Origin of the sequence: Virgibacillus sp. MSJ-26 (assembly GCF_018918075.1) — a bacterium.
Lineage (GTDB): Bacteria > Bacillota > Bacilli > Bacillales > Amphibacillaceae > MSJ-26.
This window is the reverse complement of record NZ_JAHLPW010000023.1, coordinates 1-55,591: the sequence shown is the minus strand read 5'-3', so window position 1 is coordinate 55,591 and position 55,591 is coordinate 1. Positions and strand designations below refer to the sequence as shown.

Below are 55,591 nucleotides of genomic sequence, written 5' to 3'. Positions count from 1 at the left end.
ATTCGTGATCCCTGAGGCTTCGGTCGGGCTTTCTTTCACTTCTCACTATACCTTATAAAAAGAAAATAGTGGGTAATGTCATCCGTCGATGACATTACCCACTAATCTTAGTATGTTTTTTGTGCTATTCTAGTCCGTAAATTCTATTAATAGGTCATTTGTTGTAATGGCTTCACCATCACCAACATATATTTTTTTCACTTGACCAGCAAACGGAGCTTGGACAGTTGTTTCCATCTTCATAGCTTCTGTAACAATCAAAAAGTCACCCTTTTCAACTTTTTCTCCTTCCTCACAAAGTACCTTAATGACTGTTCCAGGCATCGTTGCACCAATTTGATGTTGATTCGATGGATCAATTTTAGGTTTTGCTGCCACCTCTGATGTAATATTTTCATCATTCACTACCACTTCTCTCGACTGACCATTTAATTCAAAATACACGACTCTAGTTGCATCTGATCTGGGTTCAGAAATAGAAAGAAGTTTAACAATTAATGTTTTTCCCTGCTCAATTTCCACTTCAACCTCTTCACCCAACTTCATTCCATAAAAAAACGTCGGCGTATCTAACACGGATAAATTCCCGTATTTTTCATGAAATTTATGATAATCCATAAACACTTTAGGATAAAGAGCACAAGCAATCATATCAAAACTTGTGACATGACGATCTAATTTCTTAAACAACGTATTTTTCATCTCGGTAAAATCAACCGGTTCTATTAATTCACCTGGCCTGACTTTAATCGGTTCTTTTCCTTTCAAGATAATGCGTTGAAGTTCTTTAGGAAAACCTTGATATGGCTGACCAATATAGCCTTGGGCAAATTCAACTACCGAATCTGGAAAATCAATCGATTCACCTTTTTCATAGACATCATCTTCAGTTAAGTTGTTTTGTACCATGAAAAGTGTCATATCTCCAATAACTTTGGAAGAAGGCGTAACTTTTACAACATCGCCAAACATGTCATTGACTTGACGAAACATTGTCTTTACTTCATTCCATCTGTTCCCTAAACCTACCGCATTAGCCTGTTGCATTAAGTTACTATATTGTCCACCTGGCATCTCATGAAAATAAACTTCAGTATTTGGAGCCCTAAGGCCACTTTCAAATTGCTGATAATAATTACGGACATTCTCCCAATAATTGGATAGCTTTTCATATGATTCAATGTTGATTTTAGGTTGTCGTTCATTCCCTTCAAGAGCATGATATAGGGTTTGTGCGCTTGGCTGTGAAGTTAATCCTGCCATCGACCCTGCTGCCACATCTACAGCATCCACTCCTGCATCAATGGCACGCACGTATGTGTATATACCATTGCCGCTCGTATCATGTGTATGGAGGTGAATCGGAATATCCACAGTTTCTTTTAGTGTTGTAACTAACTGATAAGCAGCTTCAGGTTTAAGCAATCCAGCCATATCTTTAATTCCTAATACATGCGCCCCAGTGTTCTCTAATTCCTTTGCTAAATTTCTATAATAAGTAAGGTCGTATTTAGAACGACCACTGTCTAATATATCTCCCGTATAACAAATAGATGCCTCTGCTAATTTCCCCGCTTCTCTAACAGCATGAATAGCAGGTTTCATTCCTTCTAACCAGTTTAAGCTGTCAAAAATTCGATAAACATCTATACCACCTTCTGAGCTTTTCTTTACAAACTCTTCGATTAGATTATCGGGATAGTTTTTATATCCGACTGCGTTACTCGCCCTTAATAACATCTGAAATAAAACATTAGGCATTTTTTGACGTAGGTTTAATAGTCTCTCCCATGGATCTTCTTTTAAAAATCGATAAGCCACGTCAAAAGTAGCACCTCCCCACATTTCAACCGAAAAAAGCTCTGGCAATAGGCGTGCAGTTGGTTCTGCAGCCTTCAAGATATCCTTGGTACGAATTCTTGTAGCTAAAAGAGATTGATGAGCATCTCTGAATGTAGTATCTGTTAGCAGGACATCCTGTTGTTCTTTCATCCAATCAACAACGCCACTTGGCCCTTTTTTATCTAAGATTTGCTTAGTACCTTTTTGTTCAGGTACTTGATCAATTTTAGGTAATTCAGGTTGTTTGAAGTGAGGCTTTTTCTTTTTCGGCATCCCATCGAACCCGTTAACAGTTGTGTGAGCTATGTAAGATAACATTTTTGTGCCACGATTTTTACGCTTAGGAAAGACAAATAATTCAGGTGTTTTATCGACAAACGTTGTATCGTACTCACCAGACATAAAGTATTCATGTAGCATCACATTCTCTAAAAAAGGGATATTCGTCTTTATCCCTCTGATTCTGAATTCCTTTAAGTTTCGCACCATTTTATCAGCAGCATGTTTAAAAGATAGTGCCCATGTCGATACTTTAACTAATAATGAATCATAATGAGGTGAAATGACAGCCCCTTGGAAACCATTCCCAGCATCCAGGCGAACACCGAAGCCACCACCTGATCTATAAACATTTATTCTTCCTGTATCTGGCATAAAGTTATTTAAAGGATCTTCTGTTGTTATACGCGATTGTATAGCGTACCCCATTGTGTGGATTTTTTCCTGCTTAGGTATACCTATAGTAGTACCATGCAAGTCTTTTCCATCAGCAATCATAATTTGAGACTGTACGATATCTACTCCTGTAATCATTTCTGTAATGGTATGTTCAACTTGAACGCGTGGATTTACTTCAATAAAATAAAAATCTTTTTCTGTAACTAAAAACTCAACTGTTCCGGCATTTAAATAATCCACATTTTTCATTAGGGTTACTGCCGCATTACATATTTCTAATCTTAATTCTTCAGAAATAGATACACTTGGTGCCACTTCTACTAATTTTTGATGCCTTCTCTGAACTGAACAGTCACGATCATAAAGATGAACTATGTTTTGTTTTTTATCCCCTAGAATTTGCACTTCAATATGCTTTGGATTTTCAATTAATTTTTCCACATATACTTCATCATCGCCAAAAGCCGCTCTTGCTTCTGATTTTGCCCTATCAAAAGCTTCCTCTAAATTGCTTTCATTTCTGACGATACGCATACCCCGACCACCCCCACCCAGGGTTGCCTTAATAATAATAGGATAGCCATGCTCTTTTCCAAAATCAGCCACTTCTTTCAGTGAATCAACAGGCCCACCACTTCCCGGGATTACTTTAAGACCAGCTTTAACAGCCTGCGAGCGAGCTCTCACTTTATCACCAAACATCTGCAAATGTTCGCTAGTAGGGCCAATGAAAATAATACCTTCTTCTTCACAACGCTTGGCAAATTGAATATTTTCCGATAAAAAACCATAGCCTGGGTGTATCGCATCAACATCTACACTTTTTGCAAGTTTAATAATTTCTTCAATATCCAGATAAGCTTCTGTAGGTTTTTTACTTTCTCCAATTAAATATGCTTCATCTGCTTTATATCTATGATAAGAACCTGAATCTTCTTTTGAATAAATAGCAACCGTCCGAATATTTAACTCAGTACAAGCGCGGAAGACCCGGATAGCAATTTCACCACGATTTGCAACTAATACTTTATTAATTTTCTCTAACTCGACCATTGTTTCTCTCTCCTTTGATAAGTTTGCAAAGTTTTTCTAGGTTGTCTTTCCATTGGTGAATCATACTCTCTCTTTCTTGACATTCATAGCAACATTATTCAAAACCCCCATAGAAACCATCAAAACAAGTAAGGACAATCCTCCATAGCTAATAAAAGGTAGAGTGACCCCAGTAATTGGCAAAACACCACTTATTGCTCCTAAATTAACTGTAGCTTGTATCCCAACCATAGTTGAAATGCCTATAGCAATAAGTGATCCAAAACTGTCTTTACATTTCCTAGCTATAAAATATCCTCTTAATACAATCGTCGCTGACGTTCCAATAACGATGATGACGCCAATAAATCCCAATTCTTCAGCAATAATAGCCATAATAAAATCGGTATGCGCTTCCATTAAGTACCCTAATTTTTGGACACTTTGTCCTAAACCTTCGCCTGTTATCCCACCTACTCCTATAGCGAGGTATGATTGAATAAGATGATATCCATCTGTATCTGGAGCCGTATACGGTTGATAAGCACCAGTAAATCTGGCAATCCTAACATCTGTTACCATATTTGGAATCGCAATAGCTAATGGGGAAAAACCCCCTACTAAAAATGTTTATAAGGGTAAAGACAAACACACACAAATGCAATTAAACTCACAAAAAACCATTGCGATTGTTTAACTAAATAATATGTACTTTCACGCCCTTCCACGATGGCAGTTACCATGCTTGAACTATAAATCATAATTAAGCCGAAAGCTGCTAACAAAATGGGTGCAATGACTAATGTAAAATCGTAATATTTAAAGTCATTCATCCTTTTTTCCCCATCATCTAGCTATTTTTAAACTAAACGGGTGGCCCTTTTAGTATATCACATTAATCTAATTAGAGTAACACATTATTTCATTATATCCATTTTTAGCTTCTGATATTTTAGAAAATTTAATATAAATTAATAATAAGAAATAACCTTAATGTGCATCAACGCTTCATTAAAGAATTAAAAACAAAAAAACCTTGCCTTTCTCTATGTTGGCAAAGTTTTGCTTGGTATTACAAAAAAGCCACAAGACAGAGATATTTAGTCTAATTACACTGAATTCTGTGCCGCCTCATGTAGTATATTGAGCTGTCTTTCTAAGTTTTCGAGAATACTCTTTCCTTCACTTTCTGTAATCAAGTTTAAGCGAACAGCAAAGTCAATCTCTCTCGATAAACCAAACATTTGAGTATCTAATACCTCTTCATACAAAGGGCACTGTGGCATTGTTAAATTTTTTATTTGAACCTCTATCAGTCTTAATATTTTGTCAGCATCAGCCTTAAGAAGGGCATGGGCTTTTTCTCGATGAGTTACGGTCATCTCTGGCATCAAATTTATCCCCTCCAACATAGAACTTCTATGATCAATAAGTTTGCTTATATAAAAAGCATATTATATTTTTTATAGAAAATTCCTCTTCTTATTTATATTATCGTTAGAGTTCATAAAAAGCAAATGAAAATATTGTAATATAAATAAACTCTCACAATCCGTGAAAAATTTTCTCATGTCTGCTATCCTTGTAAAAGAAAATAGAGAGAGGTGGAAAGAAATGATTGTTCCAATAAAAGGGAATGTTACCTATCCAATCACATTGGATCCAACCGTATGGATATTTGATGATCGTAAAATTTTACTTGAAGAAGCATTTACAAATAAAGCAAGTGAATCAAACACAGAAAGTGATTATGATAAAACAGCACAAAGGTGGAGTCAAGAAGTTTATCAACAGAAAATTAAGCCACCTGTTAATAGAAGCATTAACCGATTTGAAAGAGAAAAAATATTGAAGAATTCTTATGTGATGCCGATTAAGGATTTTATAAACAATGCCGAAATAACATCTGAGGCTAGGGAAGCTGTGTTAGTTACTGATAAAGGTAATGTCAACATTTCTTTAGAGCACTTGAGAAATTGTCTATTGTTATTCGCAATAGACGGCAAACCTTTAAAAGATAACGGTCCTGTTCAATTGTTTTATCAAGATGGAACTAATCAGGAAGATCCAATTACTGGTATTAAAGAGATAGTTATAGAATAACGATTAACATTGATTCGACATAGTCATATAAAAATAACAAGCCATTCTGGATATAATGAACACAGATTGGCTTTTTTATTGAGGAAACGTTTTAAATTTAAAAGTATAATTTAGCTTAACTAACTTAAAATAACACCAAAGTATATCCTTTATAGGAGGTATTTCAAGGTGTTAAAACGATTATTTTTAATATTACTACCTGTTTTATTATTATTTGCTTGCCAACAAGAGAATAACGAAGGTACATTATCCGATCAAGAAACGACTGACCGCTATGTTAAACTTAAAAATAGCAATCAAGATGAAAAAAAAGAATTGTCAAACAGTCAAATTGCAAATCATCTTGTAGATGTCGCTGATTCTGTTCCTGATGTTAATAACTCTGTAGCCATTGTACTTGGTCCATATGCCGTAGTCGGACTTAATGTTGATGGGGATTTGGATAGATCTCGAGTAGGAACGATCAAATATTCCGTGTTGGAGGCATTAAAAAAAGATCCATACGGTAAAACAGCTGTCGTAGTCGCAGACGGTGATATAGCAGATAGAATTAGTGAAATGAACAAAAAAGTGCAGGAAGGTTATCCCGTACAAGGTATTATTGAAGAGCTAGCTGCAATTGTTGGTCGCTATATGCCAAACTTCCCAGTACCTGAAAACATGCCTAAAGAAGAGGATCAAAATAAAGAAATCCTTCCTGAGGATGATAAAGAAAACTTAGAAGACATTCAAGAAAATCAGTCTAATGATGAATTAGATAATAAAAGATAAGAAAAAGTGTTCCTCTTTATGAGGAACACTTTTTAAGTACTGTTTAATTGGCACCACCATTTGATTTTGCGTGGTTATAATATTGGACTCCGAATTGAGAACCCTCAGAAACCATTTTTGCATTTTCTAACTGTGCCAAGTCCTTGTTACCGGTTTGGTCTGGCACACCTGCATTTTCAAAAGTACTCATTTTATTATTTTCATTTTGCTTGTTTACAAAGAATGATATTGCTACTGCACTTAGTGCTCCAACTCCCGAAGCAATTAACAATAAACGTTTATTCATTAATATCGTCCTTTCCATTGAAGGTTTACTCTTATATTCCCCACTTATTATTAAATAAAACACCTCTTCAGCTGTGTTTAGAATAATATTTTATGTTATAGTTATGAAATAGATAGAGTTTTAGAGGTGATAAAATGCAGGTTAAATGTACACTTTGCGATAAAGTAGAACATTTGAAAGATGATTCCTTTACAGCCAAAAGATTAAGAAATCGTAGGCTTAATTTATATATGTGTGCAGAATGTCATAAACGTATCGAGGAAAGAACAAAACAGCGCCATTCTACCGGAAAATTTCATCTATACAAAGATAAATATAAACATGATGATTTTATATAACAACATCGAAGCCCGAACAATGACTTGATACTGGTGTCATTGTTCGGGCTTGATTTTTTCATTTATTATGTTACATGCTATTAATTACCAACTTTTGTCGCTTTACGCTCCTGATGGAGGCGGAAACGATATATTCCTAACACAAAGGATATAATAATTAAAACTTCTGTAATAGGAAATCTAACCAAACTGAATATAGTAAGAATTACAGTCCCTACTGCTAGCATAATATAAACAAATATACTTTTTATTAACGGAAGCTCTCTAGCGAAACCGAGTTTATATGATATTGCTGCAAAAATTAAATTAAGTACATAGAAAATACCTATTATATGGTCTGCTCCGAAGTGATTATAAATAAAATCAAAAATGATGGCACCCATTTTCTGCCCTCCAAATATTTATTAATAAATTAATTCTGTCTCGCATGTATTTAAATCATAACTATCATACTAAATATCACTGTAAGATTCCAGTTTCACTTCGCTATTGTTATGTAAGAGCTTTGTACATTTTAGTTATTTAATATATACTTGGATATAGAAAACAGGGGTGCAATCATATGAAAAACATTAATATTCCAGCACTATTATTAGCGACATTAGTAACTATGATGTTCGTGGGAGTCGGCATAGCAATTTCCTACAAAAGCATTACATTTATCTTGATATTTTTATTATTAGGATTTTTAATAATGGGTTATGCCATATCAAAAAAACAAAAACGAAAGTGACTCTCTTATTGCTATGAGAGTCACTTTTTTCCTTTTTTGAAATAATCTTTAGAAATTGAATCATGAATGTTCGGATGGCAGGTTAAAACAGAGCTTTTTAAGAGCATATTTATTGGTTCACCTTCCATATTTGTCGTTATCCCTCCTACTTCATTGACTATAACGATTCCTGCGGCAATATCCCATGGAGAAAGCTGCATTGTTAAATAGCCATCCATAATACCTTCTGCCACATATGCAAATTCTAAAGCTGCGGACCCGTAAGTTCTTGTTCCACGTACTGTTTTCACAAGGCCTTGCATGACCTTTTCATCAACTAGTCTATTTTCGCATAGCCAGAAATGATTAAGGCCAAGAATAGCTTCATTAAGATTTACTCCCTTATCAAGTTTAGGTAGAGGCACTCCATTTTTCTTAGCACCTTCATTTCTTTTGGCACTATATAAAACATCAGCAATGACGTCATAAATAAGACCTATCTCTCCTACCCCATCATGATAAATCCCGATTGAAATGGCAAAGTTTCTTTTCTGATGAATAAAGTTCATAGTTCCATCAATTGGATCAATAATCCAGACAGTTCCTTCTAGTGTATCCAGTCTATCTCCGTATCCTTCTTCACTTAAGATGCGATGACTAGGATAAGTATTCCTTATTTTTGATGCGAAATAGGCTTCTGTTGAACTATCAACCGCTGTTACTAAATCATTAGGATTAGATTTTGTTTGAATATCAAGAGGTCCATTGATCTTGCTGAGAATTTCTTCTCCTGCCTCATAAATCCATTCTTTTGCCTGTTGATAGACACTTTCTTTTTGATTAATATCCATACTACTTCCTCCACTTCCATACTTCATTTTTTGCTCTCACTCTAACCTTATCAAATAGTCGGAGGACAGTCATATTTATGGAAGTACATTTAGATAAACCTTATAAATTAGATTCTTTTTCTATTTCTATTTTTTTAAGGCGTAAATCTTTAAGTTTTTCTTTTGCTTTTATAATCTGAACTGTATCATTGGCTTGTAAGGCTTCAAAGAGTGTAAGAAGTTCATAATCAATTTCCATCAAGATAACGGGTAATTGTTCTATCAATTCTTGTTTTCTAAATGCCTCCATAACAAACTTCATTTTTATCACCCTCTCATTTTTAAACTGTTTCTAATCAAAGTTACTGTTCATCTTTAATTCCTTTAATATATGATGTTTTTTTAATTTTCGTTAACTCCCCATTCATCTTAGTTATGTTACTTATTACCCAAAATATTCTTATTTTAAACGAATGAGTCGAGCGCTATATCTTGACTTGACTGATTATATACTCAATAATAGATGATATATTTTTAGAAATGAAAGGTTGAGGTATATGCAATTTAATGGTTTTACTCAAAATGACTTTTCTGTTTTTAATATAGATGGTTTAGAGAATAGAATGAGTGCCATCCAAACGAGGATCCAACCAAAATTTAAAAAATTAGGTACTGAACTTGTCGAAGATCTTTCTGTTCAACTTGGGAATGAAATGTTTCTTCATATTGCTAAACATGCCCGAAGAACAGTCAATCCACCTCAAGATACCTGGTTAGCCATAGCAGATAATAAACGTGGCTATAAAAAACATCCCCATTTCCAAGTCGGATTATTTGATGATCATTTATTCATTTGGTTAGCTTTCATATATGAATTAGAAGGTAAAGAAAACATTGCGGATATGTTTATTAAAAATTTCAATACATTAAAAGAACTGCCTACAGAGTTCAGCGTTTCCCTTAATCATATGAAGAAAGATAGTGTTAATATAGCTGATATAAAACTAGAACATTTAGAACGTTTTAAAAACGTAAAGAAAGCCGAGTTTTTAATAGGCAAACATCTAGCTGCTGAAGATCCAAGAGTAGAAAATGGCGATGTATTGCTGTCCACCATAAAAGATACATTCCATACGCTTATTCCATTTTACCAAAAATCACTTAAAATTAGATGAACAACGTCTAATTAAGGCTTAACAATGAAAATAAAACCGAACAATGAATTATTAATAATTCATTGTTCGGTCACTTGATATTATCCATTTTCTTAGCGAAGAATAAACATGATGAAAAACATATTTTTCGCTTTTTTATTTTTTCATTGAAATAGCCTTTTGGTTTGATTCTCTCGCCTTTTTAATCGTATGATAGCCTGAATAACCTGATTCCTTTTTAAATTGAGCAAGTACTTGTTTTTCTTCACTTTTGGATGGTATTACTCTTTTAAATTTTCTATAAGCAGTTATAACATCATCACGTGCTATTGTTGATTCGTATGCTTTTTCAATCATTGTTAAAAAACCTATAACATCAATGACTTCATCCTTCGACCAATTTATATCAATTGGATAATGATATCCCATAGCTTAATTCACCTCAATTTGACCATTTTTTTCTGATTTCAGTAGCGTCGTTGATAATTTGGTCAATCAACTCTTGAACAGTAGGAATATCGTTTATGCCCGCCACTCCTTGGCCAGCCCAACCATACCCTTCTTCCTTTTTCCCTTTGTGAATGTATTGTTTATTGGCAGTACCACTTATGTAATCTTTTAATGCATCATAATTAGGCTCTTTCTCCTCAATTTCAATAATTCGCTCAGTCCATCTGTTATTTAAAGCACGAGCTGGAGCACCGATAGACCTTTTAATCACTATTGTAGCTGTTTCATCTGCTTCAATGATTGCTTGTTGATACTTAGGATGTGCATAGCTACATTCTTTAGTCGCTATAAACCTTGTCCCCATTTCTATCCCCTCTGCACCGAGTGCTAAAGCGGCCATCAATCCTCTACCATCAATAATACCACCAGATGCGATAACAGGGATGGACACGTGATCAGCGACTTGTGGTGTTAAGACAATTGTTCCTGTGTCAGCACGTCCAATATGTCCTCCCCCTTCCTGTCCAACGACCATAACTGCATCTGCCCCTAGTTCTTCTGCTTTTTGCGCTTGACGCTTTGCAGCAACTAAGACTAGTTTTTTAATGCTTGTCCCTTTAACCATATCTAAAATACCCTGTGGATTGCCTCCAGTAACTGAGATAACAGGGACACTTTCATCGATGGCTACTTTTACCATATGTTCAAATGGACGGTTATGTTGGCCAATTGCAAAATTAACACCAAATGGTTTAGTAGTTAAGCTTTTAACTCGTTTAATCTCTTGCCTTAATTGATCTTCATTCTCTAGGCTCATTGCAGTAATTTGGCCTAAGCCTCCTGCATTAGAAACGGCAGCTGCGAGCTCAGCATACGCTAAATGAGCGAGTCCACCCTGAATAATCGGATATTTTATATTTAATAAATCCGTAACCTTAGTCTTCCATTCCATAAATTCCATCCCTCCATAACTTAATACTCTAGTTTTTTTGCTTCTTTATACTATCCTATCATTTTATAGTCAGAACAATGAGCGAAATATTTTTCTTTAAATTAATAATGGTTCCGAAAACAAAAGTTTGAGATCGGAACCATTTTAATTACTGAAGTGCTTTATTTATTCTGTTTTTATTGTATGTGGATCGACCAATTCGTATCCTTGTTCCCTAAGACCTGTGACGATGTCTTCTAAAGCTTTTGCTGTCCATTCACGATCATGCATTAACAAGTTTGATCCATTGGACAACAACTCAGTATTAAGCATTATCTCGGTTATTGCTTCTTTTGTCTGATACTCCTCTTCCCAGTCATATCCATAAGACCAGTTCATAAGAGTCATACCTTCTTCTTTAGCAATTTTCTTTGTATAGTCTGTATTAGCGCCATTGGGTGCCCTAAAGAATTTGGGGCGTTCATCAAGTGCATCTTCAACAAGGTCATTTAATTCAACAATTTCTTCCTTTTGTTCTTCTTCTGAAAGATCCGGTAAATATGCATGAGTTACTGTGTGGTTACCAATCATAAATCCCATATCTCGTATTTCTTTAAGCTCCTCTTTTTTTTCAGGAGTTTCTAAAAAATGCCCATTCACAAAGAAGATAGCTGGTGCATCCAATTCTTTTAGCGTATGTGCCATTTCCAATCCGTACTTATCTGGAGCATCATCTATTGTTAGAAGAACCACCTTGTCATTCGCGTTGTCAATCGGAACGATAGACCAAACATCGTTAACTTCATAAAGAGGTGTCATCGATTTTGAAACTTCTTCTTTATCGTCCTCAGCTTCTTTATCCTCTGCTATTTCTTCTTTTTCATCATTCTCCTCATTTTTGCTTGTGGATATATTATCGTTATCATCATGGTTTTCCTCATCTTTTACTTGATCAACTGAACTATCCTTGTCCTCGTTGCTACTGGATATTGAACATCCACCTATTACGAGTAAGACAATGATTATAGTTGTTGCTAGTCTTTTCAATTTCAGTTCCCTCCTTAAGAAGCCAAATTAAATCAATCCCTTCCATAATATCAAAAATAATAATAGAAAAAAACATTAACCTTTTATACATTAAAAATCTGTTTATCTTATATCAATCAAGGGTAATATTCGTTAATAACGAAATTGTACGCATTATCTCCATATAAAAGTAAAGAATAAGTGTAGTTTACTAAAATTAAATGTAAATACTTTAAAAAATTTATATGCTTGTTAGAATGTAGTAGTGACTTTATACATACAAGAAATAATGAAGGGAGTACAGTTATGAATAAAGTAACCAAAGTATTTTATATTTCAGTTATTGTCTCAATTTTATTTATAATTTGGGGGGTTATCCCGTCTAGTGTATTACCACATGGAAATTTAGATAATGTAACTGAAATAATTCAGGGATTTTTAGTTGATAAGTTTGGTTGGTTTTACTTATTAAGCGCAACAGGTTTCCTTGGCTTTGCTATATATCTGATCTTTTCAAAATATGGGAATATTAAGCTTGGTAAACCTAATGACGAACCAGAATACTCTTACATAACATGGTTTGCCATGTTATTTAGTGCAGGTATGGGAATCGGTTTAGTATTCTGGGGAGCCGCCGAACCGTTGTCTCATTTTCACAATCCACCATTCGGTGAGCCTGGGACTGAGGATGCAGCTAAAAATGCGTTGCAATATAGCTTTTTCCACTGGGGATTGCATCCATGGGGTGTATACGCCGTATTGGCACTGGCGCTCGCCTTTTTTAAGTTCCGTAAACAGGCACCCGGCCTAATCAGTGCAATCTTAGAACCATTATTTGGCGATCGTATGAAAGGAACTCTAGGAATCATCATTGACTTTATAGCAGTCTTTGCAACTGTATTTGGCGTTGCAACATCATTAGGTTTCGGTGCCATTCAAATTAGTGGAGGCTTATCCTATGTATTTGGTGCATCTGAGAGTTTTATGGTGGAACTTCTTATTATTATTGCAGTGACAGTCCTCTACCTTGTATCAGCAATGACAGGACTTAATAAAGGTATTAAGTATCTTAGTAACACTAATTTAATTTTAGCCTTTTTATTAATGCTATTCGTCTTAGTGCTGGGACCGACTACTTTTATCATGAAGTCCTTTACCACAACAATTGGTAGTTATATACAGAACTTACCAAGTATGAGCTTAAGAATGACACCTTTTAGTAATGAAAATTCTGTTTGGATTAAAGACTGGACCATTTTCTACTGGGCATGGTGGATTGCTTGGGCACCATTTGTTGGTACGTTTATAGCACGTGTTTCACGAGGTAGAACAATCAAAGAATTTGTTTCCGGGGTCCTGCTTGTTCCTACACTATTTGGAGCATTATGGTTTACAGTTTTTGGAGGAGCATCATTAAACCTTGAGTTCTTTCAAGATGCAAATATCATTGAAGATATAAACAATCTCGGGACAGAATCAGCATTATTTTCAATGCTTGAGCATTATCCATTGACAGGCTTTGTGTCATTGATTGCTATATTACTGATCAGTACATTTTTTATCACATCAGCAGACTCAGCAACTTTTGTACTAGGCATGCAAACAACAGGTGGTAGCTTATATCCTGATAACCGCGTTAAATTAATATGGGGAATTATTCAATCGGGTGCGGCAACCGTTCTTTTATGGCAAGGCGGTCTGGAGGCATTACAGACTGCATCAATTATAGCTGCATTTCCATTTGCCATAATCCTCATACTTGTGATTATTTCCTTGTTAAAAGCGTTAAGAATTGAGAATGAAGAATTACAACAGAGGAAAAAGAGAAGAAGTCAAGCTAAAAGAATATAATTAACATGATTAGTTAACAATTTAACCTTAAAAAAAGAGGGTCGCGAATGCAACCCTCTTTTTAATATTATATTTTATAGCATATGCACTGGCGTACCAAGGGCAATTTCTGCTGCTTCCATGGTCATTTCGCCTAGTGTTGGGTGAGCATGAATCGTTAATGCAATATCTTCTGCTGTCATACCCGCTTCGATTGCTAGACCAATCTCAGCGATAATATCACTAGCGTTTACACCCGCAACTTGACCGCCAATAACTAGTCCGTCTTCTTTTCTAGTTACAAGCTTAACAAACCCATCTGTATCATTAAGTGATAAAGCACGTCCATTTGCAGCAAATGGGAATTTAGAAGCTTTCACTTCATAACCAGCATCTTTTGCTTGTTTTTCATTAAAACCTACTGATGCAAGTTCAGGCTCAGAAAAGACAACTTCAGGAATACCTAAATAATCTATTTCAGATTTTTCACCATTGATTGCTTCAGCTGCAATTTTTGCCTCATATGAAGCTTTATGGGCGAGAGGTTTTCCTGCTACAATATCGCCGATAGCATAAATGTTACCTTTATTTGTGCGACACTGCTTATCAATTTTAATAAGTCCTTTTTCGTCAACGTCAATACCTACTTGATCTAAGCCAATTTCTTCAGTATTTGGGCGACGACCTACTGTAACAAGTACATAATCAGCATCTAAGGTCTCTTCTTTACCTTTTGCTTCATAGGTAACCTTAACGCCTTTATCACTTTCTTCTGCACTTTTCGCAGTCGCTTCAGTGATAATTTTTACACCTTTTTTCTTCAAGTTACGTTTTACAAGTTGTGACATCTGCTTTTCAAAGCCACCTAAAATGTCTTTCGTTCCTTCTAAAATTGTTACTTCTGTACCAAAGTTAGCATAAGCTGTCCCTAATTCAGTACCGATGTAACCTCCACCAACAACAACAAGCTTTTCAGGTACTTCTTTAAGATTTAAAGCACCAGTTGAGTTAATAATACGTTCTGAAAATTTAAAGCCTGGAATTTCGATTGGTGTTGAACCTGTTGCTATAATACAATGTTTAAAAGTGTAGGTTTGAGAATTTTTTTCATCCATCACACGTACTTTATGATCATCAACAAAGTATACTTCACCTTTGACAATATCAACTTTATTTCCTTTTAATAAACCTTCGACCCCTGAAGTCAATTTGTTTACAACTTTTCCTTTCCATTCTTGCACTTTGGAAAAGTCTACTGACACGTTGTCTGTAGTAATACCCAAATCTTCGCTACCCTTTGCTTTTTGAGCAGAATGTCCTGCTTCAATAAGTGCTTTGGAAGGTATACATCCTACGTTTAAGCACACGCCTCCCAAATCCCCTTTATCAACGATTGTTACTTTTTGTCCTAGTTGGGCAGCACGGATGGCAGCTACATAACCGCCAGGTCCTGCACCAATAACTAATGTGTCTAATTCAATTGGGAAATCTCCTACTACCATACTCTACGCCTCCATCATAATTAATTGCGGATCGCTTAATAGTCGCTTGATTTGATTTAAGGCTAACTGTGCTGTTGCACCATCTACAATACGGTGGTCAAAACTTAGTGATAATGCAAGGACTGGAGCAACAACTACCTCTCCATTACGGACAACTGGTTGTTCTGCTATACGACCTATACCAAGTATAGCTGCTTCGGGATAGTTAATAACAGGAGTAAACCATTTACCACCAGCTGAGCCTATATTAGTAATGGTGCTTGAAGCGCCTTTCATCTCGTCTGGTGCTAGTTTACCATCTCTAGCCTTTTCTGCCAATTCATTTATTTCTTTTGAAATTTCAAAGATAGACTTACGATCAGCATTTTTAACAACAGGTACAAGTAGTCCTCTGTCAGTGTCAGCCGCAATACCAATATTATAGTAATGCTTTTGAACAATCTCATCTGTTTCATCATCAACTGACGCATTCAAGATTGGATATTGTTTCAAAGCAGAAACAAGGGCCTTTGCAACATATGGAAGATATGTCAACTTGATATCTTGTTCAGCTGCGACAGCTTTAAATTTCTTACGGTGAGCAACCAGTTCACTAACATCGACATCATCCATAAGCGTGACATGAGGCGCTTTTGTTTTGGAATTAACCATTGCTTTGGCAATAGCTTTTCGGATGTTCGTCATTTTCTCGCGTGACTCTGGGAAATCTCCTTCTGAAACAACTGGTTGTTGAGTGGATGTAGTTGTCGTTGTTTCATCAGCTCCAGCAACTTGTTCTGCTTGGTCTCCGCTTAAGAAACGATCCACATCATCTTTGAGGATACGTCCATTTTTCCCTGAGCCGGTCACCTCTTGAATTTTAACATTATTATCTCTGGCATATTTTCGTACGGACGGCATTGCAATAACGCGTCGATTGTCGTCTTCAGATTCATCACTCTGTTTTTCGTCTTGTTTTGCCATTTCTTTCTCTGTTACTTCTTCTTTCTCCTCTGATTGTGTTGTATCTTCATCTTCCGGCTCATCATCATGAGATTCATAACCTTCTGCATCAAACGTGACTAACGGATCACCTACAACAGCTACACTGCCTTCTTCTACATGTATTTTTTCTACAGTACCCTCAACAGGAGAAGGAATTTCGACAACGGCTTTATCATTTTGAACCTCACATAGAACATCGTCTTCTTTAATTTCTTTTCCTTCTTCAATAAACCACTTAACGATTTCACCTTCGTGAATACCTTCACCTATATCTGGAAGTTTAAAAACATATGACATTAAAACGACCTCCGATCTTTAATAATTGATAACTTCATTAACTTTTTCAATAATATCTTTATGATCTGGCAACCATTCATTTTCAACTGCTGCAAATGGATACACTGTATCAGGAGCTGTCACGCGTAATACCGGTGCTTCAAGGTGGAGGATGGCTCGCTCTTGAATTTCTGTGACAACATGTGAAGCAACACCCGCTTGACGCTGTGCTTCTTGAACAACAACAACTCTATTTGTTTTTTTAACTGATTCAACAATCGTATCAACATCAATTGGTGACACTGTCATTAAATCAATAACTTCAGCATTCACACCATTTTTTTCAAGTTCTTCCGCAGCTTTGAGGCTAGCATGTACCATGGCACCATAAGCAATTATCGTGACATCTGTTCCTTCACGCTTGACATCCGCCTTGCCAAGTTCAACTGTATATTCTTCCTCAGGTACTTCACCACGGAATGAACGATAAAGCTTCATGTGTTCTAAATAAATCACTGGATCATTATCGCGAATAGCTGAGATTAATAGACCTTTTGCATCATAAGGTGTTGACGGGATGACAACTTTCAATCCTGGTTGTTGGGCCATTAATCCTTCAAGCGAATCCGCATGAAGTTCAGGAGTTGCAACCCCACCTCCAAATGGTGAACGGATAGTTATTGGTGATGTATGTGTATCACCATGACGATAACGCATACGAGCCATCTGGCCATTGATTGAGTCCATAACTTCATAAACGAAACCAAAGAACTGAATTTCCGGAACAGGGCGATAACCTTGAGTTGCCAGACCAATTGATAGGCCACCAATAGCTGATTCAGCAAGTGGAGTATCAAAAACGCGATTTTCTCCAAATTCTTTTTGCAGACCTTCAGTTGCTCTAAATACGCCACCATTCTTACCTACATCTTCTCCAAAAACTAGAACATTATCATCATTTTTTAATTCGGTACGGAGTGCATCCGTTATTGCTTGAATCATAGTCATTTGAGCCATGGGTTACTTCGACTCCTTTTCTTTATATTCTTCCATTTGCTCCTGTAAGTTAACTGGAAGTTCCTCATACATATGTTCAATTAAATCTGTTACTTTTTGTTTTGGATATTTATCCGCTTGCTTGATCGCTTCTTTAATTTCTTCTTTTGCTTTTTCAATGACTTCGTTCTCTTCCTCTTCTGACCATAATTTTTTGCTTTCTAAGAACTTACGGAAGCGAACTAGTGGGTCTTTCTTTTCCCATTCAGTGTCAAGATCAGCACTACGATAACGAGTCGGGTCATCACCAGCCATTGTATGAGGTCCGTAACGATATGTTAAAGTTTCAATCATAGTTGGACCTTCTCCATTAATTGCTCTTTCACGTGCATCTTTTGTCGCTGCATACACAGCTAGCACGTCCATACCGTCTACTTGAATTCCTTCTATTCCGGCAGCTACCGCTTTTTGTGCAAGTGTTTTCGCTTTAGTTTGCTTTTCTCTAGGAACTGAGATAGCAAATCCGTTATTTTGTACGATGAAAATCACATTTGCATTAAAAGCACCTGCAAAGTTAAGACCTTCATAAAAATCTCCTTGGGATGTACCGCCATCACCAGTGTAAGTAACAGCAACGTTTTTCTTGCCTCTCATTCTGAGTCCAAGTCCCACTCCAGCTGCTTGTACATACTGTGCACCGATAATGATTTGTGGACTTAGTGCATGGACATTTTCAGGCATTTGGTTTCCGTGGAAATGTCCTCTTGAAAATAAGAAAGCTTGATAAAGAGGCAGTCCTTGCCAGATTAACTGCGGAACATCACGGTATCCTGGCAACAAGAAATCTTCTTGCTCTAATGCAAACTGACTTCCTAATTGAGAAGCTTCTTGACCAGCGGTTGGTGCATAGAAACCTAAACGTCCTTGTCTATTTAAAGCAATGGAACGTTGGTCTAAAATACGCGTATACACCATCCTTTTCATTAATTCTTTTAATTCCTCATCTGATAAATCAGGCATATCATCTTTATTGACTATTTTTCCATCTTCATTAAGAATCTGGAACATTTCGAACTTACTTTCAACACTTTCAAGTACGTGTTTCAAATCAGTTCACCTCTTCCTTTCTTTATAAATATTTTGTCTCTTTATTAGCCTTCCCTGAAAAACAAAAAATTTGTACTAACCCACTCTAAAATATATACCCTCTTGACCATTAGTTTAATCTTAATTGTCATCTGAATCCCTGTTATACTATTTCACAAGTAATAATTAGTACAATTTTTATCTCGTTTTAATTTTATCCTAAAAGGTTAATATTGGTCAACCATATCGACTCGAGTTTATAGCATATTTTTATTAAAGTATTTTATTAACGTTTTTTAAGTTTTTCCTGTTTCATCTGTTATAGTAATATTTTATAACTGTATCAGTGATTGTATTAAGGCAATCCTATTTCCACAGTTCACCTCACCATAATAATTTTGTTGACTTAAACTTAAAATATGAATAGTACTATAGACTTTCAACCAATAAAAAAGTTTTCCCTCTACTCATAGAGAGAAAACTTACTCGTCCTAGCTTTATTCTTTTTCGGCTTTATTTGCTTTATCATTTTGATAATCAACATCTAATTCAGTTGAACTGTAGAAATCCTTTTTAAGCTTGTTATATTTTTCGGTTTCTTCATTAAATTTTTCATTTGTTTCGATGACCGATTCATAATCTTCATTTAAACTATTAAGATGATCTGTTAGGTCTTCCTGCTCTGTGTCTTCTTCTATAAATAAACTATAAAGATCTTTTTCTTTTTTAAGTATAGTCATGTAAGAGTCATACAACTCATCATAAGCTTCATAACGCTCCATCATAGTGTCATACATTTTTTCTGCTTTACCCTCAGCTTCTTCATCGCTTAATTTTTTAATAAGATTCTCTGTTTTCATGAATTCGTCTTTCGATTCGGTATATCTCTCATTTTCCGCCTGTAGTAATTCTTTTCGTTTATCGATATTTTCACTAGCCTCTTTAGCAAGCTTCTTGATTTCATCATAATCATCCATTGATAAGCTAATTATTTTTTTATAAATTTCTTGCTCGTTTTGTTCGAGCTCCGTCATGGAATTTTCATTTTCATTCTCTATCTGTACAGCTTGCTCCAAGTGTTCGTGAATTTTTTCTTCTGTTGAATTGTTACAAGCGACAAGCATTAAAAGCAAGCCTATTGCCGAAAATAACAAAACTCTCTTTAACCTAGCCAAAGATTTCTCCTCCTCCAAACATCCCATTGGATTTTTTTACGCTTCCAAGTATATCATAGAATTTATGTTGGTTAAGCTAAAATATCTTGTCCATTTAATTTCTATGATATCTAGTTTATGTTTATGTTAAAATATATTAGAAAACACACGACTTGTTGCGATAAACAAAATATATAATATAAAACTTAAAGCAAAGAAATTTTTACGTGTTCATGCAAATTAATTTGTAAATATAGATAGGAGTGTAAGTTATGTTAACTATGAAAGACGTTGTAAGAGAAGGGCATCCCGCTCTTAGAAAAGTAACTGATGAAGTATCTCTTCCCCCTACTGAAGAAGAAGTAAACCTATTAAAAGACATGCTGACTTTTCTTGAGAATAGTCAAGATGAAATCGCATGTGATAAATATAATTTAAGACCGGGTGTCGGTCTGGCGGCACCGCAAATCAATGTTAATAAACGAATGATTGCAATCCACTTTGAAGATAACAAAGGTAAAATGTATAACTATGGCTTGTTCAACCCCCGCATTATCAGTCATTCAGTTGAGAAAGCTTACTTAGCTGCTGGTGAAGGATGCCTATCAGTGGATCGACCTGTTGAAGGATATGTCCCGAGATATGCGCGAGTAACTATCAAAGCAACAGATATAGACGGTAACGATTTGAAATTACGATTAAGAGATTATGCCGCCATTGTCTTTCAACATGAGATTGACCATTTAAATGGTGTTATGTTCTATGATCATATTAATAAGAATAATCCGTATGCTATTCCTGATAATGCCAAGGCTATAGAATAATTTACGTATAAGATATGTTTGCTGAGAAAAAATAAGTTAAAGTAGCAAATCTATATTGAAATATTCGAATCAAAATAGTTAGTCCTATGGCTCATTTTTTGGATTCTGTGCGGTTTATTAAAAATTTTATCAAATAAAAAGCTATTTTTATTTTAAAATCAGCCAAATCATATTATAATGGATGTAAGAGAGATTGGACGGTAATGTTTTATGCTTTTCTAGGTACCATAGAAAGGAGATGCTACCCTCATGTTAAAACGCCTAAAAGAAAAGTTAAGGAAGCGTTTAAGAGACTTTTTAGGCCGAGGACAGATTCCCACGACGTACAAGGAAAAGTAATAAATAAGCTAAGAACTAACTTTTTATTTTGCATGACAATCGGGATGTCATCATTAAATTAATAAATGAATTAATAAAATAAAGTTATTTAGTTTCGTACGTTTTCTTTACTCAATTAAGGGATAAATGTAACTACAAACGTGAGAGTGTAAAAACTACCAGGGTTTTAACCAATCAAATTGAGCACAAAAAATTTCTTTCGTTATGGAAAATTGCTCAGTTCAATTCTCAACTATATACTATTTAATTTTTGTTTTTAATAGAACATCATATTAAAGTAAATGAATTTTAACTATAAGGAGAGATGAAATGATTTACAAAGTATTATATCAGGACGATATTACAGAAGTCCCTATTAGAGAAAGAACAAAAAGCCTATTTATAGAAGCTAACTCTGAAAAAGAAGTAAGAGAAATACTAAGCGATTGCAATTATAATCTTGAATACATCCATCCAATCGAAGGCGCACACTTAGAGTATGAACAACAATCCGAAAGTTTTAAAGTGGAGAATGCTTCATAATGAAATTTGTTAAAAATGACCAAGCAGCTGTTTTCGCCCTAGGTGGATTGGGTGAAATCGGCAAGAATACGTATGGTATTCAATTTCAAGATGAGATTATCCTTGTAGATGCAGGCATTAAATTTCCAGAGGATGAATTATTAGGCATTGATTACGTTATCCCTGATTATACGTATCTTGTCCAGAATAAAGATAAAGTTAAGGGTCTCTTCATCACTCATGGACACGAAGACCATATTGGAGGTATTCCTTACCTCTTACGTGAAATCAATGTGCCCATTTACGCCGGAAAACTTGCAATCGGCTTGATTAGAAATAAGTTAGAAGAACATGGTTTATTAAGAAATGCAAAACTTATTACGATTCATGAAGATGATATTATTAAATTCCGTAAAACATCTGTTAGTTTCTTTAAAACAACACATAGTATCCCAGATTCATATGGAGTTGTTGTCAAAACACCACCGGGGAATATTGTTCATACAGGTGACTTTAAATTTGACTTCACACCAGTAGGTGAACCTGCTAATTTGACGAGAATGGCAGAGATAGGAAGAGAAGGTGTTTTATGCTTACTTTCAGATAGTACAAATAGTGAAGTACCCGGTTTTACGCTATCTGAAAAGGTTGTTGGAGAAAATATAAAAGACATCTTTAATCGAATTGATGGAAGATTAATATTTGCCACGTTTGCATCCAATATTTACCGTTTACAACAAGTTGTCGAGGCTGCCGTTAAAGCAAACAGAAAAGTGGCTGTATTCGGTCGAAGTATGGAATCAGCTATTACACTTGGACAAGAGTTAGGTTATATAAAAGCACCAAAAGATACATTTATCGACGCTAACCAAATTAATCGACTACCAGCAAATGAAGTAACGATTCTTTGTACTGGATCACAGGGTGAACCAATGGCAGCCCTATCCCGAATTGCAAATGGAACACACAGACAGATTCAAATTGCTCCTGGCGATACAGTTGTCTTTTCATCTTCACCAATCCCTGGTAATACTGTCAGTGTCAGTCGAACGATTAATAAATTATACCGAGCTGGCGCAGATGTTATCCATGGAAAACTAAGCAATATCCATACATCAGGTCATGGAAGCCAAGAAGAACAAAAACTTATGTTACGGTTAATCAAACCTAAATACTTCATGCCAATTCACGGTGAATACCGCATGTTGAAAGAACATGTTAAACTGGGAGAACAATGTGACGTACCGCAGGATAACTCATTTGTTATGGATAATGGTGACGTATTAGCCCTTGGTAAAGATACTGCAGCTGTTGCTGGAAAAATCCCTTCAGGTTCCATTTATGTTGATGGTAGTGGAATCGGTGATATCGGAAACATTGTACTACGCGATCGTCGAATTCTCTCAGAAGAAGGACTGGTTATTGTTGTTGTCAGTATCAACATGAAAGAATTCAAAATAGCTTCAGGTCCGGATATCATCTCAAGAGGTTTTGTTTATATGAGGGAATCGGAAGACTTAATTAAAGAAGCGCAAAAACTCGTCGCAATTCATTTAGACAAAGTCATGGAAAGAAAAACAACTCAGTGGTCTGAAATCAAAACTGAAATCACCGATACCATCGCTCCATTTCTATATGATAAAACTAAACGTCGTCCAATGATTTTACCTATTATTATGGAAGTTTAAATTAATAAAGCACAAAAAAGGGTCAGGTTAATCCTGACTCTTTTTTGATTTCCTTTAATAATGGTCCTAGAAGTTGTTTGTCCTAATGCAAGTAAGGCGCAAGTTCTACTAATTTCTCCTCCGGCAACGCCTTCTCAATCATGGGAAAAACAACCCGTTCTTCCCTTCTTATATGCTTTTCTAATAACATACCAAGTTGCTGCATGTTATTTATATCTCTATTACTTTCTTTTAAAATTCTGTGTATCCCTGACCTTATTTGAACATGCTCTAATAACATAGCTACTATCTCGGGATGATTAATACTTGCAAATGCCGCATAGCTTGGCAGTAATATTTCTTCCTCTTCGCGAAAATGCTCTTGCCCATCTGGCTCCCAAAACTCTCTCGCATCCTGAACTATTTCTTCTATCGTTAATTTACTTTTTTCTGTCCCGGCTCGTTTAAGTTTAAGTGCAAGATGGAGCCCTATCATATGATGGCGTGATAAAGGTTTTAATGATTCATGACGCTTAATGCCTCTACGTTTAGACACCACAACATCTCCTCTCATAATGTAGCACTTTCTACAGCAAAAGTTTTCTTATTCTTAATGAAAATAAACATAGATTTGAACACCATAATACATGAACAACACCTTCGTGCCCTATATTGTGCAGCCGAACATGACTAACTGACAACCTGCAACAAATACTTACTATTATAACTATATCAAAATTCTAAAAAGAAACTACCTCTAACAGAATTCCTATGAAAGCAAATAAATCGAGATGAAGGCACATAGGTATGGATGAGGACGCATAGAGTCAAGATGAAGACGCATAGGACTGAATGAGGGTGCATTGCATAGACCAGTTCGCAACAAATGCTTTACCACGTTAGTTTATCTTTAAAACAGTAGTACTATAAACACTTACGAATTATGATTAAAAAACGATTCAGAGTTATACTGAATCGTTTTTTGATGAGTAAATATCAAATTATTCATCAATAACAAGATGTTTTTCAAAACGTGAGATATCTTTATCAGCTCCGATAACAATAAGAACATCATTTGCTTTTAAAGTATCTTCAGCGCTCGGGGATACGTTGATATCATCCCCTCGTTTAATTGCTACGACGTTACAACCGTAGTTAGCACGTATATCAAGATCTACCAGTGATTTACCTAGCATCTTTTTTCCTGCTTTTACTTCGACTATACTATGTTCATCAGAAAGCTCAAGATAATCAAGAATATTATTAGATATGATATTATGGGCAATCCGTTTCCCCATATCCCTCTCCGGATGAACGACTTGTTGTGCACCAATTTTATTAAGTATTTTTTCATGATAATCATTATTGGCTTTAACTGTAATCATGTTAATACCTAAATCAGTTAGAATCACTGTCGTTAAAATACTTGCTTGGATATTATCTCCTATAGCAACTATCACATGATCTATATTTTTTAAGCCTAATTCTTTCAATGTCGATTCGTCAGTAGAATCAGCGATAACGGCGTGAGAGGCAATGTTTTTATACTCATTGACTTTATCTTCATTTTTATCAATAGCTAAAACATCCATTCCCTCTTCACTTAACTCTTTGCAAATGCTTCCACCAAATCTCCCTAAGCCTATAACGGCGTAGTCTCGTTTCATAATTTATCCTCCATCTTCTACCTCATTCCATTAAAGTTTACCACAGAAGTAGTTATGGGTGTACCCGAAAATATCTGAATGATTTTAGATTGCATCAAGCATTTGGAATTGTGATTTTACTAAATCAAAATATTCACCCTTAAGTGCAATTAATTCATCATGATTACCACTTTCTAAGATACGACCATTTTCAAGCACAAATATATTATCCGCTTCTCTTATAGTTGATAACCGATGGGCAATCATAATGGCTGTACGTCCTTTTAAAAGCCTTCCTAATGCTTTTTGGATTTTCACTTCTGTTTCAGTATCAATACTAGCAGTCGCTTCATCCAGTATTAATATACTTGGATCTGCAAGTAATGCTCTTGCAAAAGAAAGTAACTGTTTTTCACCGGCAGATAATATACTTCCTCTTTCTTCAACTTCTGTTTGATACCCATTTGCCAGACGGGCAATAAAGTCATCTGCACCCACCACTTTAGCTGCTTCAATAACTTCTTGGTCTGTGGCTTCTGGTCGGCCAAAGCGAATATTTTCCATAATGTTACCTGAAAAAATAAACGTGTCTTGTAAAACGACACTTATTCGCTCTCGCAAACTTTTTAGTTCAACCTCTCGTAAATCGTAATCATCAATTTTAACTGATCCTTTCGTAGGGTCATAAAATCGACTGATTAAATTGGCGATTGAAGACTTTCCGCTTCCCGTATGACCAACAAGCGCTATCGTTTCTCCTTCCTTCACAGATAGAGAAATATCGTGTAAAGCTATTCTTTCGTTATCGTAAGAAAATTGAACTTGATTAAACTCAATTTGTCCCCTCATATTATTAAAGACATGAGGGTTTTCAATTTCTTTAACATTAGGTTGTTCATCAAGGAATTCGAAAATCCTTTCCGATGCTGCCATCGCCATTAATAATTGATTATACATTTGACCGAGCCGAGATATTGGTTCCCAAAACATACCTAAAAAGAAAGCGAAAGTAACGAAAGTTCCTATCTGGATATCTCCTTGAAGAATGAGAAACGCACCATATGATATTAAAATAATCGTCCCTATAGCGTTACACATTTCAACCACTGGACTGAACATAGCACTCTTCTTTACAGCGTCATTGAAGCTGTCATAATTGTCTTGATTTACTCCTTCGAAAAACTCTGTATTTTCTTTTTCTTGGGTAAATGATTGTGTAATCCTAATACCCTGGATACTTTCATTTAAATGCGAATTCAATCGAGATTGCTGAATCCGAGTATATTGCCATGAACGCCTTATGTTACGCCTTAATTTTGTCGATATATAAAACATTAAAGGAATAATAACCATAATGGCTAAGGCTAATTTTGGACTTAAGGCTATCAAGATAACGATAATTCCAGTTAACATTACAATATCCATGAGTAAATTAATAATTCCATTTGTAAATAACTCTTGGAGTGAGTTAATATCATTCATAATCCGAACGAGTATAGATCCCTCTGAACGTGAGTCAAAGAACCGATGTGACAATCGTTGGACATGCGAAAATAAATGTTTCCTCAAATCATATATGACATTTTGCCCGAGCACATTCACCCATTTGATTCTAAGTGTATTACCAACATAACTTAGTAAATATAAAACACTAATTCCTATGACCAAATAAGTTAATAATGTGGTGTCTTTATTAGCCACGGCTATATCAATCGCTACTTTACCAATGAGTATAGGAACAATTAGACGGACAGCTGTGGACACGAGCATAGCAATAATTGCACCTGGCAAATAACTTTTAGAGTAAGGTTTTAAATAAGCAAGTAAACGCAGCATCTGCTGCCAGTTAAACGGCTTTTCAACGGCACGATCGACTGTATAAGAAAACCGTTTTAAGTGCGAGCTTTGTTTTGTATTAGACTTAGACATGTTTTTCACTCCTTTAATTAACTATTCCCATAATGGCTTTTCTGTCTTGATACTGAATGTCAAAAATATGCTGATAAGGCCCATTATTACTCACTAAAAAGTCATGAGTTCCCCGTTCAACAATTTCACCTTCATCCAACACCAATATTTCATCTGCATGTTTAAGTGACGAGATACGGTGGGCTATAATAAATGAGGTCCTCCCATCCATCACTTCTTTCAAAGCTTTTTGGATTTTAAATTCAGTTTCCATATCAACAGCAGAAGTAGCGTCATCTAGGATCAAAACACTTGGGTTAATACAAATAGCTCTAGCAATTGCTATTCTTTGTTTTTGTCCTCCTGATAAGCCCATACCACGCTCACCTAACATCGTGTCATATCCCTTTGGCATTTCCATGATGAAGTCATGAGCTTGGGCTCTCTTAGCTGCATCAATAATTTGTTCTTCTGAAACATCAGGGCAACCATAGGTTATGTTTTCACGAATTGAAGTTGAAAATAAAAAAGATTCCTGCAACACAAAGCCAATATACCTTCTTAACGTTTTCAACTTATATTCATCAACCGGTCTATTATCTAAAAGAACCTGCCCTTCTTCTGGTTCGTAAAAACGGGTTATTAATTGAGTTATACTCGTTTTCCCAGATCCGGTAGCACCAATCAATCCTATTGTTTTACCTGGAGGCGCGTCAAAAGTAATATTTTTTAATGCGTGATCATCGTTTTCTGTATAAGTCAAAGTGACATTGTCGAAAGTTACATGCCCTTTAATTGGTGTTTCAATAGCATTTTCTTTTTCCCTAACATCCTCTTTAGCATCCAAAATTTCAATAAGCCGTTCACCTGATGCTTTAGCTTGTGAAAACTGGTTCACAACAAAGCCGAGATTCATTAATGGCCCCATAATATACCAAACCAAACTAAAGAATGCGACCAGTTCACCTAAAGCTAATTGATTATCGATAACTAAAAAGCCACCATAAGCTAATAAAACCACTGCACAGAAATCTCCAATGAATTCCATAAGTGGAAAATACTTCGACCAAATAGACGCAGTTTTCAAATAATCTTGGCGATAGTTATTATTGCTGTTTGAAAAACGATCGATTTCAAAATCTTCCCTAGATAAAGATTTAACAGTATGCATACCACTTATATTTTCTTGAACACGAGTATTCAGCCTTCCTAAAGACTTTCGAATATTTCGGAATGCTGGGTGAACCCGTTTGTCAAATCTAAGTACGACAAAAGTTAAAAATGGCATCGCAGCCATGGTGACAATTGCTAGTGGAATTGAATAGTAAAACATAACACTCAAACTAAATAAAATTAAGAAAACAATTCGGAGCAATTCAGAGAATCCGACCGAAAGAAAAAACCGAAAGCCCTCCACATCTGCTGTCAATCTTGACATTAAATCTCCCGTTTTAGCATTATCATAATATTTAAAAGATAAAACTTGAAGTTTCTTATACAACGAATCCCGTAAATCATATACGACAGTTATTCCAAATAAATCACCAAGGTACTGATGGTAATATGTTGAAAGACCTTTAATAAGCATTAATATTAAAAAGAATCCTGATATGTACGGTATCAACGAATATTTATTCTTTATAACCACTTCATCTATCGTTAACTGCAATACCATTGGATACACGACCGTAATTCCTGTGACGAATAATAAAAAGAACAATGAAATAAAAAAATACTTTTTATAAGGCCAATAATATTGCTTTAGCCTTTTGAATGTATCCATACTGTTTCCCCCTTATGTTGTTTAATAATATAGACTTTCCCAATAACTTGTCACTCTCCTTTTAATTTAATTCGAGTATCTAAGTATTTTACAACATCTTTAACAAAAAATAAAGATATTAGAAATTTTTCTGTAAAATTATTTTAAAGGATTTAAAACTGTCTTCTTCGATATAAAGTTCATGAAATAGTTAATCATTTAGCATCAATGAATGAACTTCCCATGATATCATTAAAATAGATATTTTTATAAGAAGGAGAGATCCAATTGCCTCAACGTATACTTTTGTCAGATGCTCATGAAAAAAATCGTATATCAGATGATTTGAAAGAGACCTTGGAGTCGATTGGTACAATCAGAAGAATGCGTAAGGAAACATATCTTTTCCGCGAAGGAATGAATGCGAACGAGGTTTTTATTATTAAATCAGGTTTAGTCCAGGTGTCAAAGCTAACAGCGGAAGGGAAAAAATTAACATTAAGGATTTGTAAAACGGGAGATATTATTGGCGAGCTTACATTATTTAGTCAGAATCCGACTTACTTGTTAAGTGCTAAAGTGATTGAATCAGGTGAAATTCTTGTGATTGAAAAAGACAGATTAGAAAAACACCTGAAGAAAAATGGTGATCTTGCCATCGAATTTATGAAATGGGGCAGTGATCATATGAGAAAATTTCAAACAAAAATTCGCGATTTACTTCTTAATGGAAAAAAAGGCGCCTTATATTCCACACTCATTCGCTTATCTAACAGCTTCGGAATTAAGCACCATGGTGGAATTTTAATCGATCTACCTTTAACTAACCAGGAACTTGCCCAGTTCTGTGCAGCAACACGGGAGAGTGTTAATCGAATGCTTTCAGAACTAAGAAAGCTCAATATTATCTCGATGACTAAAGAAGGGAAAATCTTCATTAAAAATATCAACTATCTTAAGACTGAAAATGGCTGTGAAAATTGTCCTGTAGAAATCTGTAATATCAACTAATACAAAGTATATTCTTGTAACCAATTTATCAATCAAACGAAATACTCGGGACTTATTGTGAGATGAGTTGGCTTCTGTAGCTATAGGTTTTGCTATGATAATCCAATCGCCCCCATCGTGTCATATAACCAAGCACAGATTGCTCTTTGAAAAATGAAGTCATGAGATTGTAACGGAAATTTTGTCTGTTACGTAAAATATTCAACATTTTAGTCGCCCCCATCTATCCAAAAAGCGAAAACCAGGCAGTAGGATAGATGGATTGGAGTTAACGACTCAAAAAACTTGTCACTCACCTTAGTGACTACTGGTTGCGCGCCTAGGGTATATAAAAGAATCCGCTGTACTTGGTGTATACTATCGAGTTCAAGTATACTCTTTTTCTAGTAATCACTTAACTTTAGTCATAAAATGTTCAACTTACAGATTAATCCTTTATCCAAATCACTAAGCGTCTGAATTTCCCCAAAAACTTTTAGTGATTTATAAAAGCTAGCTAAGGCTTTCTCATTATTATTTTCCGCTAAATAATTATAAGCCATCATTTGTAAAATATGCCCAAACTTTCTTGACTTATTACCTTTGTTATTGGTGATTATTTCATCTAATAGATATTGAAAATATTCATTTGCTTTATTAAAGCGTTTTTCTGCTGTATAAATTTTTCCTAAAACAAAATATATTTTGGATTTCATTGGTTCTATGATGCTGGCATGATTTAAGGCTTGTTTCAAATACATTTTCCCTTGTTTAAACTCATTAATTTTAGATAATAATATACCTATTTTTGAATAAAGAATAGCCGACATAGGATTAGATAGATCTTCTAGATGGTCAAGGGAACGCTTATATAAACTAACAGCGCCTTGGAGATTGCCGGTATGTTCTTCTATTTCAGCCAACATCATGAGAGCTCTTAATTTAACATCATGATTATTATCCTGATGCTGCATTAATTCTAATGCTTGTTCAAGGACTTTTTTTGCCTTTAACAAATCAATGTGATAATAAATTTCACTAATGTTTAAAAGTGTTTTTACTTCTAACTCCTTCTCTCTCTCTTGATGCAATTCGTTTAGCATTTGTGTGTATAATTCAATACCTTTTTCGTACTTTTCCATTTTTATCAGAGCTGCAACTAAAAGATCTACTGTCTTAATAACTATAGGGTCGTTGGAACTTGCTGTTTCTTTCAATAAATCTAAAGCGCTCTCTAACTGACCTACCCCAGCTTCGTAGTTTTCTTCTGCCAAGTTTATCTTTCCTAAGTTTAAGTATAAGCGTCCATACACAAAATTATCATTACAATTATTAATTTCAAGCTTCTGCAATAATTGAGCTAACAGAATCCTTGCATGGCCATATTGTCCATAGTCATACTCAACGTCTGAGTAATCGAAGTAAATATCAGCAAATTGAAGGATATTCACATTATTTGCATGTCTCGATAAAGACACAGCTTGCCGAGCATAACTAGCACATTTATCATAATTCTTTATTTTACGAAAGTAGCTAATAAGACTTACTAAGACAGTTAACTTTTCAATGATATTTAATTGCTTGATTTGATTGAAACATATTTCTAACTGTTGCACAGAATCCTGAAGTACTTCAATTTGGCCGGCATGTATCTTTTCTTTAATATATCCAGCCAATATTAAAGTATTTTCAACTTTTGGAGAAGGATCGGTTAGTCGAGATTCCATTTTCCCACACCCTTGCTTGTGTTTTTCTATTCGTGATTACAAAATCTATTCTAGTATTTTACTGCACATGATCTCTTGGGATTCTCTTCTTGTAAATGACATAGCTTCTATTTAAGTATCTAAGTGGTAGGCTGAAAACATGGACCAATCTGGTAAACGGCCAGACAACATACAGTGCAAACGTTGTGTAAATATGGATCTTGAACCAAATTGGAACGTTCACCATTAATTCCGGTTGGACTTTGAAAATAAATAGCCCACGCAACCAAGGACCAATGGTTGTTCGATAATCAAATCCAGCCGAATCTATATTTAGAAAAGTTGCAATCAGTCCTGTTATCACCACCGTCAATAGTAAAATTAATGCCATCCAGTCGCCTATAGACGTTGTTGTTTTAATCCTTTTAATATTTACTCTTCGATGAGTTAATAAAACTAGACCCAGTAAAGTAGCGACACCAGCCGGTATTCCAAACAGAAGGGCTACCATATGGTAAGTGGATTCTGAAATTCCGAACGTCTCGTACAAACTGGCAGGAATAATCAACCCTAAAACATGACCTCCAAAAACGAAAATAATTCCGAAATGAAATAAATTAGAACCTAACCGTAATCGTTTTTTCTCTAAAAATTCACTTGATTTTGTTGTCCAACCAAATTGATCTTTTTGATAACGATAAATATGGCCACCAATAAATATTGTTAAAACAACATATGGAAACACGCCCCATAATAAATCCTCTACACCCACGATATATCCCTCCTTTTATACTTTTGCTCCTTTAACCCTGCTTGTGACTTCTAGTTCATTTTCCAGCTCAAATACACAGCCGTTGTTTTCCATGTTTAGAAATAATACGTCAAACAGATAAGCATACTGACTTTTGTTCTCGCGTAGCTTTTGTCTTATAAACTCCAATTCTTTTAAATGCTGTTTTAGCAACTCATTACTTTTTTCAATTGATACGTTAGCACAAAACTCCAACATTAACGGAAGATAATCGGGCAGTTCTTCGTCTGTTAAATCAAATCCAGCTGCTTCATAAAATTTCTTTAATTTTAATAATTCTAGACCCCTTTCTCGTTGTTCACCTAATTTAAGATAAGTTACATATAGGTTGGTTAACCTTCCAAAATCAAATAGATTAATATAATGGTTCACCAAATCGTCAAACGGCAAATGAGACGATTCTATAATAAAGCTTTTCAACTTAGACTTTATATCATCAGTCTCTAATGCTTCTATTTCATTCTCTAGTTCTGAAAACGTTGAAATTATATGTGACTCGGGATACCTTAGTAAAAAAGAAATCATTTGATAGATGAGAGAACTCTCTTTCTTATTCACGCTATCATTCCCTTCTTTCCTTATTTGCCAGATTGTCTTTTTGACAAGCTGCTTATTGTTATTGACTTCTAGCTCCTAAAGGTCTTAAGCAGTAAATCTTTGTGGCATAAACCACCACTACGATTTCTTGCTTAAGCTTGTCGGGGCTGACCAGGCGCTTTCGCTTTTAATTATGAAATGACTCCGCAGCTTCCTGGTCCGCCTTCGAATTCTAAACCACAGGCGCCTTGGTCGTAATAAAGATCTTCCACTTCTTCTTTATGACTCTTTGGAATAACGAAACGATCATTATATTTTGCGATAGCTAGTAAACGATACATTTTTTTGATGTCATTCTCGTTAAGACCTAACTCTTCTATAACTGTCGTATCGTATTTTTTCCCTGTTAGGTCTGCCCGCATATAACTACGCATGACTGCCATTTTCTTTAAAACAGTGCGTACTAGATCGGTGTCTCCAGCAGTAAGCAGATTAGCTAGATATTCAATTGGGATTCTCATATGATCAATAGCAGGAAAAATATCATTCGTGTCTGCTTCACTTCCTTTTCCCTCAATCATATTCATAATTGGGCTAAGTGGTGGTATATACCAAACCATAGGCATAGTACGGTATTCTGGATGTAATGGTAGAGCAATTTTCCAGTCAATAACCATTTTATAGATTGGTGATTTCTGTGCAGCTTCAATCCAATCCATAGGTATACCTTCTTTCAATGCTTCTTCAATGATTTCGGGATCGTTTGGGTCAAGGAAAATATCCAATTGAGCCTGATAAAGATCTTGCTCATCTTCAACAGATGCTGCTTCAAGCACTTTATCCGCGTCATAAAGCATGATTCCGATATAACGAATTCTTCCGACACAAGTTTCCGAACAAATGGTTGGCTGCCCATTTTCAATTCTTGGGTAACACATCGTACATTTTTCAGCCTTATTCGTCTTCCAGTTAAAGTACACTTTTTTATATGGACAAGAGGTCACACAATGTCTCCAGGCCCGGCAGGCGTTTTGATCGACGAGAACGATTCCGTCTTCATCACGTTTATACATGGCACCAGAGGGACAGGCCGACACACAGGGTGCGTTAATACAATGTTCGCAAATCCGCGGCAAATACATCATGAACACATCTTCAAATTCTGTTTTAATCGATTCTTCCATCGCAACCACATTTGGATCTTGTAAACCAGTAATATGGCCACCAGCAAGGTCATCTTCCCAGTTAGGTCCCCACTCTAAATCCATGAACTCTCCAGTCACAGCAGACATTGCTCGTGCGACGGGTTGATGTTTTCTATCAGGGCTGTTTGTTAATGTTTCATAATCATAATTCCAAGGTTCATAATAATCGTCCATTTCAGGCTGATATGGATTATGAAATAAATTAAGTAGACGGTTGACCTTTGAACCACTCTTTAAGGTTAGTTGTCCATCATTAAGTTTCCATCCGCCTTGATATTTATCTTGATCTTCCCATTGTTTTGGATAACCAATGCCTGGTTTTGTTTCAACATTATTGAAGTACATATACTCTGCACCAGGCCGATTCGTCCATGTGTTTTTACAAGTCACACTACATGTGTGACAGCCGATGCACTTATCAAGATTCATTACCATTCCGACTTGGGCTTTAATCTTCAAGCCAATCAACCTCCTCCATTTTACGAATAATAACGTTTAAATCACGCTGATTCCCTGTTGGACCATAATAATTAAAACCATAGCTCAATTGTCCATAACCACCAATCATATGGGTTGGTTTGACATGAATCCGAGTAGGACTATTATGAGTTCCACCTCTGTTTTTAGTAAGTTTTGTCCCAGGTACATGGATATGTCGATCCTGAGCATGGTGCATAAAGGCCATTGTTCTTGGAATACGGTGTGAAACAACTGCTCTAGCCACAACTACGCCATTTCGATTAAAGCATTCGATCCAATCATTATCTTCTACATCTATTTCTTCCGCATCATCTTTATTAAGCCAGACTGTTGGCCCACCTCTAAATAAAGTGAGCATTGGCTGAGCATCAAAATACATACTGTGAATGGACCATTTATTATGTGGTGTTAAATAATTTAACGTTATTTCTTTTCCTTCCTTTTCGGGTCTATTACTTCTGAATGGTCTTTGATTTAAAATCGGTTTATAAACAGCCAACGATTCCCCGAACTCTTTCATCAGTTCATGATCAAGGAAATAAGACTGTCTTCCCGTAATGGTTCGGAAAGGAACTAACTTTTCAATGTTTGTTGTAAACGGTGAATATCTTCTGTCATTCTTTACCGATCCTGTGAAAGCGGGTGATGTGACGACTGTCCTAGGTTGTGCAGTAATTTTATCAAACGTAAATACTTCTCCTTGTTTATCGCGTGCCATATCAGACAAGTCAAGGTTCGTTTGTTTTTCCAGCGCCTTCCATGCTTTTACAGCAACCTTGCCATTCGTTGTGGAAGCTAATCTCAATACGGCTTCAGATGCATCTCTAGCATTGGTAATGTCAGGATAACCTTTCGTTATGCTTTCGTTCTCTTTAACACCAATGATTTTTTTAAGCTCGTTATATTCATCTTCAATATCCCACTTGATTCCATTTATGCCATAGCCTTTGTTAGTATTTGGGCCTAGTGACGTCATTTTTTCATAAATTTGTTTGTAATCACGTTCAACGACCTTGATATGTGGCATGGTTTTTCCTGGTATCGGCTCAATTTCACCTTTTGACCAGTCTTTAATTTCTCCATAAGCCTGAGCCATTTCCCCCGTGGAGTCAGTTTGTAATGGGCTAGCAACAACTTCTTTGACTGGTTCCATGTCTATCTCTTTTGCTAAATCAGACACGCCTTTAGCTAATTCTTTAAAGATATCCCAATCCGATTTGGCTTCCCAAGGTGAAGCGATAGCTGGATTAAAAGGATGGACGAAAGGATGCATATCTGTGCTTGATAAATCATATTTTTCATACCAAGTAGATGCAGGTAAAATAACATCTGAATATAATGCTGTTCCAGCCATTCTAAAATCAAGATTAATCAGCAAATCCAGCTTTCCTTCTGCCGCTTTTTTACGCCATCTAATCTCTTGGGGTCGAATACTATCTTCATCGGAATTTAATAATCCATGTGATGCTCCTAATAAATATTTCAAGAAGTATTCATGCCCTTTACCAGAACTTGAGATTAAATTGGCACGCCAAACAAATAAGTTTCTCGGGAAATTATCTGGATGGTCAGGATCTTCAATTGAGAATTCCAGCTCTTTGTCTTTTAATTGTTTAGCAACATAATGTCCAATATCTTCAGTTGATTGATATCCTTTTCCAACCGCTTCATCGTATAAATCAATGCCATTTTTATTAAATGTTGGATATGATGGTAGCCACCCCAGTCTTGCAGCTAAGACATTATAGTCTCCATGATGATCATACCTCGCTTTGTCGATATGTGCTGCTGTTAACTCACTGACAGGTGTTTCTTCATAACGCCATTGTCCTGTCGCAAAATAGAAAAATGATGTCCCATTTTGAAGTTTAGGTGGTCCCCAATCTTTTGCCGTTGCAATGGTAGTCCAGCTTTCAACAGGTCTTAATTTTTCCTGTCCGACATAATGTGCCCAGCCGCCACCGTTGACACCTTGTGCTCCAACCATAAGAATAAGATTGATTATGGCACGATAAATTGTGTCTGAATTAAACCAGTGGTTGATCCCCGCTCCCATAATAATCATGGAACGGCCATTCGTATCAATAGCGTTTTGAGCAAATTCACGTGCTACTTTTATCACTAAATTCTTATCTACACCTGTAATTTTTTCTTGCCATGCTGGTGAAAAAGGAGCAACTTTATCATATGTTGATGCCACCTCACCACCAATACCACGGTCAATCCCGTAATTAGCCAGCATTAAATCATATACGGTTGTGATATATTCTATTTCACCGTTAATTTCTATCTTTTTGACAGGTACAGCCCGAGGTATGGACTTCTTGGACTCCTCATCAAAATAAGGCATATTAACAAGTGCAACTTCATCTTTGATATCTAAAAAACTAAGGACTGGTTCAATTGGTTGGTTTGTATCCTCATCGATGAGTTTTAAATTCCATTTACCTTGTTTATCCCAACGTGACCCCATCGTGCCATGCGGAATAGAAAATTCATTTGTCGCAAGATTATACATAGCTGGTTTCCATTGGTTATTCTCAGAATGACGCCCTATATCTTCAGCATGCAAGAAACGATCAGCCATAAAGTTACTCTCATTCTTTTTAAGACGTACGGCGAAAGGAAAATCTGTATATTCCTTGGCATAGCTTTCAAAGTATGGTGTCATTTTTTGATGATAAAATTCATTTAAAATGACATGTCCCATCGCCATAGCAACTGCCCCGTCTGTCCCTTGCCTAACAGATAACCAATCGTCAGAGAACTTGGTTGATTCAGCATAATCAGGACTAACTGAAATGACCTTCGTTCCTTTATAACGGGCTTCAACTAAAAAGTGTGCGTCAGGTGTACGCGTAAGTGGTACGTTAGAACCCCAAGTAATGATATATCCTGAATTGAACCAATCTGAACTTTCAGGTACGTCAGTTTGATCTCCCCAAATTTGTGGTGAAGCTGGTGGCAAATCTGCATACCAATCATAAAAACTCAACATAGGCCCACCGATTAAGGACATAAATCGACTACCGGCAGCATGACTGAGCATAGACATAGCAGGTATAGGTGAAAAACCAATATTTCGATCAGGCCCATATTTTTTAGTTGTATAAAGCACAGAAGCTGCGATAAGTTTCACGACTTCATCCCAAGACGCACGGACAAGCCCTCCCTTACCACGTGCTTGTTTATATGTTGCTGATTTCTCTTTATCTTCAACAATGCTTTTCCAAGCTTCAAGTGGATTATTATGATCTTTCAATGCTTCTCTCCACATATTAAGAAGTTTTTTTCTTATATAAGGATATTTCACTCGTAACGGACTGTATATATACCACGAGAAACTAGCCCCCCTCGGGCATCCTCTAGGTTCAAATTCAGGCATATCTGGACCTGTAGATGGGTAATCTAGAGATTGCCCCTCCCAGGTGACAATGCCGTCTTTTACAAAAATATTCCAACTACAGGAGCCTGTACAATTAACTCCATGTGTGGAGCGAACCACACGATCGTGCTGCCATCTTTTACGATAAACATTTTCCCATTCACGATCTCCTTCTTGTAATTGACTATGATCATTTGAATATGTTTCTTTCGGCTTTAAATAATTAAGTCTTTGCCATAAAGGGGATGATTTCTTCTTCATGTTACTCCCTCCATCAATTTCATTTAACACTTAACTTAATTAAAGCATGCACAAAATTTATAAGATGTGAATTATGTCACAGTGCTTAGGTAAGTCATAAAATAGTCACATTCTAAACATATAAAGTGTAATAGTGATTTATTTCACATCTTTAAATTCATAAATTTTTTATGGTAGGGTATATACAATATATAAATTATTTAGCGAAAGGTAGGATTAATGTGCAAAAGAAGACACTCCAATTATCGTTACAAACGTCAAATCTTGTTGTTAGTTTTATGATTTGGGTTTTAATTTCGTCATTAATGCCAAGTATTCAAGAAGATATCGCACTCACATCATTTCAAGTCTCCATCGTAACAGCCATTCCAGTTATTTTAGGATCTGTCTTAAGAATTCCTATTGGTTTTTATACGGATCGATTCGGAGCTAGAAGCCTGTTTGTCATTAGTTTTTTAGCTTTATTATTTCCTGTGTTTTACATTAGTACGGCTACAACGTTTACTGATTTAGTTATTGGTGGGTTAATTTTAGGTATTGGTGGAGCTACATTTTCGATTGGTGTCACGTCAATACCAAAATACTATCCTAAAGAAAGGCACGGTTTTGTAAACGGTATTTACGGCGTGGGTAATATCGGTACAGCCGTAACAACATTTGGTGCTCCAATTATTGCTCAGTCCATCGGATGGGTGAGTACTGTTAGATTATACTTAATTCTATTAGCATTCTTTATATTATTAAATATATTTTTAGGGGATAGAAAAGAAAAAAGAGTTAAAGTATCCATGGTCGATGAAATTAAAGGTGTCTATAAAAATGCCACATTATGGTTTTTAAACCTGTTCTATTTTGTAACTTTTGGTGCTTTTGTAGCGTTTACTATGTTCTTGCCGGGCTTTCTAGTGAACAACTTTGATTTAACAGCAGTAGATGCTGGAATGAGGACAGCAGGATTTATCGTAATTGCTACATTTTTACGTCCAATTGGGGGATTGCTGGCTGATAAATTTGATGCTTATAAGATGCTCATGATTACATTTTTAGGTGTCACTATTTCTGGCGTTTTACTTTCCTTTTCACCAAGTATTGGCTGGTTTACTGTTGGAACTTTAGCAGTAGGTGTTTGTGTAGGGATTGGTAACGGAACTGTCTTTAAACTCGTTCCACTGCACTTTTCAAAACATGCTGGAATTGTAAATGGGATTGTATCGGCTATGGGTGGGCTAGGAGGTTTTTTCCCACCACTAGTTCTTACAGCAGTATTTAATATGACCGGTCAATATGCCATCGGATTTATGGCTCTATCTCAATTTGCCCTTGTCAGTTTCATAATTGTCATTTGGATGTATTACCAAGATCAGATGAATATTGAAAGAAGAATTATTGAATCAACTGTAGAGGGAATTCTAGTCGCTAACAAACAAGGTGTTATACAAAACGTGAATCCAGCTTTTACTGATATAACTGGATATACGAAAGACGAAGCATATGGTAATACTCCTAAACTTCTTCAGTCGGGCAAACATGATAAGGAGTTTTACCGAGACATGTGGGATGAAATTGAAAGAGATGGTTACTGGGAAGGAGTAATCTGGAATAAACGTAAAAATGATGAGATATATCCACAGTGGCTAACAATCAGTTCCATAAAAAATAATGTAGGAAAAGTAAAGTATTACGTTGGCATTTTTAATGATATATCCGAGGCAAAATTTGAACGCTAAGTATAAAGTCAAGAACAAAAGCGTGGGGCGCCCCAGTTTTAATGTTATAGTACGCTAAACAATAAAAAAACTAAATCAACATTCAGATATCGAATGTTGATTTAGTTTTTTGTATTATATTACTCTTTAATACCTAAAACACGATTAACACGCTTACGAAGCATCTTCATACCGCCTCCGCCAGCTTGTCTATGACGAAGTAAACCATCTTTATCAAATACATAATAAGATGGTACATGCTCATTCTCAAAAGCATCGGTTAACGCATGGGTATTGTCAACAAAAATAGGTTGAGTAATATCATGCTCTTGAGCAACTTCTTCCACTTGATCAAGATCCAAGTCTTTTTCAGAACGAGGCATATGAACTGCTACAACATTTAGCTGATCTTTGTACTCATCACGAAACTCATTCACATTTGGCATGGCTTCTTTACAAAGGCCACAACTCACTGACCAAAAATGAATTAGTGTCGGCTTATCGCCAATCAGATTACTTTTTGTAACGCCATCACTATTTAACCATTTCGTTGCCCCATCAAGTTCAGGCATCTCATCTCTTAATTTCATCTTATTACCTCCTGAATTTAAACTGCGATGATATAAATCCATTTTTTACAAATAAAAGAAGCTGACTCAGCTTCAGTTTTCTTTTGCTGGAAAGTAATATTCTATACTTTTTGAGTCAGCCTCTAAACTATTTAGTTTGTTTTAGTAACTCTTATAGAGTTTCTTGACCTGGTTTCCAGTTTGCAGGGCAAAGACCACCAGTTTGTAGTGCTTGAAGTACGCGAAGTGTTTCGTCTACATCACGGCCAATATTATTATCGAAAACAGTTTGATATTTCAATTCACCTTCTGGATCGATAATAAATAGACCACGTAGAGCCACACCCTCTTCTTCAATCAATACACCATAGTCTGAGGAAACTTTATGGTTTGTGTCAGCAGCAAGTGGATATTTTAACTGTTCTAGTCCATTGTCATCACGTGACGTGTTAATCCAAGCTTTATGTGTATGAATTGTATCTGTAGATACCCCAACAACTTCAGCATCTAAATCTTCAAACTCGTCATAACGATCTGACATTGCAGTAATTTCAGTTGGACAAACAAATGTGAAATCCATTGGATAGAAAAATAGAACTGTCCACTTATCTTCTTTCATAATTTCATCTAAACTAACTTTACCAAATTCTTTATCTGGCATAACTGCTTCCATTTCAAAGTGTGGTGCTTGCTTGCCTACCATTCTTTCTGCCATTAAAAATCCCTCCAAGATTTTATGTAATAATTAATCTAACTTTGATTATATGAGACAATTATTTTAAAGTCAAACCTAAATAATAATCAGTATAAAATAGGTCAATTCATTGACCTATTTAAATGTTACCTAGCCAATAAATGGGCATTCTATTGTTTTTAAAGATAATATATTTAGGATCTTTTGTCCCATATCTCTATCGTTTAGGTTATCACTATGATAAAAAGTTGTCCACTAATTGATACACTATCAATCTATTAAATTCCAATAAAAAACCCGAACGATTTCAAATCTTAACTTTAAAAGAATTTAAATATCGTTCAGATCTTTAATCTGTATAACATATGTCAAAATTATATCATTTATCTTCTACTAGATAAATCTCTCCTTAAATGTTTTAAAATAGCTCGTCGTGTTAGAATTCCATCAAAATATCCTTCTTTATCAGCAACACAGACAAATGGAGAATTGATCACTTTATTAAGTCCTTCTAGAAAGGTATTTGTTTTAAGTAAAACTGGGATATCTGTTTTCATGATTTCCTTTACTTTTATATCGGATAATTTTTCTGTCTCAAAGCGTTCAAGACCTAATGTTTGATTTAGAATAACTGTTTTACCAATCGTTCCTACCAGTTTATATGATGTATCTAAAACGGGCACTGCAGAATAGCCTGATTTAACTAAAACCAATAAAGCGTGTTCTAATGGATTATTTACTTGTACATGTGCCACCTTTTCAGATGAAATCATCATATCGGCCACTGTTATATCAGTTAGTCTTTGATCTTGTGTTAAGCTCATTTTAACGCCGCTCCTTTACAATCAATCATCTTTCTTATAATTTTTTAGCACAATATTCCCTGTCTACGTACAGTTTACCATAAATGGCTTCATGGAAACATCTAATTAATTTTTTAAAACGTTGCATATCTCATATAGAATGAATTAAATTAGTAATATCATATGAATTATTTCAAATTATGAGCCTCATTCGTTTTCCAATGATGGCGACTCCTGTTTTAAGAAAAAGAATATGTTTCTTTATTATTGAGAACAATGTATAATAAGTACTCATACTATAGTTAAAAAGAGGTTAAAAAATGAGAGAAACGCACATCTATACGAAAAACGAAGAAATTGCTCATGCTATTACACATGGAATTGGGGCTTTATTAAGTATTGCTGGTCTTGTTCTTCTCATTGTTTTTTCATCAATGAAAGGAAATCCTTGGCAAATTGTTTCGGTCACTATTTTTGGTGTTACCATGCTGTTAATGTACTTATGTTCCACAATTGTACACAGCTTGCCAGATGGAAAATGGAAAAATATATTTCAAATATTTGATCACTCTTCCATATATTTATTCATCGCAGGAACTTATACACCTTTTTTATTAGTGCATTTACGAGGCACTGTGGGATGGACACTTTTTGGGGTAATCTGGGGTATAGCCATTATCGGCATTGTTTTTAAAGTGTTTTTTGTAAAGCGTTTTTTATTTTTATCAACTTTATTTTATATTTTAATGGGTTGGCTCATTGTTATCGTATGGGAGCCTTTAACCTTAATAATGGACGGTAGTGGAATTAGACTCTTAGTCTTAGGTGGGATATTTTATACGGTTGGTTGTATCTTTTATGTGTGGCGAAGTTTTCCTTATCATCATGCTGTATGGCATCTCTTTGTTCTTGCTGGTTCTGCATTCCATTTCTTTTCAATACTTCATTACGTTATTATATAAGCAGGTGTGTCAATGGAGGATGGCACACCTGCTTTTTAATATTTTTTTAAAATGGGAACGAATTGAGCCACTGTCCTCCATCCATTGTAACAACTTCCCCATTAATGTAGCTGGCTTTATCAGAAAATAAAAAGTATGCTAATTCTGCGATTTCTTCTGGTTTCCCAAGACGCTGTAACGGAACGGATTGTACTGTGCGCTTAGCTGTCTCATCTGATAAAAACAGTTTTTCTGAACCGCCTGTTCTTTCAATTGGTCCTGGTGCAATAGCATTCACGCGAATACCATATTTTCTTCCCCATTCAACAGCTAAAGTCCTTGTCATGTTAAGAACCCCCGCTTTAGCTGCTGAACTATGTATGACTCCTGCTCCCGCATTCCAAGCATAGGTTGCCACCATATTAACAATGGAACCTTTAATCTTTTCATCAATCCAGTATTTGCCCACCTCTCTACTACAGTAAAATGTTCCATTAAGAACAATATCGATAACTGAATTCCATCCATTAACAGACAATTCTTCAGCAGCACAAATAAAATTACCCGCCGCATTATTAACCAAATGATCAATCGAGCCAAACTCCTCTATTGTCTCCTTGACCATACGTTCAACATCCTCAGGTTTCCTTACATCCATCTGAATTGTTAATATATCCCCGGTAGTGCTTTCAAGTAATTCCGTCTTAACCTTATCCAATTTTTCTTCTGTTCTACCTGTTATAACAACCTGAGCTCCTTCATCTGCGAATTTTTTCGCCATATATTTTCCCATGCCACTTGATCCGCCTGTTACAATAACTGTCTTATTTTTCATTGATCTTCCCCCTTATTAAAATGAATACTTATTCATTAATCTTAAAGCTATAAGAAAGAGAAGTCAAAAGATTTCATAATATCCAAAAGAGTGAATATAGTTATCCTAATTATCTTTATTATTGTTACATTGAATTTAATTACAATATAATGATACACTTCTCCTATTTCGTGCTATAATTTTAACTATCATCATTTTATATTGAGAGGTTTTATTAGGATGAACAGACGTACATTTTTAAAAAAAGCGTTCGCTACGATAGCTGGAATTATTGGGATTAGCGGTGGAACATTTTATTATGCAAGAGAAATTGAGCCCTACCTATTGCATATTCAACAAGAATCAATAACTTCATCTAAAATACCTGATTCATATAATGGTTTTAAAATAGTTCAATTTTCTGATACACATATTGGTTTTCATTATTCATTAGAGAAAATCAATAAATTAATTACACAAATTAACAACCAAAAACCAGACTTGATTGTGTTTACGGGGGATCTCGTCGATAATCCCGAAGACTATAGTTGGAATCAGCAATTAATTAAAAAACTAAGTTCATTATCCGCACCTTATGGTAAGTACTGGATATACGGGAACCATGACCATGGAGGCTATGGTACAAATATTTTAAAGCAAACAATGGATGAAGCCGACTTTAAATTGTTAAAAAATGAACATAAAGCCGTTGAAATAAACAACGATCGAATCATTATAGCAGGTATAGACGATGTTATTTTAGGAAAACCCAACTTAAAAGAGACTTTAAGGGGAGCAAACCCTGACTTGTTCACCCTCTTACTGGCACATGAACCTGATTATGCAGAAACTGCCCTCGATTATCCGGTAGATGTCCAGTTATCAGGCCATAGTCATGGTGGACAAGTTCGCTTACCGTTCATAGGACATTTGTATACGCCTGCCTATGCTGAAAAATATGTTCAAGGCAAATATCCGCTAGACAATGGAAAGTTCACTTTATTTGTTAACAAAGGTATTGGAACAACTCGTTTGCCTTATCGCTTTTTATGTAAGCCTGAAATTCATGTATATACATTAAAATGTGAATAATTAACTTTAATTATCCAACTCTATTCATTATTGCATATTGATAGACTTTAAGATACGATAGGGTCAAGAAAGGAGATGATAATAAGTGAAACAGGATATCCCATTGAATAATCTTGCCCAAGCTATATTTACCATTAATCGTCATGCTAAAACGGCTCCCGAACCTCAACATCTTTATTTTATTAAGAAAGAATCGATTAATAGGCTGCTTAAAGAAAGAAAAGCTGAAAAGATTGGCTTACATTTTTCAAACCGTCCTAGACTTAGTAATCAATATTCAACATTGCTTGTGAAAGTGGATAATTACTATTTTCATATCCCTCCATCTAAAGAAGACTTCAAGCAACTTAAACATCTGGGCAAACTTGATGAGAATTATCGCAACCCTCGCACAAAAATGTCTTTATCACAGGCAAAACGAATTCTTTATCAATACATCGACTGGAAAGATAAGAAACCGATAAATAAACGACCAAAATACTCTTCTGCTTATTTTACACCCTCTTCCTTAGGTAAAATGGAATGGCCACCAAAAAGAAACTTTTAACAGTAAATGTAACTTCTTTTATTTTATGTTTTACATATGCAATTTAAAGGTATGTTATTAAAAAGGAGGTTGCATAATGACTGATGTCCAAGATTTCCTATATGAACTCAATCGGTATACGACCCAGGCTCACTCTTTAAGAGACAGCTATAATAAATTGAATGATTCAGAAAAACAACTTATCATGGATCTTGCTCCTAAAGCAGTAGAGTCTCCAAATGCTAAATTCGAACAAACAGTTGAATGGTTACGCTTTCTACAAAATTATTTTGCTGTTGGGGAAAAAGAAGCATAATTAATCTAACTATCTTATCGCATGAGTCTTACTCATGCGTTTTTTCTTTTGCACTCATTATGTTTTTAATTTATCACGAATATAACGACTTAAATTTACTATACATAAAATAACGCCAAAAATAGCTAATGATTGCAAAATAAACTTAAATAAATGGTTTGCTTTCGTAACTAATGTCTCATTCACCAAGATGGCAATTAGGAAAATAAACAATACAAGCAAACCACTTGTAATATAACTTAACAGATGAAATGAGTTTGTAGAAACCAGTAAAGTAATAATTGGCTTAATAACCAAATAACTTATAAAAATCCCTGCTATCGTTAAAAAAAGATATAACACTCTATCATTCATGCTGAAAACATCTAAGTTTTCAATATAAAAATTTAATAAATACCCCATTCACCCGTCACCTATCCTTCCTACTCTTTAATAAAGTATCGACACTGAGATCAATATAAATACATGTTTTTAGAAAGAACGGTAACTTTAGAACCTTATGGTTAGTACTCAGAGCAAGATGTTAGAGTTTATTCTTACAACACTGTGACAGTCATGTGAAAAACACCTCATATTGTTATAAATCATTACATTAAGTGACATACCTCACTGCATGCTTAAACATGAATGATTATCATTTAATTAACAACAAAAGGAGGCTATGATAATGAATCAATTTACAGCTGAACATACACCTGCGGAAATAGTTAAAATATTTCCTAAAGCAAGTGATTTATTTAAACAAAGAAAGATTGACTTCTGCTGTGGAGGAAATCGACCGCTTACTGATGTCTTTACAGAAAAGTCATTAGACGAAATGACGGTTTTAACAGAACTAAATACGGCTTATAAAAATTGGATAAATAAAGGACATGCTAGTACTGATTGGGATGCTTTATCAATGACTGAGCTCATTGATTATATTACAAAAACATATCACGATCCTTTAGAACAAGAATTATCTGCTCTTAATGGCTTTGTGACAAGAGTATTAACAGTTCATGGTAAAGACCATCCACATTTAGAAGAGTTATATAACTTATACAATCTTTTTCAAACAGAGTTAATTGACCATACGATTAAAGAGAACAATGAAGTTTTTCCTCTTATCAAAGAATATGAGGTAAATCCAAGTGAAGAACTCCTTGCAAAAATTCATGATGCAAATGGAAATTTAGAGGATGAACATGAAACAACCGGAAACCTACTTAAACAAATCAGGGAAATAACAAATGATTTCGAACCCCCTCAAGGTGCGTGCAACACATACAACATGACGTATGCCCGTTTAGCGGAATTGGAATCTGAAACATATGATCATATCCATTTGGAAAATAATATTCTATTTAAAAAATTATAATGACGAAAAAGGTTGGGACAAAAATAAGTATTGGTTATTATAAGATAAACAATTTTAAATGAGCGTTATTCACTTCGGAAAAATACATCGTTGTATATTTAAAGAAATATACTTTAATACATTCGCTTTTACATTAACTAAAATAATTATGTCTCGGTCTCTAATAGTATACAAGAGGGCGTCTACACTTTTATAATTAAACTAAAGCGTTCGCCCCTCTGTATACCTAAAGTTATTTCTTTTTACGAAATTGCCCTGCCGTTTCTTTTATCTTCCACCAATTTTGTTTGTCTCTTTTCTAATCTCAATTCGATTTGTTCGACTTTTGATTCATCCTCTAATAAATCCTGCTTGTTTTCTTTAACCAATTGCTCGTAATTAAGTAATCTGCCTCGCATTTGGCTACACTCCTTTTTGAATGATTAGTAGGCTATACCCTAATCCTCCATATTTTAACCAAATTATTCTGAAGTTTTGCACAGTGGAATTTTTTATGCAAATAAACCTAATCATATTGGATTCTAACTTCCATTGTGGTAAAATATGACTTTAGTACTATTCACTTTTTCAAAAAAAGTATAGCTTCATTAGTCGAATCCTTACTCTGACTATGTTAATATAAAAGATGAACTTTTATTGTCTAAAATGTGGCTAGGAGTTAATTTTACAAACTTCCTTTTATAATTCCTAAAATAAGAAAGGATGTCTTCTTTGGCTAACACCGAAAAGAAAAATGAATGGTTTGAATGGATTAAAGCAATATTATTTGCAATCTTACTTGCTTTCTTTTTAAAAGCTTTTATATTCGCTACTTCGATTGTCGAGGGAGAGAGCATGGAACCAACTCTCCATAGTGGAGAAAGAGTTATCTTCAATAAACTGATTTACATAATTGGAGAACCTTCGCGTGGTGATATTGTCATTATTCAACATCCTCTTAAAAATTATGTGAAACGTGTGATTGGTCTACCTGGGGAAACGATAAGAATGAAAGATCATGTGCTATATATTGACGACAAAGAATATGACCAATCATTTCTAACGGAAGAATCAAAAAATCACACCGGCAATTTTGGCCCCATAACTATACCGGAAGACAGTTATTTCGTAATGGGAGATCATCGAGCCATCAGTAAAGACAGTCGAAATGGGTTGGGATTTATAGCTGAAGAAGATATTATCGGCCGATCAGAATTTATCATTTATCCATTTAGTGAATGGTCAATGACAAGGTAGCTTTGTTATTAAACTAAATATCGAGCTTAAATAAAAATCCGAACAAGAAGTTATTAAGTAACTAATTGCTCGGATTTTTTATTAATATATAAAGCAAAAGGCGATATCTATGCTCTATATTTATTTTTCATTATCGAATAAGCAATAACCTATGTTTAAAGCAAGAATTCCAAAACAAATGACTCCAAATAGAACTTCCCACATAATGAGCACCTCCTAGAGTTTCCTATGTAACAGTATAATTAATCAAGACATATTAATACCACTCTAACAATATCATACCAATTTATGTTACCTAAATAAAGTCAAAATATGATAAAATACTAAAAAGAAACCGTAAAATTATATAAAGTACATTTTTTCACACAAAATTTTGATAGCCGCCCCATTAACCTTTATAAAATGGGGTATATGAGTACATGGATCGTTTTAAAGTTAAAAAATTTCACTTTCTCATTAGAAAGTAGGTGGTTAAAATACTGTATTGTCCTTATTGTGGATCAGGTGTCAACGAAGAAGAAACTTATTGTGTAAATTGTGGTAAACAACTTCCTGATGACATCAATCAACGGCAAAAAAATAAACGTAATTTTAATAAGTCATGGTTTATTCCTTTATCAGTAATTGTATTATTTGCTTTATCCTTTTTTATGTATCATCTTCTTCTTCAAAATAAAACGTCAGAGGCAAAAAACTTATACGAACTAGGAGAAGAATACCTTTTAGAAGATAATTATAAAGAAGCTGAAAAACTGTTTGAACAAGCATTAAATTATAAAAAAGGTTTTACTCAAGCCTCAATTGCTCTTAATTATGCTAAACAGGCTAAAACGGTGGAAAGCATCATAAGTGATACGTCAAAAGAGCTAAATGAAGATAATTATCAAGAAGCTTTAGCCTTGCTGGATGAAGCTGAAAAATTAATTAAAAACTATAATGGCTCAGCTGTGAATCATCTGATAAATACATTATCATCGCACAGAAATAATGTGAAATTAGAACAATTAAACAGCCTGTTAAAAGAAGATCCCAGTATTGATAAGCTAAAAATAATATTATGGGAAGCAGATGCTATCAAAACAGATGAAGGAGAAGAAATTACAAACACGATTAGAGATCAAATTGTTGATTACACGTTTGCTAATGCAAATGACCAACTAAATAAAAAACAATTTAATAGTGCCCAAACAATTGTTGAGGATGGTCTGAGATATGCCCCGGATTCTGAGAAGCTGCAAAGTTTAAAAGCTTCTATTGAAAAAGATAAGTCAGCATTTGAAAATACTATTAAACAGCGTTTAGAACAAGCAATGAACACCGAATACAATGAATCAGATGCTGTTAAATTAAGTTTTGTAGACATAGAATACAATGACCAAGATCAATTAGTTGTAAAAGGTGAAGTTGAGAGCATCGCAACGGTTCCCATTAACTCTATTAAAGTGGATTACTCTATACTAACTAAAGAAAACAATGAACTGGTGAGTAATGAAGTACTCGTTTTTCCAGATACATTAGAACCAGAGGATACAGGTCAATTTGAATTTACACATTATGGAATTGATAAAGAAAAAAATCTGTCAATCAAAATTAATAAAATTACATGGTATACAGATTAATACTTCAACGAGGAGGTATACTTATTTGTTCAAAAAGCTCTCGTTTCCAAGCTTAATAGCTATTATAATCAGTATAATAGCTTTAATCTCTTTTATTCTTTATTATAATTATTGGGACAAGCAAGACATTTCGATTTCCAACCCTGTGATAAGTATGATTAAAGAAGAAGAACAATCAAAGGATTTGAAGTCAATTATTTATGAATCCGAAAAATATGTGATGCAAATAGAAGGACAAAATGAGTCGGATACTTTAACAGGGTCAGGTTTTCTTTATAATAACCAGGGTGATATTATAACGAACGCTCACGTTATTCAGGATGCAGAAATAATTTATGTGCGTACCGCCAATGCCCGAACATACCCTGCCGCTGTTGTAAAAATCAGCGAAGATACTGATATAGCTGTCATCCGTGTGCCTCAATTAGCCGGCCATAATAATCTCCCTGTAGAGAAGGAGAACGACGCTGAAGTTGGAGATGAAGTGATCGCCTTAGGTAGCCCGCATGGGTTTCAAAACACTGTTACACTTGGCATCGTGTCAGGAAAGGAAAGAAACTTTTCAGTGGATGGTTTTGATTATAAGAATGTTTATCAAATATCCGCGCAAATTACACATGGAAACAGTGGAGGACCTTTAATTAATCGTGAGACGGGAAAAGTGATTGGTGTAAACTCTGTCGGTACGGAAGATGGAACAATAGGCTTCAGCATTCCTACACAAACTTTTATCGAAGACGTCGAGCAATGGTCTGAAGAAACTCATAATGACGACCTGGAGTTTGCAAGTACATCTGACATTGCTTCTAAATTAAACCCTGATCAGTTTATTAAAGATGGAGAATATATTGTTGAGTATTATTTAGACAGTATTAAAATTCGTGACTATGTAAATGCCTATGCTATGCTTGGTGACTCTATGCAAGAGAAAAATTCATATTCCGATTTTCGTGATAAGTATAGCAATATTGTTAATTTAGAGTATGATGAAATCATTAGTGATTTAAATGAAGACAATGAACTTATTAGTACTGTCAATGTAACCTTGGAAAAGAAAAACAATAATGAAGATAAAACGAAGAAAAAGAAAAAAGAAATTACTTTTACCGTTGGTTATGAAAACGATCAATTAAAAATCTTTAAGTTGTCAGAGACATCTTGATTTTGATATCGTGCCTGTACCTTATTGCATGACAATGACTTAGAACAAAAGCGCCCGTGGGGGCCTGTCTAGCAACGTACGGACTGCGCCTCGCCAAGCGAGGTGGCTCAATGTCACTGCTCAGGAGCAGTGGTTTTAATTGACTATTCCTACGTAGGAAATAAAGGAAACATGCCCCTGCAAAAAGGGGTATGCCGACGTTAGCCGCAAAGGCTGAACTTAGTCGGCCTTTTTTATTAATTTGAGCCGATGTTGACTTATCGTGTCATGAGGCGATGGAAGTCTCACAAGTTTTTTAATGCCAAAACTTGCCTGCTAGTTGCTGGGCGCTGAAGCTAGACGTAACAAAAGCTCGAGCGGCCGGTTAGGAACGTACAAGCTGGAGAAGACCTGACGAGATAAAGAAGAACCGAAGAGCGGAGCGATTCGAGTTCGACTTATCGTAGGAAGGTATTCGAAGCTTGGTAGTTGCTGGGCGCCCCAAGCTAGACGTGGACAATTTCAGTATAAAATTATCCACAGAAATTTTAACGTTAAAGTTTCCCAAACAAATACAAAACAGCGCAAAGACTTATACTACAGTCTTTGCGCTGTTTTCCTTAGAAACGGACTTAGCTCGGCCGCAGGTAAAGGCTTACTAAAATAATAACCTTGAACTTCATCACACTTTTCGTTCCGTAAAAATTCTAACTGATTCTCTGTTTCTACACCTTCTGCAATTACCCGTAAATTCAAAGAATGGGACATATGTATGATTGACTTAACAATCGCTTGATTATGCTTTTGTTGATCATTAAGAAACATGCGGTCAATTTTCAATTTACTAATCGGAAATACACTTAAGTACTTAAAGGATGAATAACCAGTACCAAAATCATCAATTGATACATAAACTCCTAATTCTCTAAGTTCCTGCATAGTTCTTAGAATTAGCCTTTCATATGTCATCGCCATACTTTCTGTTATTTCAAGTTCTAAATAATGCGGAGCTAATCCTGTTTCTTCTAAAGTGTTTTTAACCTTATCCACAAGACCAGGTTGGTGAATCTGTTTTGCCGACATATTAACACTGACATTTGTAGGTTCATACCCTTCATCTTGCCAGGTCTTACATTGCCTACAAGCTTCTCTTAGTACCCAATCACCCATCTCAATAATCAAGCCTGTCTTCTCAGCTAGAGGTATAAATTCTCCTGGAAGTATATACCCTTTTTTAGGGTGCTTCCAACGGAGTAATGCTTCAAAACCGACCACTTTTTCTGTAAGTACATTATTTTGAGGTTGATAAAATAATTCAAATTCATTATTTTTCAGTGCGTGCCGCAACTCACTTTCCCTTTCCAGTGTTTGTTGAAACTTTTGCGTGATGGCAGAGTTATAAAAGTTATAACAGTTTTGATATTTTCGCTTGACATCATACATTGCTGAATCAGCATGTTTAATTAGATCCATTGGTTTTTCACCATGTTCTGGATAAACACTAATACCGACACAGATGGATATATAAATGTCATAACCATCAATATTGACTGGTTTCTTAAATATATCAATCAGTTTATTAGCAAGATCTTCTGCTTGCTCAAAATCATAAATATTTTGTTTGAAGATTAGAAACTCGTCCCCTCTGATTCGGGATAAAAATGAATGCGAATCTAATAGAGTCCTGATCCGTATGACACAGGACGTTAATAACTTATCGCCAAACTCATAACCGAGTGTTTCGTTGATTTCTTTAAAGTAGTTTAAATCAATAAAATAGACAGCTATTGCCTTATCTTCTGTTATATTGTTAGATTGAATTGCTTCTCTTAATGCATGAGTGAAAAATTTCAAATTAGGCAAGCCGGTTAGTTTATCAAAATAGACTAATTGTTTTATTATTTTGTCTTGTTGAACTTGATCGGTCAAATCTCGAACAACGGCAATTCTAATTTCATTATTTCCATCATAATAAGGACGTTCAACCAGCTCTACAAAAATTGATGAACCGTTCTTTTTTAGCCCTCTATAAACATTTACTTCAGGTAATAAAAATAAAGACGTCTCCTCTTTTTGAAAGAGATTACTAATTGACTTATTCTTTAATTCTTCACGAGAATAGCCGAGCATGGTAGCAAGTGCTGAGTCAATATCAACTAACATATTATTCTCAAATATCATTACACCTTCCGAGCTATTTTTTGAGAGCAATTCATTAACTTGATAATTCTCAGCAGTTACAGACAATTGTTTCATCAACACATAGTGTAAGGTATCTGAGATGTTAATTATTCTCAAGTCAATCTGTTTAGCCTTTTCTTCCTTAAGATTAGTTATATATGATCGCTGCTGATTGTACTCTAACAAATCAAAATCGATATAGGAATGCAGGAAAGACTTACCTTCATCGATTTTCAGCATAGAATATGCAAGCTTATTACCGTTAATAATTTTACCATCTTTCTGCACAATTAAAATTGCATCATTTAAATAAGGTAAGATTTTCTCGTTTACCGATAAAAAAAAGTCCAATTGTTCGATTGACATATTCTAGTTCTCCTTATGACTTCAATACGTTATCCTATAATAATTCTTTCTTTCGGATAATGGTAATTTCCTACATTCTTATTACTTTTAAATGTGAATAAAAATGTTATGATTCCAATCCTACCAATAAACATGAGAAGCATTAGTATAATTTTGCTAAACGTTGTTAACTTACTCGTTATACCTAGACTAAGACCAACAGTCCCAAACGCCGAGGTGACATCAAAAAATATCTCTGTAACTGTATACGGCTCAATTATTGTGATAATCACACTTGATATAAAAACTAATCCTATCGCCATTAATGTAACAGTTACTGCTTTCAATAAATCCTCTTCATGGACCTCTCGCTTAAAAATACGAATGGACTTTCCGCCTCGTGCATATGTGATGATAAATATAACCACAAGAGCAAAAGTTGTGGTTCGTATTCCACCTCCTGCACTACTCGGGGATGCACCAATAAACATGAGAAAAGACATAAATAAATGGTTCGATTCCGTTAATTGACTAACATCCATGGTGGATAAACCACCACTACGCGTCGTAACAGATTGAAATAATGAGTAAAATAATGACGCGTGCCATGATTTATCAGCGAAGTAATGGTTCATATCCAGCAAATATATAAACAAAGCACCAAATACAATCAAAATTAAAAATGTCGTCGTTGTCAGTTTGGTAAATAAAGTAAAACGTCTTTTTCGATGACCTATATGCTCTTTAAGTAAAAAACTTTTTACTTCGATTAAAACCGGAAACCCAATAGCACCAAGTATAATTAACGACATCGTGATAAATTGAATGAAATAATCATCTTTATAAGGGATTAGTGATTGGCCCGTTATATCAAATCCACCATTTGATACCGCACTAATCGTTCCAAAAAATCCATTTAAAAAAGCTTCTTCAACCGTAGGAAAATATTGAAGGTAGTAAGTTCCAAGTACAATAAAGCTAATCAATTCAATGGATAACAACACCAATGTTATTTCTTTAATTAAAGAGACCATTCCGGAAAAAGCAGTCTGGTTTTGATCCGTCATGATTAAACGTCTTTCTTTCAGGCCAATTTTACGGCCTAAGAGAAGCCAGATAAGTGTCCCAATTGCCATAACCCCTACTGCTCCAAGTTGCAGGATAATTGCAATGAAAATAATGCCGACTGTACTAAAAGTATCAGCAATCGTTACCGTACTTAAACCAGTGACACTTAAGGCACTCACCGCAGTGAAAATGGTATCGATTAAAGAAATTTGGACACCTTCTTGGTAAGCAACCGGTAATAGTAATAGGGTTGTCGAAAAAATAACGGCTATAAAATAAAATAGTAATAATGTGCGTACAGGAGAAATCCTGTGCAATCTTTGAATAAATGAATTAGAACTGAACATGTGCGACTCCTTCTCCTGCTATATAATATATCGACAACTTTAAACGGTATTAAAGGATAAGTGAGAATTCTTTCTCGCTTAATTAAGCGTAATTGACATCGACCATTATTTAAAATAACAATGAGGCTTAACCACTATTCTACATTAATGGCAAGCCTCAAGCTATATAGAAGTTCCTTTTTAATATATTACTATCCCAACTCCCGCAGTTTGAGTTTAACATATAACCTTGAAATCTTGGAGTAAAGATAAAATACAAACACCAGTTGACTTCTCGATGAACTGCCCATGAGAATACTGGATTATCAAGCCCACAAAACAATCGCTTTCCATGGGGAACGCTGGCATACCCCTTGCCTCGGTAAGAGGCATGCCAGCGTTGTCCGCAAAGGACGGTTTAGTCGGCCATCATTAACTTTACCATCGTTTCGGGGTCTTCAGACTGTTCCTTTCCCATAGGACTTGAGGGACTTCAGCGCGTTACATCGCACGAAGAAAATTGGTTTTTATTTTCGAGGAGGCTCGCATTTTTTCCTTCGCTATAAATATGATTTCTCTCTTTAGGTAGTAAATGCTAATATGATGGTTGTTTGGAGCGGAAGACCATTGATTCCTAGGACTGCGCTAAATGCTCGTCCCACCGATAACCCTTGTGGGAGCTGAGGCTAGATCAGAACCCGTAGTGCACGTAGCACGAGGAGGCTCATCAGACGCCCACGGAAAGTGAACCGACCCCTGTCAAGTAGACAGTATAAATAAAAAGATAAACAATTAGGCGGATAGCTCTGTATATTCCAGTGGGGCTAGTCCGTCTAAGTTCTGTTGAAAAC

General features: G+C 35.3%; 52 protein-coding genes. 19 read left to right on the top strand and 33 right to left on the bottom strand.

The genetic code is table 11. The features are described 5' to 3' along the window. Nucleotides 1-129 precede the first annotated feature (129 nt). The 4 genes from pyc to KQI49_RS16600 all read right to left on the bottom strand — a co-directional run bounded on the left by pyc (nt 130) and on the right by KQI49_RS16600 (nt 4,943). Nucleotides 130-3,573: a pyruvate carboxylase gene (gene pyc, locus KQI49_RS16610; protein ID WP_216490709.1), complete on the bottom strand. Its 3,444-nt coding sequence runs from the start codon at nt 3,571-3,573 to the stop codon at nt 130-132. A gap of 60 nt (nt 3,574-3,633) precedes the next feature. Then, nucleotides 3,634-4,134 carry an FtsW/RodA/SpoVE family cell cycle protein gene (locus KQI49_RS16605; protein WP_371817592.1) on the bottom strand — a complete coding sequence of 167 codons (501 nt, stop codon included), beginning with the start codon at nt 4,132-4,134 and terminating at the stop codon, nt 3,634-3,636. Nucleotides 4,135-4,172: 38 nt separating this feature from the next. After that, nucleotides 4,173-4,385: an FtsW/RodA/SpoVE family cell cycle protein gene (locus tag KQI49_RS18960; protein WP_371817591.1), complete on the bottom strand. Its 213-nt coding sequence runs from the start codon at nt 4,383-4,385 to the stop codon at nt 4,173-4,175. Nucleotides 4,386-4,661: 276 nt separating this feature from the next. Next, on the bottom strand, nt 4,662-4,943 hold the full coding sequence (locus tag KQI49_RS16600) for an Fpa/YlaN family protein (protein ID WP_216490708.1): 282 nt from the start codon (nt 4,941-4,943) through the stop codon (nt 4,662-4,664). 223 nt (nt 4,944-5,166) lie between these two features. Here KQI49_RS16600 and KQI49_RS16595 point away from each other — a divergent pair, with 223 nt between their 5' ends. After that, nucleotides 5,167-5,655, top strand: coding sequence for a hypothetical protein (locus KQI49_RS16595; RefSeq protein WP_216490707.1), 489 nt, complete (start codon nt 5,167-5,169; stop codon nt 5,653-5,655). Nucleotides 5,656-5,823: 168 nt separating this feature from the next. Further along, nucleotides 5,824-6,426: a YhcN/YlaJ family sporulation lipoprotein gene (locus KQI49_RS16590; RefSeq protein ID WP_216490706.1), complete on the top strand. Its 603-nt coding sequence runs from the start codon at nt 5,824-5,826 to the stop codon at nt 6,424-6,426. A 43-nt stretch (nt 6,427-6,469) separates the two neighbouring features. Here KQI49_RS16590 and KQI49_RS16585 read toward each other — a convergent pair whose 3' ends face one another. Continuing rightward, nucleotides 6,470-6,730 carry a hypothetical protein gene (locus tag KQI49_RS16585; protein WP_253286897.1) on the bottom strand — a complete coding sequence of 87 codons (261 nt, stop codon included), beginning with the start codon at nt 6,728-6,730 and terminating at the stop codon, nt 6,470-6,472. 116 nt (nt 6,731-6,846) lie between these two features. On the opposite strand from KQI49_RS16585, the gene KQI49_RS16580 reads away from it, so the two are divergent. Further along, nucleotides 6,847-7,050, top strand: a complete 204-nt coding sequence (locus tag KQI49_RS16580; protein WP_216490705.1) for a YlaI family protein — start codon at nt 6,847-6,849, stop codon at nt 7,048-7,050. A gap of 80 nt (nt 7,051-7,130) precedes the next feature. On the opposite strand, the gene KQI49_RS16575 is transcribed toward KQI49_RS16580, so the two are convergent. Continuing rightward, the gene (locus KQI49_RS16575) at nt 7,131-7,433 is read right to left on the bottom strand and encodes a YlaH-like family protein (RefSeq protein WP_216490704.1); all 303 of its coding nucleotides are present in this window, start codon (nt 7,431-7,433) and stop codon (nt 7,131-7,133) included. Between the two features lie 179 nt (nt 7,434-7,612). On the opposite strand from KQI49_RS16575, the gene KQI49_RS16570 reads away from it, so the two are divergent. Continuing rightward, nucleotides 7,613-7,783: a DUF5325 family protein gene (locus KQI49_RS16570; protein ID WP_216490703.1), complete on the top strand. Its 171-nt coding sequence runs from the start codon at nt 7,613-7,615 to the stop codon at nt 7,781-7,783. A gap of 20 nt (nt 7,784-7,803) precedes the next feature. Here KQI49_RS16570 and KQI49_RS16565 read toward each other — a convergent pair whose 3' ends face one another. Together KQI49_RS16565 and KQI49_RS16560 are read right to left on the bottom strand one after the other, a co-directional pair. Then, nucleotides 7,804-8,613 carry an inositol monophosphatase family protein gene (locus KQI49_RS16565; RefSeq protein ID WP_216490702.1) on the bottom strand — a complete coding sequence of 270 codons (810 nt, stop codon included), beginning with the start codon at nt 8,611-8,613 and terminating at the stop codon, nt 7,804-7,806. A 100-nt stretch (nt 8,614-8,713) separates the two neighbouring features. After that, the gene (locus KQI49_RS16560; RefSeq protein ID WP_216490701.1) at nt 8,714-8,914 is read right to left on the bottom strand and encodes a hypothetical protein; all 201 of its coding nucleotides are present in this window, start codon (nt 8,912-8,914) and stop codon (nt 8,714-8,716) included. 235 nt (nt 8,915-9,149) lie between these two features. Here KQI49_RS16560 and KQI49_RS16555 point away from each other — a divergent pair, with 235 nt between their 5' ends. Further along, nucleotides 9,150-9,767, top strand: a complete 618-nt coding sequence (locus KQI49_RS16555; protein WP_216490700.1) for a YktB family protein — start codon at nt 9,150-9,152, stop codon at nt 9,765-9,767. 135 nt (nt 9,768-9,902) lie between these two features. On the opposite strand, the gene KQI49_RS16550 is transcribed toward KQI49_RS16555, so the two are convergent. The 3 genes from KQI49_RS16550 to KQI49_RS16540 all read right to left on the bottom strand — a co-directional run bounded on the left by KQI49_RS16550 (nt 9,903) and on the right by KQI49_RS16540 (nt 12,174). Next, a complete protein-coding gene (locus tag KQI49_RS16550) occupies nt 9,903-10,175 on the bottom strand; it encodes a UPF0223 family protein (RefSeq protein WP_216490699.1) in 273 nt (90 codons plus the stop codon). Between the two features lie 13 nt (nt 10,176-10,188). Then, complete coding sequence (locus KQI49_RS16545; protein WP_216490698.1) at nt 10,189-11,148, bottom strand: NAD(P)H-dependent flavin oxidoreductase; 960 nt, start codon at nt 11,146-11,148, stop codon at nt 10,189-10,191. A gap of 165 nt (nt 11,149-11,313) precedes the next feature. Next, nucleotides 11,314-12,174, bottom strand: coding sequence for a polysaccharide deacetylase family protein (locus KQI49_RS16540; RefSeq protein WP_253286896.1), 861 nt, complete (start codon nt 12,172-12,174; stop codon nt 11,314-11,316). 285 nt (nt 12,175-12,459) lie between these two features. On the opposite strand from KQI49_RS16540, the gene KQI49_RS16535 reads away from it, so the two are divergent. Further along, complete coding sequence (locus KQI49_RS16535) at nt 12,460-14,004, top strand: glycine betaine uptake BCCT transporter (RefSeq protein ID WP_216490697.1); 1,545 nt, start codon at nt 12,460-12,462, stop codon at nt 14,002-14,004. 74 nt (nt 14,005-14,078) lie between these two features. On the opposite strand, the gene lpdA is transcribed toward KQI49_RS16535, so the two are convergent. The 5 genes from lpdA to KQI49_RS16510 all read right to left on the bottom strand — a co-directional run bounded on the left by lpdA (nt 14,079) and on the right by KQI49_RS16510 (nt 20,002). Further along, nucleotides 14,079-15,485: a dihydrolipoyl dehydrogenase gene (lpdA, locus tag KQI49_RS16530; protein WP_216490696.1), complete on the bottom strand. Its 1,407-nt coding sequence runs from the start codon at nt 15,483-15,485 to the stop codon at nt 14,079-14,081. 3 nt (nt 15,486-15,488) lie between these two features. Then, entirely contained in the window at nt 15,489-16,766 is a 1,278-nt protein-coding gene (locus KQI49_RS16525) for a dihydrolipoamide acetyltransferase family protein (protein WP_216490695.1), read from the bottom strand. Between the two features lie 18 nt (nt 16,767-16,784). Then, nucleotides 16,785-17,762: an alpha-ketoacid dehydrogenase subunit beta gene (locus KQI49_RS16520; protein WP_216490694.1), complete on the bottom strand. Its 978-nt coding sequence runs from the start codon at nt 17,760-17,762 to the stop codon at nt 16,785-16,787. Between the two features lie 3 nt (nt 17,763-17,765). Continuing rightward, complete coding sequence (pdhA, locus tag KQI49_RS16515; RefSeq protein ID WP_216490712.1) at nt 17,766-18,809, bottom strand: pyruvate dehydrogenase (acetyl-transferring) E1 component subunit alpha; 1,044 nt, start codon at nt 18,807-18,809, stop codon at nt 17,766-17,768. A gap of 515 nt (nt 18,810-19,324) precedes the next feature. Continuing rightward, on the bottom strand, nt 19,325-20,002 hold the full coding sequence (locus KQI49_RS16510) for a YkyA family protein (protein WP_216490693.1): 678 nt from the start codon (nt 20,000-20,002) through the stop codon (nt 19,325-19,327). Between the two features lie 251 nt (nt 20,003-20,253). On the opposite strand from KQI49_RS16510, the gene def reads away from it, so the two are divergent. From def to rnjA, 3 genes are all read left to right on the top strand, one after another. Then, nucleotides 20,254-20,805 (top strand): peptide deformylase, encoded by a 552-nt coding sequence (gene def, locus KQI49_RS16505; protein ID WP_216490692.1) that lies wholly within the window; start codon nt 20,254-20,256, stop codon nt 20,803-20,805. Nucleotides 20,806-21,453: 648 nt separating this feature from the next. Further along, nucleotides 21,454-21,666, top strand: coding sequence for a DNA-dependent RNA polymerase subunit epsilon (locus tag KQI49_RS16500; protein WP_216490691.1), 213 nt, complete (start codon nt 21,454-21,456; stop codon nt 21,664-21,666). Continuing rightward, the gene (gene rnjA, locus KQI49_RS16495; RefSeq protein ID WP_216490690.1) at nt 21,666-23,333 is read left to right on the top strand and encodes a ribonuclease J1; all 1,668 of its coding nucleotides are present in this window, start codon (nt 21,666-21,668) and stop codon (nt 23,331-23,333) included. Before KQI49_RS16500 ends, rnjA begins: the two co-directional genes overlap by 1 nt. Nucleotides 23,334-23,415: 82 nt before the next feature. Here the strand turns inward: rnjA and KQI49_RS16490 are convergent, their stop codons facing one another. The 4 genes from KQI49_RS16490 to KQI49_RS16475 all read right to left on the bottom strand — a co-directional run bounded on the left by KQI49_RS16490 (nt 23,416) and on the right by KQI49_RS16475 (nt 28,649). Continuing rightward, on the bottom strand, nt 23,416-23,868 hold the full coding sequence (locus KQI49_RS16490) for a hemerythrin domain-containing protein (protein WP_371817590.1): 453 nt from the start codon (nt 23,866-23,868) through the stop codon (nt 23,416-23,418). 445 nt (nt 23,869-24,313) lie between these two features. After that, entirely contained in the window at nt 24,314-24,979 is a 666-nt protein-coding gene (locus KQI49_RS16485) for a potassium channel family protein (RefSeq protein WP_216490688.1), read from the bottom strand. Between the two features lie 84 nt (nt 24,980-25,063). Further along, entirely contained in the window at nt 25,064-26,887 is a 1,824-nt protein-coding gene (locus tag KQI49_RS16480; protein WP_216490687.1) for an ABC transporter ATP-binding protein, read from the bottom strand. Between the two features lie 13 nt (nt 26,888-26,900). Then, nucleotides 26,901-28,649 (bottom strand): ABC transporter ATP-binding protein, encoded by a 1,749-nt coding sequence (locus KQI49_RS16475; RefSeq protein WP_216490686.1) that lies wholly within the window; start codon nt 28,647-28,649, stop codon nt 26,901-26,903. Nucleotides 28,650-29,012: 363 nt separating this feature from the next. Here KQI49_RS16475 and KQI49_RS16470 point away from each other — a divergent pair, with 363 nt between their 5' ends. Next, entirely contained in the window at nt 29,013-29,639 is a 627-nt protein-coding gene (locus KQI49_RS16470) for a Crp/Fnr family transcriptional regulator (protein WP_216490711.1), read from the top strand. 404 nt (nt 29,640-30,043) lie between these two features. Here the strand turns inward: KQI49_RS16470 and KQI49_RS16465 are convergent, their stop codons facing one another. The 5 genes from KQI49_RS16465 to KQI49_RS16445 all read right to left on the bottom strand — a co-directional run bounded on the left by KQI49_RS16465 (nt 30,044) and on the right by KQI49_RS16445 (nt 38,003). Next, the gene (locus KQI49_RS16465) at nt 30,044-31,345 is read right to left on the bottom strand and encodes a tetratricopeptide repeat protein (protein ID WP_216490685.1); all 1,302 of its coding nucleotides are present in this window, start codon (nt 31,343-31,345) and stop codon (nt 30,044-30,046) included. Between the two features lie 58 nt (nt 31,346-31,403). Beyond that, nucleotides 31,404-32,096, bottom strand: coding sequence for a respiratory nitrate reductase subunit gamma (gene narI, locus KQI49_RS16460; protein WP_216490684.1), 693 nt, complete (start codon nt 32,094-32,096; stop codon nt 31,404-31,406). A 15-nt stretch (nt 32,097-32,111) separates the two neighbouring features. After that, nucleotides 32,112-32,693 carry a nitrate reductase molybdenum cofactor assembly chaperone gene (gene narJ / locus KQI49_RS16455; protein WP_216490683.1) on the bottom strand — a complete coding sequence of 194 codons (582 nt, stop codon included), beginning with the start codon at nt 32,691-32,693 and terminating at the stop codon, nt 32,112-32,114. A 170-nt stretch (nt 32,694-32,863) separates the two neighbouring features. Then, complete coding sequence (gene narH / locus KQI49_RS16450; protein ID WP_216490682.1) at nt 32,864-34,336, bottom strand: nitrate reductase subunit beta; 1,473 nt, start codon at nt 34,334-34,336, stop codon at nt 32,864-32,866. Continuing rightward, nucleotides 34,326-38,003: a nitrate reductase subunit alpha gene (locus KQI49_RS16445; RefSeq protein WP_216490681.1), complete on the bottom strand. Its 3,678-nt coding sequence runs from the start codon at nt 38,001-38,003 to the stop codon at nt 34,326-34,328. The genes narH and KQI49_RS16445 overlap by 11 nt, the downstream gene beginning before the upstream one ends. Nucleotides 38,004-38,281: 278 nt before the next feature. On the opposite strand from KQI49_RS16445, the gene KQI49_RS16440 reads away from it, so the two are divergent. Continuing rightward, nucleotides 38,282-39,730: a nitrate/nitrite transporter gene (locus KQI49_RS16440; protein WP_253286899.1), complete on the top strand. Its 1,449-nt coding sequence runs from the start codon at nt 38,282-38,284 to the stop codon at nt 39,728-39,730. A 119-nt stretch (nt 39,731-39,849) separates the two neighbouring features. Here KQI49_RS16440 and KQI49_RS16435 read toward each other — a convergent pair whose 3' ends face one another. From KQI49_RS16435 to cbpB, 3 genes are all read right to left on the bottom strand, one after another. Then, on the bottom strand, nt 39,850-40,299 hold the full coding sequence (locus KQI49_RS16435; RefSeq protein WP_216490679.1) for a TlpA family protein disulfide reductase: 450 nt from the start codon (nt 40,297-40,299) through the stop codon (nt 39,850-39,852). A 151-nt stretch (nt 40,300-40,450) separates the two neighbouring features. Continuing rightward, nucleotides 40,451-40,993 carry a peroxiredoxin gene (locus KQI49_RS16430; RefSeq protein ID WP_216490678.1) on the bottom strand — a complete coding sequence of 181 codons (543 nt, stop codon included), beginning with the start codon at nt 40,991-40,993 and terminating at the stop codon, nt 40,451-40,453. A gap of 362 nt (nt 40,994-41,355) precedes the next feature. After that, nucleotides 41,356-41,796 carry a cyclic-di-AMP-binding protein CbpB gene (cbpB, locus tag KQI49_RS16425; protein ID WP_216490677.1) on the bottom strand — a complete coding sequence of 147 codons (441 nt, stop codon included), beginning with the start codon at nt 41,794-41,796 and terminating at the stop codon, nt 41,356-41,358. Between the two features lie 299 nt (nt 41,797-42,095). Between cbpB and trhA the strand changes: the two genes are divergently transcribed. Beyond that, nucleotides 42,096-42,737, top strand: coding sequence for a PAQR family membrane homeostasis protein TrhA (trhA, locus tag KQI49_RS16420; protein ID WP_216490676.1), 642 nt, complete (start codon nt 42,096-42,098; stop codon nt 42,735-42,737). Nucleotides 42,738-42,783: 46 nt separating this feature from the next. On the opposite strand, the gene fadH is transcribed toward trhA, so the two are convergent. Beyond that, complete coding sequence (fadH, locus tag KQI49_RS16415; RefSeq protein ID WP_216490675.1) at nt 42,784-43,551, bottom strand: 2,4-dienoyl-CoA reductase; 768 nt, start codon at nt 43,549-43,551, stop codon at nt 42,784-42,786. A 219-nt stretch (nt 43,552-43,770) separates the two neighbouring features. Here fadH and KQI49_RS16410 point away from each other — a divergent pair, with 219 nt between their 5' ends. From KQI49_RS16410 to KQI49_RS16400, 3 genes are all read left to right on the top strand, one after another. Next, the gene (locus KQI49_RS16410; RefSeq protein ID WP_216490674.1) at nt 43,771-44,622 is read left to right on the top strand and encodes a metallophosphoesterase; all 852 of its coding nucleotides are present in this window, start codon (nt 43,771-43,773) and stop codon (nt 44,620-44,622) included. Nucleotides 44,623-44,707: 85 nt separating this feature from the next. Then, nucleotides 44,708-45,169 carry a YkyB family protein gene (locus tag KQI49_RS16405; RefSeq protein ID WP_216490673.1) on the top strand — a complete coding sequence of 154 codons (462 nt, stop codon included), beginning with the start codon at nt 44,708-44,710 and terminating at the stop codon, nt 45,167-45,169. A gap of 76 nt (nt 45,170-45,245) precedes the next feature. Then, nucleotides 45,246-45,464: a hypothetical protein gene (locus KQI49_RS16400; RefSeq protein WP_216490672.1), complete on the top strand. Its 219-nt coding sequence runs from the start codon at nt 45,246-45,248 to the stop codon at nt 45,462-45,464. A gap of 57 nt (nt 45,465-45,521) precedes the next feature. Here KQI49_RS16400 and KQI49_RS16395 read toward each other — a convergent pair whose 3' ends face one another. Continuing rightward, the gene (locus KQI49_RS16395; RefSeq protein ID WP_216490671.1) at nt 45,522-45,818 is read right to left on the bottom strand and encodes a hypothetical protein; all 297 of its coding nucleotides are present in this window, start codon (nt 45,816-45,818) and stop codon (nt 45,522-45,524) included. Nucleotides 45,819-46,131: 313 nt separating this feature from the next. Between KQI49_RS16395 and ric the strand changes: the two genes are divergently transcribed. Continuing rightward, nucleotides 46,132-46,824, top strand: coding sequence for an iron-sulfur cluster repair di-iron protein (gene ric, locus KQI49_RS16390; protein ID WP_216490670.1), 693 nt, complete (start codon nt 46,132-46,134; stop codon nt 46,822-46,824). Nucleotides 46,825-47,066: 242 nt separating this feature from the next. On the opposite strand, the gene KQI49_RS16385 is transcribed toward ric, so the two are convergent. Continuing rightward, the gene (locus tag KQI49_RS16385; protein ID WP_216490669.1) at nt 47,067-47,222 is read right to left on the bottom strand and encodes an FbpB family small basic protein; all 156 of its coding nucleotides are present in this window, start codon (nt 47,220-47,222) and stop codon (nt 47,067-47,069) included. Between the two features lie 313 nt (nt 47,223-47,535). Here KQI49_RS16385 and lepB point away from each other — a divergent pair, with 313 nt between their 5' ends. From lepB to KQI49_RS16370, 3 genes are all read left to right on the top strand, one after another. Then, a complete protein-coding gene (gene lepB, locus KQI49_RS16380; RefSeq protein WP_216490668.1) occupies nt 47,536-48,060 on the top strand; it encodes a signal peptidase I in 525 nt (174 codons plus the stop codon). Between the two features lie 467 nt (nt 48,061-48,527). Beyond that, the gene (locus tag KQI49_RS16375) at nt 48,528-49,679 is read left to right on the top strand and encodes a zinc ribbon domain-containing protein (protein WP_216490667.1); all 1,152 of its coding nucleotides are present in this window, start codon (nt 48,528-48,530) and stop codon (nt 49,677-49,679) included. Nucleotides 49,680-49,704: 25 nt separating this feature from the next. Further along, nucleotides 49,705-50,841: a S1C family serine protease gene (locus KQI49_RS16370; protein WP_253286894.1), complete on the top strand. Its 1,137-nt coding sequence runs from the start codon at nt 49,705-49,707 to the stop codon at nt 50,839-50,841. Between the two features lie 576 nt (nt 50,842-51,417). Here the strand turns inward: KQI49_RS16370 and KQI49_RS16365 are convergent. Together KQI49_RS16365 and KQI49_RS16360 are read right to left on the bottom strand one after the other, a co-directional pair. Continuing rightward, nucleotides 51,418-53,367, bottom strand: coding sequence for an EAL domain-containing protein (locus tag KQI49_RS16365; protein ID WP_216490666.1), 1,950 nt, complete (start codon nt 53,365-53,367; stop codon nt 51,418-51,420). A gap of 29 nt (nt 53,368-53,396) precedes the next feature. After that, a complete protein-coding gene (locus tag KQI49_RS16360) occupies nt 53,397-54,761 on the bottom strand; it encodes a TrkH family potassium uptake protein (RefSeq protein ID WP_216490665.1) in 1,365 nt (454 codons plus the stop codon). Nucleotides 54,762-55,591: the final 830 nt, after the last annotated feature.

Excerpts from the sequence above, each read along its gene's own strand:
- pyc (WP_216490709.1), bottom strand. The coding sequence starts at position 3,573 with ATGGTCGAGTTAGAGAAAATTAATAAAGTATTAGTTGCAAATCGTGGT.
- KQI49_RS16605 (WP_371817592.1), bottom strand. The coding sequence starts at position 4,134 with ATGGTAACAGATGTTAGGATTGCCAGATTTACTGGTGCTTATCAACCG.
- KQI49_RS18960 (WP_371817591.1), bottom strand. The coding sequence starts at position 4,385 with ATGAATGACTTTAAATATTACGATTTTACATTAGTCATTGCACCCATT.
- KQI49_RS16600 (WP_216490708.1), bottom strand. The coding sequence starts at position 4,943 with ATGCCAGAGATGACCGTAACTCATCGAGAAAAAGCCCATGCCCTTCTT.
- KQI49_RS16595 (WP_216490707.1), top strand. The coding sequence starts at position 5,167 with ATGATTGTTCCAATAAAAGGGAATGTTACCTATCCAATCACATTGGAT.
- KQI49_RS16585 (WP_253286897.1), bottom strand. The coding sequence starts at position 6,730 with ATGGAAAGGACGATATTAATGAATAAACGTTTATTGTTAATTGCTTCG.
- KQI49_RS16580 (WP_216490705.1), top strand. The coding sequence starts at position 6,847 with ATGCAGGTTAAATGTACACTTTGCGATAAAGTAGAACATTTGAAAGAT.
- KQI49_RS16575 (WP_216490704.1), bottom strand. The coding sequence starts at position 7,433 with ATGGGTGCCATCATTTTTGATTTTATTTATAATCACTTCGGAGCAGAC.
- KQI49_RS16570 (WP_216490703.1), top strand. The coding sequence starts at position 7,613 with ATGAAAAACATTAATATTCCAGCACTATTATTAGCGACATTAGTAACT.
- KQI49_RS16565 (WP_216490702.1), bottom strand. The coding sequence starts at position 8,613 with ATGGATATTAATCAAAAAGAAAGTGTCTATCAACAGGCAAAAGAATGG.
- KQI49_RS16560 (WP_216490701.1), bottom strand. The coding sequence starts at position 8,914 with ATGAAGTTTGTTATGGAGGCATTTAGAAAACAAGAATTGATAGAACAA.
- KQI49_RS16555 (WP_216490700.1), top strand. The coding sequence starts at position 9,150 with ATGCAATTTAATGGTTTTACTCAAAATGACTTTTCTGTTTTTAATATA.
- KQI49_RS16550 (WP_216490699.1), bottom strand. The coding sequence starts at position 10,175 with ATGGGATATCATTATCCAATTGATATAAATTGGTCGAAGGATGAAGTC.
- KQI49_RS16545 (WP_216490698.1), bottom strand. The coding sequence starts at position 11,148 with ATGGAATGGAAGACTAAGGTTACGGATTTATTAAATATAAAATATCCG.
- KQI49_RS16535 (WP_216490697.1), top strand. The coding sequence starts at position 12,460 with ATGAATAAAGTAACCAAAGTATTTTATATTTCAGTTATTGTCTCAATT.
- lpdA (WP_216490696.1), bottom strand. The coding sequence starts at position 15,485 with ATGGTAGTAGGAGATTTCCCAATTGAATTAGACACATTAGTTATTGGT.
- KQI49_RS16525 (WP_216490695.1), bottom strand. The coding sequence starts at position 16,766 with ATGTCATATGTTTTTAAACTTCCAGATATAGGTGAAGGTATTCACGAA.
- KQI49_RS16520 (WP_216490694.1), bottom strand. The coding sequence starts at position 17,762 with ATGGCTCAAATGACTATGATTCAAGCAATAACGGATGCACTCCGTACC.
- pdhA (WP_216490712.1), bottom strand. The coding sequence starts at position 18,809 with ATGTTCCAGATTCTTAATGAAGATGGAAAAATAGTCAATAAAGATGAT.
- def (WP_216490692.1), top strand. The coding sequence starts at position 20,254 with ATGTTAACTATGAAAGACGTTGTAAGAGAAGGGCATCCCGCTCTTAGA.
- KQI49_RS16500 (WP_216490691.1), top strand. The coding sequence starts at position 21,454 with ATGATTTACAAAGTATTATATCAGGACGATATTACAGAAGTCCCTATT.
- rnjA (WP_216490690.1), top strand. The coding sequence starts at position 21,666 with ATGAAATTTGTTAAAAATGACCAAGCAGCTGTTTTCGCCCTAGGTGGA.
- KQI49_RS16485 (WP_216490688.1), bottom strand. The coding sequence starts at position 24,979 with ATGAAACGAGACTACGCCGTTATAGGCTTAGGGAGATTTGGTGGAAGC.
- KQI49_RS16480 (WP_216490687.1), bottom strand. The coding sequence starts at position 26,887 with ATGTCTAAGTCTAATACAAAACAAAGCTCGCACTTAAAACGGTTTTCT.
- KQI49_RS16475 (WP_216490686.1), bottom strand. The coding sequence starts at position 28,649 with ATGGATACATTCAAAAGGCTAAAGCAATATTATTGGCCTTATAAAAAG.
- KQI49_RS16470 (WP_216490711.1), top strand. The coding sequence starts at position 29,013 with ATGCGTAAGGAAACATATCTTTTCCGCGAAGGAATGAATGCGAACGAG.
- KQI49_RS16465 (WP_216490685.1), bottom strand. The coding sequence starts at position 31,345 with ATGGAATCTCGACTAACCGATCCTTCTCCAAAAGTTGAAAATACTTTA.
- KQI49_RS16445 (WP_216490681.1), bottom strand. The coding sequence starts at position 38,003 with ATGAAGAAGAAATCATCCCCTTTATGGCAAAGACTTAATTATTTAAAG.
- KQI49_RS16440 (WP_253286899.1), top strand. The coding sequence starts at position 38,282 with ATGATTTGGGTTTTAATTTCGTCATTAATGCCAAGTATTCAAGAAGAT.
- KQI49_RS16435 (WP_216490679.1), bottom strand. The coding sequence starts at position 40,299 with ATGAAATTAAGAGATGAGATGCCTGAACTTGATGGGGCAACGAAATGG.
- KQI49_RS16430 (WP_216490678.1), bottom strand. The coding sequence starts at position 40,993 with ATGGCAGAAAGAATGGTAGGCAAGCAAGCACCACACTTTGAAATGGAA.
- cbpB (WP_216490677.1), bottom strand. The coding sequence starts at position 41,796 with ATGAGCTTAACACAAGATCAAAGACTAACTGATATAACAGTGGCCGAT.
- trhA (WP_216490676.1), top strand. The coding sequence starts at position 42,096 with ATGAGAGAAACGCACATCTATACGAAAAACGAAGAAATTGCTCATGCT.
- fadH (WP_216490675.1), bottom strand. The coding sequence starts at position 43,551 with ATGAAAAATAAGACAGTTATTGTAACAGGCGGATCAAGTGGCATGGGA.
- KQI49_RS16410 (WP_216490674.1), top strand. The coding sequence starts at position 43,771 with ATGAACAGACGTACATTTTTAAAAAAAGCGTTCGCTACGATAGCTGGA.
- KQI49_RS16400 (WP_216490672.1), top strand. The coding sequence starts at position 45,246 with ATGACTGATGTCCAAGATTTCCTATATGAACTCAATCGGTATACGACC.
- KQI49_RS16395 (WP_216490671.1), bottom strand. The coding sequence starts at position 45,818 with ATGAATGATAGAGTGTTATATCTTTTTTTAACGATAGCAGGGATTTTT.
- ric (WP_216490670.1), top strand. The coding sequence starts at position 46,132 with ATGAATCAATTTACAGCTGAACATACACCTGCGGAAATAGTTAAAATA.
- KQI49_RS16385 (WP_216490669.1), bottom strand. The coding sequence starts at position 47,222 with ATGCGAGGCAGATTACTTAATTACGAGCAATTGGTTAAAGAAAACAAG.
- KQI49_RS16365 (WP_216490666.1), bottom strand. The coding sequence starts at position 53,367 with ATGTCAATCGAACAATTGGACTTTTTTTTATCGGTAAACGAGAAAATC.
- KQI49_RS16360 (WP_216490665.1), bottom strand. The coding sequence starts at position 54,761 with ATGTTCAGTTCTAATTCATTTATTCAAAGATTGCACAGGATTTCTCCT.